This window comes from Streptomyces sp. NPDC051310 (genome assembly GCF_044455245.1).
In the GTDB taxonomy this organism is placed as follows: domain Bacteria; phylum Actinomycetota; class Actinomycetes; order Streptomycetales; family Streptomycetaceae; genus Streptomyces.
Window position 1 is genome coordinate 1 of sequence record NZ_JBITEO010000028.1, and the last position, 56,005, is coordinate 56,005.

Here is a 56,005-nt window from a genome sequence, read left to right on the forward strand (position 1 = left end):
CGCGGCCCCCCCCCCCCCACCCCCCCCCCCCCCCCCCCCCCCCCCCCCCCCGCCCGCCCCCCCCCCCCCCGGCGGGCGGGCGCCGCCCCCCCCCCCCCCCCCCCCCCCCCCCCCCCCACGGCCGTGCTGCTGCCGCTACCTCACGAAGGTTCCGGCCTGTCCGGCCAGATCGAGGAAGTACTGCGGCGCCACGCCCAGCACCAGCGTCACGGCGACGCCCACGGCGATGGTGGTCATCGTCAGCGGCGACGGCACGGCGACCGTCGGCCCCTCCGGCTTGGGCTCGCTGAAGAACATCAGCACGATGACCCGGATGTAGAAGAAGGCGGCGATGGCCGACGAGACCACACCCACGACCACCAGCACCCCGGCGCCGCCTTCCGCCGCCGCCTTGAACACGGCGAACTTCCCGGAGAAGCCCGACGTCAGCGGGATGCCGGCGAAGGCGAGCAGGAAGACCGCGAAGACGGCCGCGACGAGCGGCGAACGCCGCCCCAGCCCCGCCCACTTGGACAGGTGCGTCGCCTCGCCGCCCGCGTCCCGCACGAGCGTGACGACGGCGAAGGCGCCGATGGTCACGAACGAGTAGGCGGCCAGGTAGAACAGCACGGACGAGATGCCGTCGGGGTTGGCCGCGATGACACCGGCGAGGATGAAGCCGGCGTGCGCGATGGACGAGTAGGCCAGCAGCCGCTTGATGTCGGTCTGGGTGATCGCGACGACCGCACCGGCGAGCATGGTGACGATCGCGACGCCCCACATGACCGGTCGCCAGTCCCAGCTGAGCCCCGGCACCACCACGTACAGCAGGCGCAGCATCGCGCCGAACGCCGCCACCTTGGTGGCCGCCGCCATGAAGCCGGTCACCGGTGTGGGGGCGCCCTGGTAGACGTCCGGTGTCCACATGTGGAACGGCACCGCGCCCACCTTGAACAGCAGGCCCATCAGCACCATCGCGAAGCCGACGAGCAGCAGCACGTCACTGCCCATGGTCTCGGCGAGGGCCGGGGTGACCGCCGTCACCGAGCCGTCCACCACCTCGGCGATGCGGGCGTACGACACGGAGCCCGCGTACCCGTACAGCAGGGCGATGCCGAACAGCAGGAACGCCGACGAGAAGGCGCCCAGCAGGAAGTACTTCACCGCCGCCTCCTGCGACATCAGCCGCTTGCGGCGGGCGACGGCGCACAGCAGGTAGAGCGGCAGGGAGAAGACCTCCAGCGCGATGAACAGCGTCAGCAGGTCGTTGGCCGCCGGGAAGACCAGCATCCCGCCGACGGCGAACAGTGCCAGCGGGAAGACCTCGGTCGTCGTGAAGCCGGCCTTGACGGCCGCCTTCTCCTGCTCGCTGCCGGGCACGGCGGCGGCTTCGGCCGCGAACGAGTCGATCCGGTGGCCGTGGTGGGCCGGGTCGAGCCGCCGCTCGGCGAAGGTGAACACCGCGACCACCGAGGCGAGCAGGATGGTGCCCTGCAGGAACAGCGCCGGCCCGTCGACCGCGATGGCGCCCATCGCGGCGATGCCGGCCTTCGTCGAGCCGTACCCGCCGGCCGCGAGGCCGATCACTGCGGCGAAGGCGGCGGCCAGCGCCACGACGGTCAGGAAGACCTGCGCGTGGTAGCGGGCGCGGCGCGGGACGAACGCCTCCAGCAGCACCCCCAGCACGGCGGCACCCACCACGATCAGCGTGGGGGCCAGCTGGGTGTACTCGATGGTCGGCGCCCCGATCTTGTCGACCGGTTCGGCAGCCGTCGTCCACAGGCTGTGGACAGCCGCTGCCACAGGGACAGCTGTTGCACTCACTTGGCCGCCTCCACCTCGGGCCGGGGGTCCTTCTGCTGTACGTCGGACATGGTGTGGCGCACCGCCGGATCGATGATCTCGGTCACCGGCTTCGGGTAGACGCCGAGGAGCAGCAGCAGCGCGATCAGCGGCGCGACCACCACCAGCTCACGGGCCTTGAGGTCGGGCATCGCCCGCACCTCCGCCTTCACCGGGCCCGTCATCGTCCGCTGGTACAGGACGAGGGTGTAGAGCGCGGCGAGGACGATGCCGGAGGTGGCGACGATGCCCGCCACCGGGTAGCGGGCGAACGTGCCCACCAGCACCAGGAATTCGGAGACGAACGGGGCGAGGCCCGGCAGCGACAGGGTGGCCAGGCCGCCGACGAGGAACGTCCCGGCGAGCACCGGTGCCACCTTCTGCACACCGCCGTAATCGGCGATGAGGCGGGAGCCGCGCCGCGAGATCAGGAACCCGGCGACGAGCATCAGCGCGGCCGTCGAGATCCCGTGGTTGACCATGTAGAGCGTCGCCCCGCTCTGCCCCTGGCTCGTCATGGCGAAGATGCCCAGGATGATGAAGCCGAAGTGGGAGATCGAGGCGTACGCGATCAGACGCTTGATGTCCCGCTGCCCGACCGCCAGCAGCGCCCCGTACACGATGCTGATCAGCGCGAGCACGATGATCGCGGGGGTGGCCCACGTGGACGCCTCCGGGAAGAGCTGGAGGCAGAAGCGGAGCATCGCGAAGGTGCCGACCTTGTCGACGACCGCCGTGATGAGTACGGCGACCGGGGCGGTCGCCTCGCCCATCGCGTTCGGCAGCCAGGTGTGCAGCGGCCACAGCGGGGCCTTCACCGCGAAGGCGAAGAAGAAGCCCAGGAAGAGCAGCCGTTCGGTGGTGGCCGCCATCTCCAGCTCGCCGCTCGCCCGCGCCTCGGCGATCTCCGTCAGCGAGAAGTTCCCCGCGACGACGTAGAGCCCGATGACGGCGGCGAGCATGATGAGCCCGCCGACGAGGTTGTAGAGCAGGAACTTGACCGCGGCGTACGACCGCTGGGCCGCGGCGTTCTCGTCGGAGCCCGCGTGCGCCCGGTCCCCGAAGCCGCCGATGAGGAAGTACATCGGGATGAGCATGGCTTCGAAGAGGATGTAGAAGAGGAAGACGTCGGTGGCCTCGAAGGAGAGGATCACCATTGCCTCGACCATCAGGATCAGGGCGAAGAAGCCCTGGGTCGGCCGCCACCGCTTCGACTGCGTCTCCAGGGGGTCGGCGTCGTGCCAGCCGGCCAGGATGACGAACGGGATCAGCAGCGCGGTCAGCGCGACGAGCGCCACCCCGATGCCGTCCACTCCCAGCTCGTAGCGCACCCCGAAGTCCGCGATCCAGGCGTGCGATTCGGTGAGCTGGTAGCGGTCGCCGCCAGGGTCGAAGCGGACCGCGACGACCGCGGCCAGCACGAGCGTGGCGAGCGAGAACAGCAGCGCCAGCCACTTGGCGGCCGTGCGGCGCGCGGCCGGCACGGCGGCGGTGAGGACCGCTCCGACGGCCGGCACGGCCGCGGTCAGCGTCAGGAGGGGGAAGGACATCGCGGTCACACTCCCCTCATCAGCAGGGTCGCGGCGATCAGCACCGCCGTACCTCCGAACATCGAGACCGCGTAGGAGCGGACGAAGCCGTTCTGCAGCTTGCGCAGTCGGCCGGACAGGCCGCCGACCGTGGCGGCGGTGCCGTTGACGACCCCGTCGACCAGGGTGTGGTCGAGGTAGACCAGGGAGCGGGTGAGGTGCTCGCCGCCGCGGACCAGGACGACGTGGTTGAAGTCGTCCTGGAGGAGGTCGCGGCGGGCGGCGCGGGTGAGCAGCGAGCCGCGCGGCGCGACCACCGGCACGGGCCGGCGGCCGTACTGCGCGTACGCGATGCCGACGCCGACGAGCAGCACGACGACCGTGGAGGCGGTGACCGCCCCCGCGCTGATCGGCGGGTGGCCGTGCTCGAACGCGGTGACCGGCTTCAGCCAGTTGACGAACGCGCTGTTCAGCGAGAACAGCCCGCCCGCGAAGACCGACCCGAAGGCCAGCACGATCATCGGGATCGTCATGGACCGGGGCGACTCGTGCGGGTGCGGCATCTCGCCGGGCCGGACGTCGATGCCGGGCTCGACACCGGGCGTCCTGTCCGGGTCGGGAGCGGGCTGCCAGCGCTTCTCGCCGAAGAACGTCATGAGCATCACGCGGGTCATGTAGTACGCGGTGATGCCCGCGCCCAGCAGGGCGACGCCGCCCAGGATCCAGCCCTCGGTGCCGCCCTTGGCGAAGGCCGCCTCGATGATCTTGTCCTTGGACCAGAAGCCGGACAGACCCGGGAAACCGATGATCGCCAGGTAGCCGAGGCCGAAGGTCACGAAGGTGACCGGCATGTACTTGCGCAGGCCGCCGTACTTCCTCATGTCGACCTCGTCGTTCATGCCGTGCATGACGGAGCCGGCGCCGAGGAATAGCCCGGCCTTGAAGAAGCCGTGCGTCACCAGGTGCATGATCGCGAAGGCGTAGCCGATCGGGCCCAGGCCGGCGGCCAGGACCATGTAGCCGATCTGCGACATCGTCGAGCCGGCCAGCGCCTTCTTGATGTCGTCCTTGGCGCAACCGACGATCGCACCGAAGAGGAGCGTGACCGCGCCGACCACCGTGACCGCGAGCTGCGCGTCCGGGGCGCCGTTGAAGATCGCGCCGGAGCGGGTGATCAGGTAGACGCCGGCGGTCACCATGGTCGCCGCGTGGATCAGGGCCGAGACCGGGGTCGGGCCCTCCATCGCGTCCCCGAGCCAGGACTGCAGCGGCACCTGCGCCGACTTGCCGCAGGCGGCCAGCAGCAGCATCAGCCCGATCGCCGTCAGCATCCCCTCGGACGTCTCGCCGGTGGAGGAGAGCACCGGGCCGAAGGCGAAGGTCCCGAAGGTGGTGAACATCAGCATGATCGCGATGGAGAGGCCCACGTCGCCGACCCGGTTGACCAGGAAGGCCTTCTTCGCGGCCGTGGCCGCGCTGGGCTTGTGCTGCCAGAAGCCGATGAGCAGGTACGAGGCGAGGCCGACGCCCTCCCAGCCGAAGTACAGCAGGAGGTAGTTGTCGGCGAGGACCAGCAGCAGCATCGCCGCGAGGAACAGGTTCAGGTAGCCGAAGAAGCGGCGCCTGCGCTCGTCGTGCGCCATGTACCCGATCGAGTACAGGTGGATGAGCGTGCCCACGCCCGTGATGAGCAGGACGAACGTCATCGACAGCTGGTCGAGCTGGAAGGCGATGTCCGCCCGGAAGCTCTCCACCGGCACCCAGCTGAACAGGTGCTGGTGCAGGGCCCGTTCACCGGAGCCCTTGCCGAGCATGTCGAGGAAGAGCACCGCGCCGATGACGAAGGAGGCGGCCGCGAGCAGTGTGCCGAGCCAGTGCCCGGCCCGGTCCAGCCGGCGGCCGCCGCACAACAGGACGGCCGCTCCGAGCAGAGGCGCCGCGACGAGCAGCGCAATCAGGTTCTCCACGATTCAGCGACCCCTCAGAGCTTCATCAGGCTGGCGTCGTCGACCGAGGCCGAGTGGCGGGAACGGAACAGCGACACGATGATCGCGAGCCCGACCACGACCTCCGCGGCGGCGACGACCATCGTGAAGAAGGCGATGATCTGGCCGTCGAGATTGCCGTGCAGACGGGAGAAGGCGACGAACGCGAGGTTGCAGGCGTTGAGCATCAGCTCCACGCACATGAAGACCACGATCGCGTTCCGCCGGATCAGCACCCCGGCCGCTCCGATGGTGAACAACAGGGCGGCCAGGTACAGGTAGTTGACCGGGTTCACTGCGCGTTCTCCTCCTCACGGTCCCGGGACTCACGGGGCTCACGGGCCTCGGGGACGTCACGGGCCTCGCGGTCGCCGCCGAGCCGCTCCTCGGCGCGCCGCTCCAGGGCCCGCAGGTTCTCCAGGGCCTCGCGCGACACGTCGCGGATCTGGCCGCGCGCCCGCAGGGTCTTGTTGACGGTGAGCTCGGACGGCGTGCCGTCGGGCAGCAGGCCGGCGATGTCCACCGCGTTGTGCCGGGCGTAGACACCGGGCGCGGGCAGCGGCGGCAGGTGCTTGCCCTCGCGCACCCGCTGCTCGGACAGCTCCCGCTGGGTGCGGGCCCGCTCGGTGCGCTCCCGGTGCGTCAGGACCATCGCGCCGACCGTGGCGGTGATGAGCAGCGCGCCGGTGATCTCGAAGGCGAAGACGTACTTGCTGAAGACGAGCGCCGCGATGCCCTCCACGTTCCCCCCGGCGTTCGCCGTGCCGAGGCCGTTGAAGGTGCGCAGCGAGGCCTGGCCGATGCCGGCGACGAGGAGGATGCCGAAGCCGAGCCCGCAGGCCGCGGCCAGCCAGCGCTGCCCCTTGATCGTCTCCTTGAGCGAGTCGGCGGCGGTGACGCCGACCAGCATGACGACGAAGAGGAACAGCATCATGATCGCGCCGGTGTAGACGACGATCTGGACGATGCCGAGGAAGTACGCGCCGTTGGCGAGGTAGAAGACCGCCAGGACGATCATGGTCCCGGCCAGGCACAGCGCGCTGTGCACCGCCTTGTGCATCAGGACGGTGCACAGTGCGCCGATGACGGCGATGATGCCGAGCACCCAGAACTGGACGGCCTCGCCCGTGGACGTCGCGGTCGCGGCGGCCAGCGGGGCGGTGGCGAACACGCTCATCCCCCGATCACCTTCTTCGAGGCGGGCTCGGTCGCTCCGAAGTCCGAAGCGGCCTCCTGCGGCTGCTCGCCGCCCGGTTCCTCGCCCTTGCTGACGGCGGTCTGCCGGACCGTGCCGGGCGCGGCCCCGGTGACCAGGCCCCGGTAGTAGTCCTGCTCGTCCATGCCCGGGTGGATGGCGTGGGGCGAGTCGACCATGCCCTCCTCCAGGCCCGCGAGGAGCTGCTCCTTGGTGTAGATCAGGTTCTCGCGGGAGCTGTCGGCCAGTTCGAACTCGTTCGTCATGGTCAGTGCCCGGGTCGGGCAGGCCTCGATGCACAGCCCGCACAGGATGCAGCGGGCGTAGTTGATCTGGTAGACGCGGCCGTACCGCTCACCGGGCGAGTAGCGCTCCTCGTCGGTGTTGTCCGCGCCCTCCACGTAGATGGCGTCGGCGGGGCAGGCCCAGGCGCACAGCTCGCAGCCGACGCACTTCTCCAGGCCGTCCGGGTGCCGGTTGAGCTGGTGCCGGCCGTGGAAGCGCGGCGCCGTGGTCTTCTGCTGCTCCGGGTACTGCTCGGTCAGCCGCTTCTTGAACATGGCCTTGAAGGTCACGCCGAAGCCTGCGACCGGGTTCTGGAAGTTACTCTCGGACACCGTCGGCCTCCTTTCCGTCACTGTCAGTATTGACTCCACCACTGACAATCAACTCGCCCTCGCGGCGAGGCCGTCGGCGAGGCACCGGCGGCAGGCTCTGACCGGGCAGCGGCGGTACGGGGAAACCGCCGGCCATCGGGTCGAACTCGGCGGGCGGCGGCGCGGCCTCCGCCTCCTGCTTCGACTTCCTGTCGCGGAAGACGTCGACGACGAAGGAGAGCAGCAGGACCGCGATCACCGCGCCCGCGACGTACAGCACGATCTCCTGGAAGTCGTAGTTCTCGTTGCGCAGGGCCCGCACGGTCGCCACAAGCATCAGCCAGACGACCGAGACCGGGATGAGGACCTTCCAGCCGAGCTTCATCAGCTGGTCGTAGCGCACGCGGGGCAGCGTGCCGCGCAGCCAGATGAAGAAGAACAGCAGCAGCTGCACCTTGAGGACGAACCAGAGCATCGGCCACCAGCCGTGGTTCGCGCCCTCCCAGAAGGTGGAGACGGGCCACGGGGCCCGCCAGCCGCCCAGGAAGAGGGTCACCGACACCGCGGAGACCGTCACCATGTTCACGTACTCGGCGAGCATGAACATCGCGAACTTGATGGAGCTGTACTCGGTGTTGAAACCGCCGACCAGGTCCCCCTCGGACTCCGGCATGTCGAACGGCGCGCGGTTGGTCTCCCCCACCATGGTGACGATGTAGATGAGGAAGGAGACCGGCAGCAGCAGGACGTACCAGCGGTCCGCCTGCGCCTCGACGATCGCCGAGGTCGACATCGACCCGGAGTAGAGGAAGACGGACGCGAAGGCGGCGCCCATCGCGATCTCGTACGAGATCATCTGCGCGCAGGAGCGCAGACCGCCCAGGAGCGGGTAGGTCGAGCCGGACGACCAGCCGGCGAGCACGATGCCGTAGATGCCGACGGACGCCACGGCCAGGATGTAGAGCATCGCGATCGGCAGGTCGGTCAGCTGCATCGTGGTGCGCTGTCCGAAGATCGAGACCTCGTTGCCGGCCGGGCCGAACGGGATCACGGCGATCGCCATGAACGCCGGGATCGCGGCGACGATCGGCGCGAGCACGTACACGACCTTGTCGGCCCGCTTGACGACCACGTCCTCCTTCAGCATCAGCTTGACGCCGTCCGCGAGGGACTGGAGGAGACCCCACGGCCCGTGCCGGTTGGGCCCGATGCGCAGCTGCATCCAGGCCACCACCTTGCGCTCCCACACGATGGAGAACAGCACGGTGACCATGAGGAAGGCGAAGCAGAAGACGGCCTTGACGACGACGAGCCACCACGGGTCGCGGCCGAACATCGACAGGTCTTCCGCTGCCAGGGTGTACGGGATCATGCCTCCACCTCCGTGGGGGCCGCGGCGTTCGGGGTCGCGGGGGCGATGCGGACCAGCCGGCCGGGCGTGGCGCCCGTGGTGGACAGCACGCCGCCGGGGGTCGAGTTGAGCGGGAGCCAGACCACGCGATCGGGCATCGGCGTCACCCGGAGCGGGAGTTCGACACTGCCGGACGGGCCCGTCACAGCCAGCAGGTCGCCGTCCTTGACGCCCGTCTCGGCCGCGGTGGCCGGGGAGAGGCGGACGACCGAGGCGTGCCGGGTGCCGGCCAGGGCCTCGTCGCCCTGCTGGAGGAGGCCGAGGTCGAGCAGCATGCGGTGCCCGGCCAGGACCGCCTCGCCCGCGCCCGCGCGGGGCAGCGGCCGCGCGGACTCCGCCGGAGCGTCCGCCCGCGCGCCGTCCCACGCACCGAGCCGGTCCAGCTCACGGCGTACGGCCTTCGCGTCCGGCAGCGCGAACGGGACGTCGAGGGTGTCGGCCAGCATGTGCAGCACCCGCGCGTCGGAGGGGGCGGCCGGCCGCGTCATGTGCTGCGGCTTCAGCGCGGCGTCGAACATCCGCACCCGGCCCTCCCAGTTGAGGAAGGTGCCGGACTTCTCGGCGACCGCCGCCACCGGGAACACCACGTCCGCCCGCTCGGTGACCTCGCCCGGCCGCAGCTCCAGCGACACGACGAACGCCGCGTCGAGGGCCTCCCGCGCGCGGGCCGGGTCGGGCAGGTCCGCGAGCTCCACGCCGGCGACGAGCAGGGCGCCCAGCTCACCGGTGGCCGCGGCCTCCACGATCTGCCCCGTGTCCCGGCCGTACCGGTGCGGCAGTTCGCGCACACCCCAGGCGGTGGCGACCTCCTCCCGCGCGCGCGGGTCGGTCGCGGGACGCCCGCCGGGCAGCAGCGACGGGATCGCGCCCGCCCAGAGCGCGCCGCGCTCACCGGCCCGGCGCGGGATCCACACCAGCTCCGCCCCGGTCGCCGCCGCGGCCCGCACGGCGGCGGACAGCGCGCCCGGCACGCCGGCCAGCCGCTCACCGACCAGGATCACCGCGCCGGGCCCGCGCAGCGCCTCCAGGGCCGCGGTCCCGACGGCGTCCAGCCCGGTCCCGGAGGCGAGCGCGTCGAACCACTCGGTCTCCGTGCCGGGCGCGGCCGGCAGGAGCGTGCCGCCCGCCTTCTCCAGGCCCCGGGTGGCGTACGGCGCCAGCGCGAAGGTCCGCTGGCCGCGCTTGCGCCACGCCTTGCGCAGCCGCAGGAAGACCCCGGGCGCCTCCTCCTCGGCCTCCAGGCCGGCGAGCAGCACCGCGGGGGCCCGCTCCAGGGACGCGTAGGTGACGCCGCCCCCGGCCCCGAGGTCCCGGCCCCGGCCGGCGACGCGGGCGGCGAGGAAGTCGGCCTCCTCGCTGCTGTGCACGCGGGCGCGGAAGTCGATGTCGTTGGTGTCGAGCGCGACCCGGGCGAACTTGGCGTAGGCGTAGGCGTCCTCGACGGTCAGCCGGCCGCCGGTGAGGACGCCGGTGCGCCCCCGGACCAGGCCGCGCGCCGCCGCCTCCAGCGCCTCCGGCCAGCTGGCCGGCTCCAGCTCACCGGTCTCGGCGCTGCGCACCAGCGGCGTGGTGAGGCGGTCGCGCTGCTGCGCGTACCGGAACGCGAAGCGCCCCTTGTCGCACAGCCACTCCTCGTTGACCTCCGGGTCCTCGGCGGCCAGCCGCCGCATGACCTTGCCGCGCCGGTGGTCGGTGCGGGTGGCGCAGCCTCCCGCGCAGTGCTCGCACACGCTCGGCGACGACACCAGGTCGAAGGGGCGGGAGCGGAACCGGTACGCCGCCGAGGTGAGCGCGCCGACCGGGCAGATCTGGATGGTGTTGCCGGAGAAGTACGACTCGAACGGGTCGCCCTCGCCGGTGCCGACCTGCTGGAGCGCACCCCGCTCGACCAGCTCGATCATCGGGTCGCCGGCGACCTGGTGGGAGAAGCGGGTGCAGCGGGCGCACAGCACGCACCGCTCGCGGTCGAGGAGCACCTGTGAGGAGATCGGCACGGGCTTGGCGTAGGTCCGCTTCCGCCCCTCGAAGCGGGAGTCGGCCCGGCCGTGCGACATGGCCTGGTTCTGCAGCGGGCACTCGCCGCCCTTGTCGCAGACCGGGCAGTCCAGCGGGTGGTTGATCAGGAGCAGCTCCATCACGCCCACCTGCGCCTTCTCGGCGACGGGCGAGGTCAGCTGGGTCCTGACGACCATGCCGTCGGTGCAGGTGATCGTGCAGGAGGCCATCGGCTTGCGCTGGCCCTCCACCTCGACGATGCACTGCCGGCAGGCACCGGCCGGGTCGAGGAGCGGGTGGTCGCAGAACCGGGGGATCTCGATGCCGAGCTGCTCGGCGGCACGGATGACCAGCGTCCCCTTGGGGACGGAGATCTCGGCCCCGTCGATGGTGAGCGTGACGAGGTCTTCGGGCGGGACGGCCGCGCCGCCGCCCCCTGCGGGGCTGGATGCCATGACGGTCACGCCGTCACCTCCACGTGATTGTCCGCCCAGGCGGTCGACTTGGCCGGGTCGAAGGGACAGCCCTTGCCCGTGATGTGCTGCTCGTACTCGTCGCGGAAGTACTTCAGCGAGGAGAAGATCGGCGATGCGGCGCCGTCACCGAGGGCGCAGAAGGACTTGCCGTTGATGTTGTCGGCGATGTCGTTCAGCTTGTCGAGGTCGCTCATGGCGCCCTTGCCCGCCTCGATGTCGCGGAGCAACTGGACGAGCCAGTACGTGCCTTCGCGGCAGGGCGTGCACTTCCCGCACGACTCGTGCGCGTAGAACTCGGTCCACCGGGTCACGGCGCGCACGACGCAGGTCGTCTCGTCGAAGCACTGGAGCGCCTTGGTGCCGAGCATCGAGCCGGCGGCGCCCACGCCCTCGTAGTCGAGCGGGACGTCAAGGTGCTCGTCGGTGAACATCGGGGTGGAGGATCCGCCGGGCGTCCAGAACTTCAGCCGGTGGCCCGGCCGCATGCCGCCCCCCATGTCGAGCAGCTGGCGCAGCGTGATGCCGAGCGGTGCCTCGTACTGGCCGGGCGAGGCGACGTGGCCGCTGAGCGAGTACAGCGTGAAGCCGGGGGACTTGTCGCTGCCCATCGACTTGAACCAGTCCTTGCCCCGGTTCAGGATCGCGGGAACCGACGCGATCGACTCGACGTTGTTCACCACAGTGGGGCACGCGTACAGACCGGCGACCGCGGGGAAGGGGGGACGCAGCCGGGGCTGGCCACGACGGCCTTCGAGCGAGTCGAGCAGCGCGGTCTCCTCACCGCAGATGTACGCGCCCGCGCCCGCGTGCACGGTGAGTTCGAGGTCGAGTCCGCTGCCGAGGATGTTCGTGCCGAGGTAGCCCGCCGCGTACGCCTCGCGCACGGCTTCGTGCAGCCGTCGCAGGACGGGCACGACCTCGCCGCGCAGATAGACGAAGGCATGGCTGGACCGGATCGCGTAGCAGGCGATCACGATCCCCTCGATGAGGGAATGCGGGTTCGCGAAGAGGAGCGGGATGTCCTTGCAGGTCCCGGGCTCCGATTCGTCGGCGTTGACAACCAGATAGTGCGGCTTGCCGTCTCCCTGGGGGATGAACTGCCACTTCATCCCGGTGGGGAAGCCCGCGCCGCCGCGGCCGCGCAGGCCGGAGTCCTTGACGTACGCGATGACGTCGTCGGGTGACATCGCGAGGGCCTTCTTCAGCCCCTCGTACCCGTCGTGCCGCTGGTAGGTGTCCAGCGTCCAGGAGCCCGGCTGGTCCCAGAAGGCGGACAGGACCGGTGCGAGCAGCTTCTCGGGGCTGGTCATCTCGGTTGCCAACGTCATCACTCCCCCTCCTCGTCGACCGGGCCGACCGGACCGGACGGGTGCTGCGGGTCGGAGGCCGAGGTCGGCTGCGGCGCGTCGTGCGAGCTCAGGTGTCCGGAGCCGGGCATGGGCGCGTCGTGCGGGGCGGCGTCCCGCGGGGCCTCGCCGCGCGGGTGCACCACGCGCGCACCGGGCGCGGCCTCGCCCTTCGCGAGCCGGAGCCCCACCAGGGAGGCGGGGCCCGCGCCGCCCGTGGCCTCCACCGCGCCGGGGCGCTCGTCGGGGAAGCCGGCCAGGATCCGGGCGGTCTCCTTGTACGTGCACAGGGGCGCGCCGCGGGTCGGTGCGACGGGGCGGCCAGCGCGCAGGTCGTCGACGAGCCTCCTGGCCGACTCGGGGGTCTGGTTGTCGAAGAACTCCCAGTTGACCATCACGACGGGGGCGAAGTCGCAGGCGGCGTTGCACTCGATGTGCTCGAGGGTGACCTTGCCGTCCTCGGTGGTCTCGTTGTTGCCGACGCCGAGGTGCCGCTTCAGCTCGTCGAAGATGGCGTCGCCGCCCATGACGGCGCACAGGGTGTTGGTACACACCCCGACCTGGTACTCGCCGGAGGGCTTGCGCCGGTACATGGAGTAGAAGGTGGCGACGGCGGTGACCTCGGCGGTGGTCAGGCCCAGGGTCTGGGCGCAGTACCGCATGCCGGTGCGGGAGACGTACCCCTCCTCCGCCTGCACCAGGTGCAGCAGCGGCAGCAGCGCGGAGCGGCTGTCCGGGTAGCGTCCGATGATCGCCTCGGCGTCCGCGTCCAGCCGGGCCCGCACCTCGGCGGGGTAGTCCGGGGCGGGGAGCTGTGGCATCCCCAGGCTGGTGGGGGGTTCGGGGGTGCCCCCCCGAGAAGACACAGTGGTCACCGGTCGACGCCTCCCATCACGGGGTCGATGGACGCGACGGCGACGATGACGTCGGCGACCATGCCGCCTTCGCACATCGCCGCCATGGCCTGGAGGTTGGTGAAGGACGGGTCGCGGAAGTGGACCCGGTAGGGGCGGGTGCCGCCGTCGGAGACGACGTGCACACCGAGCTCGCCCTTGGGCGACTCGACCGCGGTGTACGTCTGGCCGGGCGGGACCCGGAAGCCCTCGGTCACCAGCTTGAAGTGGTGGATCAGGGCCTCCATGGAGGTGCCCATGATCTTCTTGATGTGGTCGAGGGAGTTGCCGAGACCGTCGGGTCCCAGGGCGAGCTGGGCGGGCCAGGCGATCTTCTTGTCGGCGACCATCACCGGACCCGGCTGCAGCCGGTCCAGGCACTGCTCGATGATCCGCAGCGACTGGCGCATCTCCTCCAGCCGGATGAGGAAGCGGCCGTAGGCGTCGCAGGACTCGGCGGTCGGTACGTCGAAGTCGTACGTCTCGTAGCCGCAGTACGGGTCGGTCTTGCGCAGGTCGTGCGGGAGCCCGGTGGCGCGCAGGATGGGGCCGGTGGCGCCGAGGGCCATGCAGCCGGACAGGTCGAGGTAGCCGACGTCCTGCATGCGGGCCTTGAAGATGGGGTTGCCGGTGGCGAGCTTGTCGTACTCCGGCATGTTCTTCTTCATCGTCTTCACGAACTCGCGAAGCTGGTCGATGGCGCCGGGCGGCAGGTCCTGGGCGAGGCCGCCGGGCCGGATGAACGCGTGGTTCATACGCAGGCCGGTGATCAGCTCGTACAGGTCCAGGATCATCTCGCGGTCCCGGAAGCCGTAGATCATGATCGTGGTGGCGCCCAGCTCCATGCCGCCGGTGGCGATGCACACCAGGTGGGAGGAGATGCGGTTGAGCTCCATCAGCAGGACGCGGATGACGGTGGCCCGGTCGGGTACCTGGTCCTCGATGCCGAGCAGCTGCTCGACGCCCAGGCAGTACGCCGCCTCGTTGAAGAACGGCGTCAGGTAGTCCATGCGCGTGACGAACGTGGTGCCCTGCGTCCAGGTCCGGTACTCGAGGTTCTTCTCGATGCCGGTGTGGAGGTAGCCGATGCCGCAGCGGGCCTCGGTGACGGTCTCGCCGTCGAGCTCCAGGATGAGCCGCAGCACGCCGTGGGTGGAGGGGTGCTGGGGGCCCATGTTGACGACGATCCGCTCGTCGTCGGCCTTGGCCGCCGACTGGACGACCTCGTCCCAGTCGCCGCCGGTGACCGTGTAGACGGTGCCCTCGGTGGTTTCGCGGGCGCTGGCAGGTGGAGTGGTCACGAGTACGACCTCCGCTGGTCCGGAGCCGGGATCTGGGCGCCCTTGTACTCGACGGGGATGCCGCCGAGGGGGTAGTCCTTGCGCTGCGGGAAGCCCTGCCAGTCGTCGGGCATCATGATCCGGGTCAGGGCGGGGTGGCCGTCGAAGATCAGGCCGAAGAAGTCGTACGCCTCGCGCTCGTGCCAGTCGTTGGTCGGGTACACCGCGACCAGCGAGGGGACGTGCGGGTCGCCGTCCGGCGCGGAGACCTCCAGCCGGATCAGCCGGCCGTGGGTGAGCGAGCGCAGGTGGTACACGGCGTGCAGCTCGCGGCCCTTGTCGCCGGGGTAGTGGACGCCGCTCACGCCCGTGCACAGCTCGAAGCGCAGGGCGGGGTCGTCGCGCAGGGTGCGGGCGACGCGTACGAGGTGCTCGCGGGCGATGTGGAAGGTGAGCTCGCCGCGGTCGACGACCGTCTTCTCGATCGCGTGGCCGGGCAGGAGTCCCTGCTCCTCCAGGGCGCCCTCCAGCTCGTCGGCGACCTCGTCGAACCAGCCCCCGTAGGGGCGGACGGCCTCGCCGGGCAGGCGGACGGAGCGGACCAGGCCGCCGTAGCCGGAGGTGTCGCCGCCGTTGTTCGCGCCGAACATGCCGCGCTGGACGCGGATCTCCTCGCCCTGGTCGCCGCGCTGCCCGGGCAGGTTCTGCGCGCTGAGGTCCTTCTCGGGGTTCGGCTGCTCGCTCACCGCAGGAGCCCCTTCATCTCGATGGTCGGCAGCGCCTTGAGCGCCGCCTCCTCCGCCTCGCGGGCGGCTTCCCGCGCGTTGACCCCGAGCTTGGAGCTCTGGATCTTCTGGTGGAGCTTGAGGATCGCGTCCATCAGCATCTCCGGTCGGGGCGGGCATCCCGGCAGATAGATGTCGACCGGGACGATGTGGTCCACGCCCTGCACGATCGCGTAGTTGTTGAACATTCCGCCCGACGATGCGCAGACCCCCATGGAGATCACCCACTTCGGGCTGGGCATCTGGTCGTAGACCTGGCGCAGGACGGGCGCCATCTTCTGGCTCACCCGGCCCGCCACGATCATCAGGTCGGCCTGGCGCGGCGAGCCGCGGAAGACCTCCATGCCGAAGCGCGCCAGGTCGTACCGCCCGGCGCCGGTCGTCATCATCTCGATGGCGCAGCAGGCGAGACCGAAGGTCGCGGGGAAGACGGACGCCTTGCGCACCCAGCCCGCGGCCTGTTCGACCGTCGTCAGCAGAAAACCGCTCGGCAGCTTCTCTTCGAGTCCCATGTCGGTGCCCCTCAGCCCCTTAAGTCCCTCAGTCCCAGTCCAGGCCGCCGCGCCGCCACACGTACGCGTAGGCGACGAAGACGGTGAGCACGAAGAGCAGCATCTCGACGAGCCCGAAAAGCCCGAGCGCGTCGAAGCTGACGGCCCAGGGATAGAGGAAGACGATCTCGATGTCGAAGACGATGAAGAGCATCGCCGTCAGGTAGTACTTGATGGGGAAGCGGCCACCACCGGCCGGAGTGGGTGTCGGTTCGATACCGCACTCGTACGCCTCAAGCTTCGCCCTGTTGTACCGCTTTGGGCCGATAAGCGTGGCCATGACCACGGAGAAGATCGCAAACCCTGCCCCGAGGGCGCCGAGCACGAGGATGGGCGCGTAGGCATTCACGCTCCTCGCTCCTTCCAGTCGTCCTTGACCGTTGGACCGCACGGGCATCCGTCTCGCCGCCTCGCGAAGATCGTGCACATGTGAGGCAGTTCACAAGCCCGACTGCTTCGCATCCTATGCCCGTCGATCTGTGATCTGCGACACGGGGTACGACAACGTCTTTGTGATCTCCACCACCTGGCGAAGGATCATGAATTCCGGTGAGCGCCGATCTTGATACAGGGCGCGTCCGAGCGCGTGCCGTATGTCACCGGAAGGGGGGTTACCGCTGGTCGGAGAGGGCTTGCCCTATCAAGCGATGGCCACTACAGGCAAATTCGCCTTGGGCTCCCACGAGTGATATAGGCGCTTCACCTCACTCGCCCGAGGGGCTCGCGGGGACCGATGTGGACGCGTGCGCGGTTTCACGATCTTTCGGGCGTCCGGGCGGTGACCTCTCCGTGACCTGCGTCACTCGGAACCCGTGCCACCGAAAGCGGGCTTGGCCACGCGGGCGCAGGGATGGTAAGCACACGGCAATTCGGGCGTTTCACGGAAACCCCATGATCACGGGCTTGATCACGAGAGTCCGCATTGTCCGTTACGGCGTCAATAAGGTCCGCAAGGAAGCGGATTCACACATTCCAAGCACAACTGTGGCGCACACCACGTTTCTTGAAGGGAACCGTGGCGCCCTGATAGCGGTTGTACTCATGTCCCACACCGCTCACATACCCAGCCACCGGAAGCCCCGCCGCAGCGGCTCGAAGCTCGCGCTGCGTGCCGGAGTTGCCGGTGGCGTCCTCAGCACCGTCGCGGTGGCCGGTGCCGCGGGTCCGGCCCAGGCCGACCCGGTGACCGAGACCATCGAGATGCCCGCGCTCGGCGGTGGCGTCTCCGCGGACCTGTCGAGCGCCGTCGCCGCCTCCGCCGAAGCGACGCAGCAGATCGCCCTCGACATGGAGCTCCAGGCCCAGGAGAACGCCGCGGCGGTCAAGGCCGCCAAGGAGGCCAGGACCGCCAAGCAGGAGGCCGAGCGCAAGGCCGAGGCCGAGCGGAAGGCGGCGGAGAAGGCCCGCGCCGAGGCTCAGGAGCGCGCCAACCGCTCCACCGAGCGCACCACGCTCGCCGCCTCGGACTCCGGCTCCTCCGACTCCTCCGACGAGGGCGGCTCCTCCTACGGCTCCTCGCCGGTGACCGGCTCGGCCGCGGCGATCGTCGCCTTCGCCCGCGCCCAGGTCGGCGACGCGTACGTCATGGGCGGCACCGGCCCCAACTCGTGGGACTGCTCCGGCCTCGTCCAGGCCGCGTACCGCCAGGCCGGCATCGACCTGCCGCGCGTCTCGGGCTCGCAGTCGAGCATGGGCACCTCCGTCTCGCTCGACAACCTCCAGCCCGGCGACATCCTCTACTGGGGCAGCCGGAGCAACTCGTACCACGTGGCGATCTACGTCGGCGGCGGCAACTTCGTCGGCGCGCAGAACCCGGGCACCGGTGTCGTCGAGCAGTCGCTCGACTACGACCCGCCGTCCGGCGCGGTCCGCCTGCTCTGACCCGGAGCCGGACGCACACGGCAGGAAGGGCCGTCGCTCCCCCGCTCGGGGAGGGAGCGACGGCCCTTCGCCGTGTCCGGGCCGGCCGGCGCCGGGCTCAGGCCTTCGGCGCCACCTTCGACAGACCGTTGATGATCCGGTCCATCGCGTCGCCGCCCGTCGGGTCGGTGAGGTTGGCGAGCAGCTTCAGCGTGAACTTCATCAGCAGCGGGTGCGTCAGACCGCGCTGCGTGGCGATCTTCATGACCTTCGGGTTGCCGATCAGCTTCACGAAGGCGCGGCCGAGCGTGTAGTAGCCGCCGTAGGTGTCCTTGAGGATCTTCGGGTACGACTGGAGGGCCAGCTCCCGCTGGGCCGGGGTCGCGCGGGCGTGCGCCTGGACGATGACGTCCGCCGCGATCTGGCCGGACTCCATGGCGTACGCGATGCCCTCGCCGTTGAACGGGTTGACCAGGCCGCCCGCGTCGCCGACCAGCAGCAGGCCGCGCGTGTAGTGGGGCTGGCGGTTGAAGGCCATGGGCAGCGCGGCACCGCGGATCGGGCCCGTCATGTTCTCGGGGAGGTACCCCCAGTCCGCCGGCATCGAGGCGCACCACGCCTTGAGGACCTCGCGCCAGTCCAGCTCCTTGAAGGAGTCGGAGGTGTTGAGGACGCCGAGGCCGACGTTCGAGGTGCCGTCGCCCATGCCGAAGATCCAACCGTAGCCGGGCAGCAGCCGGTCCTCGCCGGGGCCGCGCCGGTCCCACAGCTCCAGCCACGACTCCAGGTAGTCGTCGTCGTGGCGGGGGGAGGTGAAGTACGTGCGGACGGCCACGCCCATCGGCCGGTCCTCGCGCCGGTGCAGCCCCATGGCCAGCGACAGCCGGGTGGAGTTGCCGTCGGCGGCGACGACCAGCGGCGCGTGGAAGGTGACCGGTGTCTTGTCCTCGCCGAGCCGGGCCTGCACACCGGTGATCCGGCCGGTGCGGTCGTCGATGACCGGCGCGCCGACGTTGCAGCGCTCGTACAGCCGCGCGCCGGCCTTCTGCGCCTGGCGGGCGAGCTGCTCGTCGAAGTCGTCGCGCTTGCGCACCAGTCCGTAGTCCGGGTAGCTGGCGAGGTCCGGCCAGTCGAGCTGGAGGCGCACCCCGCCGCCGATGATGCGCAGGCCCTTGTTGCGCAGCCAGCCCGCTTCCTCGGAGATGTCGATGCCCATCGCGACGAGCTGCTTGGTGGCGCGCGGGGTCAGACCGTCGCCGCAGACCTTCTCGCGCGGGAACGCCGTCTTCTCCAGGAGCAGGACGTCCAGACCCGCCTTGGCCAGGTAGTACGCCGTCGTCGAGCCGGCCGGGCCCGCCCCGACGACGATCACATCCGCGGTGTGTTCGGAGAGGGGCTGCTGCTCGGTCACGGCGGGGTCTCCCGAATACTCGAAATTGCGTACCGGACGGCACAGGTCATGTGCAGTCTAGGGGGACGTACGGATCACCGACCCGAAGGGCCACCCCGATGACTGAGCTGCTCCCAGGCGCCGTCGAGCCCGTCGTCCGCCTGCGCGTGCCGACGCACGAGGACGCGTACGCCTGGCACCGGGTCTTCGACGATCCGGAGGTCATGGAGTTCTTCCAGGGCGGGCCGGCCGAGTTGTCCGTGTACCACGAGTTCACCGCCCGGCAGCGCCGGCACGACGCCGAGCGCGGCTTCTGCCTGTGGACCCTGCTGGACGAGGGCGGCGAGGTCATCGGCTTCACGGGGGCGCAGCCGTGGCCGCACACCTGGGGGCCTGCCGGGGAGATAGAGATCGGCTGGCGGCTGGCGCGGGCCGCCTGGGGCAAGGGGTACGCGACGGCCGCCGCCCGCGCCACCCTGGAGCGGCTGCGGGCGGCGGGGGTGGAGCGGGTGGTCGCCATGGTGAACACCCGCAACACGCGGTCGATGGCGGTGGCCCGGCGGCTCGGGATGACCCGGGAGGAGACGTACGCCATCCCCGGCAGCGGCGGGCAGGAGGGGTACTGCTTCCGCCTCTCGCTGACGGCTCCCTGACACCCGGCCGGCCTGCCGGTGCGTCAGTCCGCGTCGTTGAGCGTCCAGGTCTCCAGGGCCACCTCGAACGTCTCGCGGGCGGTGTCCCAGGCGTCCTCCTGCGCGGTGAAGTAGAGGGCGTACTCGGTGCCGTCCGCGGCGATGTACGACTGGTCGACGGCGTGGATCGTCCGCCCGCCCTCGTCGGTGTACGTGTACTCCCAGATGGCCCCGGGCCGGCCCTGGAAGGTGTTGGCCTCCAGCCGCAGCCGCTGGTAGCCGGCGTTCCTCTTGCGGGAGTTGGCCTCCAGGGTGGTGAGGTTCTCCAGCGACGTGTAGGGGGCGTCGTGGATCACGCCGACGAGGAAGTGCGCCATGCCGGTGGATCCGGCGTAGGTGATCTGGCCCTTCGGCTCCTCCTTGACACGGTCCCAGACGGAGGGGATGGCGAAGCTGAAGCCGGCGCTGTCGGACACGAGCCGGTAGCCCTCGGGGACGGCGGGCGGCTCGGCACCGGTGGCGTCGTCGACCGGGGTGGCGCCGGGCGCCGCACCGTCCGTCGCGGAGGGGGCCGCGGAGGGGGCGGGTGAGGGCCCCGCGCTGGGTTTCGCGTCGTCCGCCGTCGGGCCGGGAGTCGCGGCGCCCTCGGCCGTAGGGGACGGCGCCGCCCCGGCGGGTGGCGGAGCCCCGCCGTCCCGGAGGAGGAGCACCCCGGCGGTGGCGCCGCCCCCGATGACGAACGCCCCCGCGAGCACGGCCACCCACATCCCGACGCGCCGGCTGCCCGGCCGCGGTGCCGCCGGTACGGGGACCTCGGCGGGGGCGGCGGGGGCGTAGGCGGGCGGCGGGGGCCCGGCCGGAGGCGCCGCGGGCGGCGCGGCCGGGGGCGGGGGCACCGGCGGCACGGGCAGCCGCTCCCGTCCGCACTTCGTGCAGAAGCGTGCCTCGTCCGCGGACGGGGTCCCGCAGTGCGGGCAGTACGACGCCATGGGTGCTCCGGGAGGAGGAGGAACGGGGAACGACAGCGACCCATCTTGCCGGTTGCCGACGCCCCGTCAACTCACCGTCACTCCACGGGCTTCGTACCCCGATGCAGGGCCACGACCCCGCCCGTCAGGTTCCGCCAGGCCACCTTGGACCAGCCGGCCTTCTGCAGGAGTCCGGCGAGGACGGCCTGGTCCGGCCAGCTCTGGATGGACTCGGCGAGGTACACGTACGCGTCCGGGCTGGACGAGACGGCGCGGGCCACCGGCGGCAGAGCGCGCATCAGGTACTCCTCGTACACCGTCCGGAAGGGTGCCCAGGTGGGGTGCGAGAACTCGCAGATGACGACCCGCCCGCCCGGCTTGGTGACCCGGTGCAGCTCGCGCAGCGCCGCGTCCGTGTCCTGGACGTTGCGCAGCCCGAAGGAGATGGTCACCGCGTCGAACGACGCGTCCCGGAAGGGCAGCCGCGTCGCGTCGCCCGCCGTCAGCGGCAGCCACGGGTGGCGCCGCTTGCCCTCGCGGAGCATGCCGAGCGAGAAGTCGCACGGCACGACGTACGCCCCGGTGCGCGCGAACGGCAGCGACGAGGTACCGGTGCCGGCCGCCAGGTCGAGGACCTTCTGCCCGGGGCGGGCGTCGACCGCCTTGGCGACCTCCTTGCGCCACCGCCGGTCCTGGCCGAGCGAGAGCACGTCGTTGGTGAGGTCGTAGTTCGCCGCTACGTCGTCGAACATGGAGGCGACTTCGTGCGGCTGCTTGTCCAGGTTGGCTCGGGTCACGCACCCATTCAAGCAGGCGGCCGCGGCCCGGAGGGCCTTAGGTCCGCCGGTACACCAGCCGCCCGCCGAGGACGGTGGCCACGCAGGTCGAGGCGCCGCGCCGCACCAGCTCGGCGCGGTCCGGCACGTCGAAGACGGCGAAGCGGGCGGGGCCGCCCGCCACGAGGGCCGGCAGCAGGACGAGCGGCACCGGGGAGAAGGACGGCGGCCCCGGCAGCACCGGCGGGCGCCCGCCCACGGCGAGCCCGGCCCGCCGCACCGCGTCCAGGGCCGCGCGGGAGCGCAGTTCACCGGCGACGGCGACCGTGCCGTGCGCCAGCATCCGCTGCACCCCGCGGCGCGCGCTGGCACCCCGCAGGGACGCGTCGGCGCGGAACAGCGCCTGGGCGCGCTCCCCGGTGAGCGGTGCGGTGCCGAGCCGGTCCGCCTCGCGCGGGTCGGGGTGGTACGCCTGCTCCAGGAGCTCGGGCCCGTAGGGGTTGAGCAGTCCGGGCGTGAGGATGCCCGGCCACCGCCGTACCCGCGCCTGCGGATGCGCGGCGGTCAGTTCCTCGTACGGGCCGACGGCGGCGATGCGCGCGCCGTCGGCCAGGACCGCCGACCCGGGCGTGGCCTCGGCGACGTGGATCGTCAGCACGGCCGGCTCAGTTCGCGCTCAGCAGCTTCAGCTCGGGGTGGGCGGTGCCACCCTCGATGGCGGTGGACGAGATGTGCGAGGCGACGCGCTCGTCGACCGGGTCGTTCGCCGGGTCGTCGTGGACGACGATGTGCTCGTACGTCGTCGTGCGCTGCGCCGGGACGCGGTCGGCGGTGCGGATCATGTCGATCATCTCGCGCAGGTTGGAGCGGTGCTTCGCGCCCGCCGACGACACGACGTTCTCCTCCAGCATGATCGACCCGAGGTCGTCCGCGCCGTAGTGCAGGGTCAGCTGCCCGATCTCCTTGCCCGTGGTGAGCCACGAGCCCTGGATGTGGGCGATGTTGTCCATGAAGAGCCGTGCGACGGCGATCATGCGCAGGTACTCGAAGAGGGTGGCCTGCGTGCGGCCCTTCAGGTGGTTGTTCTCGGGCTGGTACGTGTACGGGATGAAGGCGCGGAAGCCGCCCGTGCGGTCCTGGACGTCGCGGATCATGCGCAGGTGCTCGATCCGCTCGGCGTTCGTCTCGCCGGTGCCCATGAGCATCGTGGAGGTGGACTCCACACCCAGGTTGTGCGCGATCTCCATGATCTCCAGCCACCGCTCGCCGGACTCCTTGAGCGGCGCGATCGCCTTGCGCGGCCGCTCGGGCAGCAGCTCGGCGCCGGCGCCCGCGAAGGAGTCGAGGCCGGCGGCGTGGATGCGGGTGATGGCCTCCTCGACGGAGACGCCGGAGATGCGGGCCATGTGCTCCACCTCGCTGGCGCCCAGCGAGTGGATGACGAGCTGCGGGAACTCCTTCTTGATGGCCGCGAAGTGCTTCTCGTAGTACTCGACGCCGTAGTCCGGGTGGTGTCCGCCCTGGAACATGATCTGCGTGCCGCCGAGCTCCACGGTCTCCGCGCAGCGGCGCAGGATGTCGTCGAGGTCGCGGGTCCAGCCCTTGGCGGTGTCCTTCGGCGGCGCGTAGAAGGCGCAGAACTTGCACGCGGTGACGCACACGTTCGTGTAGTTGATGTTGCGCTCGATGATGTACGTGGCGATGTGCTCCGTACCGGCGTAGCGCCGCCTCCGCACCGCGTCCGCCGCCGCGCCGAGCGCGTGGAGGGGGGCCGACCGGTAGAGGTCGAGCGCCTCCTCGGGGGTGATCCGCCCACCCTCGGCGGCGCGGTCGAGAACGGACTGGAGGTCGGCCTTCTCGGTCACCGGGTGTGTCCCTTTCGGCAGGGTTCTGGACGGACCGAACCAGCCTACGCCAGCGCCTCCGGCGTGTTTCGGGGCGGTGGGGTGCGGTGCCCGCCGGCTCCTCCGGTCACCCCTCCTTGTCCAGCACTGCCCGCGGGTTGCCCGCCCGGGACTCGTCCGAGGTGTAGACGAGCTGCTTGCCGTCGAGCGTCAGCTTCACCGTGTGCGTGTCGCCCGTGCACTTGTTGCCGGGCCTGCCGCTGGACGAGCCGTCGGCGACGAGCTCGGTACGGGTGGCGCTGCGGAGCACCAGCTTGTCCTCGCAGGCGAAGTTGCCGAGGGCGTCGAGCTGGTTGACCGTACCGATCACGGTGCCGGGCCTGCCCTTCCCGACCACCACGGTGAACGAGCCGCCCTGCACCCGGCTGCCGAGGATCTCCATCGTGAAGGGCCCCTTCCACGTGCCGAGGAACTCCTTCGGCACGGCGGAGCCGGCGCCGCCGCCCGGGGCGGTGTCCCCGGGGGCGGTGCTCTGCGCCGGGGGCCGGGCCGTGTCGTTCGGGCCGTCGCCCCCGCCCGGCAGCAGGTCCATGAGGTACGCGCCGCTCAGCGTGACCGCCGCCAGCGCGCCCGCGACCGCGAGCGCCACCGTGCAGCTGAGCCTGCGCCCGCGGCCGGCGGCGGTGGGCTCGGAGGCCGTGCTGACCGACAGGGACACGGGCGTGCGGGGCGGGGGCACCGCGCCCACCGTCGGTACCCGGTCGAACGGCTCCGGCGGATCGACCGGCGGTCCGAAGACACCGGCGGGCGCCACCGCCGGGCTGCTGAACGGCACCGGTCCCGAGCCGGCCGCCGACGGGTCGGCCACCGCCGGTTCCAGGTCGAGGAGCCGCACCGCCTCCTGGCTGAGCCGGGTGACCAGCGGGCCCGGCAGCCAGCCGCCGGCCACCAGCGCGGCCGCCCCGTCCGGCGCCAGCCGGCGGGCGACCTCGGCCGGCGCGGGGCGGGCGGCCGGGTCCTTGGCCAGGCAGGCGGCGACCAGCTCCCGCAGCTCGCCGCCTAGGGTGCCGGCCAGCTCCGGCTCCTCGTGGACCACCTTGTACAGCAGCGCCGCCGAGGAGTCGCCGGTGAAGGGCGCCTCGCCGGTCGCCGCGTACGCCAGGACCGCGCCCAGCGAGAAGACGTCCGCCGCGCCGGTCACGCCCCTGCCGAGGATCTGCTCGGGCGCCATGTAGCCGGGAGAGCCGACCGAGACGCCGGTGGAGGTGAGGGAGGCGGTGCCGTCGGTCGCACGGGCGATGCCGAAGTCGATGAGGCGCGGCCCGTCGAGGGCGAGCAGGACGTTCGACGGCTTCACGTCGCGGTGGACGAGCCCGAGGCCGTGCACGGCGGTCAGCGCTTCCGCGAGTCCGGCGCCCAGCGCCCGGACCGCGCCTTCGGGCAGGGGCCCGTGCTCGGCGACGGCCCGGGCGAGCGGCGGGCCGCTGACGTACCCGGTCGCCACCCAGGGGACGGGGGCGTCCGGGTCGGCGTCGAGCACCGGCGCGGTCCACTGCCCCCCGACCCGCCGCGCCGCTTCCACCTCGCGCCGGAACCGCGCCCGGAACTCCTCGTCCAGCGCGAAGTGCGGGTGCACGACCTTCACCGCCACGGTCCGCCCGCCCTCGCTGCGCGCGAGGTACACCCGGCCCATTCCGCCCGCCCCGAGCCTGCCGAGCAGCCGGTAGGGGCCGATGGCCCCCGGTTCCCCCGCTTCCAGCGGCTGCATGCCGTCCTCCCCCGTTTCACCGTGCCGTCTTCACCGTGCCGTCCGGAACACATACTGGACGCGTACCGACCGCGGCACACCACGCCGGCGGTGATATCCCGGCGCGGCGGAAAGCGGCGCCGGACCGGCAGCCGTTCTCCATTCCGTCGCGGGTCCGTCGCCGGGAATTCCCGTACACGGTGTACGGGCGGTACGGACCGTACGGATCACGCGTGCTGTACGGCGTCCAGCAGCTCCACGTGCACGTCCGCCGGAAACCCGGTGGACGGTCCGGTCCGGCGGGCGAACTCGCGTACGCCGGCGAGCTGGTCCGGACCGAATCGGAAGTCCAGCGTCGTGAAGTACCGCTCCAGCAGCCGCGCGTCGAAGGACTCCCAGCGGGCGGCCTGCTCGGCCACCTTCGCGACCTCCTCCAGCGACAGGTCCCGCGAGGCCAGGAATGCCTCGTGCACCCGGCGCGTCACCTCCGGTTCGAGCGCCAGGTAGTCCTTGCGGACCGCCCACACCGCGAAGACGAACGGCAGCCCCGTCCATTCCTTCCACATGAGCCCCAGGTCGTGGACCTGGAGGCCCAGCCTCGGCGCGTCGTGCAGCGAGGCCCGCAGGGCGGCGTCGCCGATCAGCACCGCCGCGTCCGCCTCCTGCATCATCACGCCGAGGTCGGGCGGGCAGGTGTAGTAGTCGGGGGCGACGCCGTACCGCTCGGCGAGCAGCAGCTGCGCCAGGCGCACCGAGGTGCGGGAGGTCGAGCCGAGGGCGACGCGCGCCCCGTGCAGGTCCTCCAGCGGTCGCTGGGAGACGATCACGCAGGACATGACCGGGCCGTCGCAGCCGACCGCGAGGTCGGGGAAGGCGACGAGGTCGTCGGCGTGTCGCAGGTACTCGACGAGGGTGACCGGGCCGATGTCGAGGTCGCCGCGCACGAGCTGCTCGCTGAGCTTCTCCGGGGTGTCCTTCGTCAGCTCCAGATCGAGGAGCGTTCCGGTGCGGGCGAGGCCCCAGTACAGGGGCATGCAGTTCAGGAACTGGATGTGCCCGACGCGCGGGCGGCTCCGCTGCTGGTGACCGTCGGCTGAATTGTCCACATCCCGAGGCTAGACCCGCGCGATGCCGCCGCTGAGGCGGGGTGGCGCGTCAGCGCCGCCGAATGATTCAAACATCCGGGTGAAGTGATCTTTCCCTCTACCGCTTCCGGGAGGGTGCGTGCTACGCTCGGCGCAAGTTGCAGTTTGGTTTCCCTTGCAGTACAGAGCCTGCGGAGCATGTAACCCGCAGGCTTTTGTAGTTTTCAGACTTGTTTGCAGGTTCTGGAGCAGGGCAACCCTTTGGCCCATAGGAGGGCTTATGGCTACCGGAACCGTCAAGTGGTTCAACGCTGAAAAGGGCTTCGGCTTCATCGCCCAGGACGGCGGCGGCCCGGATGTCTTCGTCCACTACTCCGCGATCAACGCCTCTGGTTTCCGCTCCCTCGAGGAGAACCAGGTCGTGAACTTCGACGTCACCCAGGGTCCGAAGGGCCCGCAGGCGGAGAACGTCACCCCGGCCTAGTTGCCCGGGTCGGCGATCGCGCACGACTTAGCAGTACCCCAAGGAGCCTTTTCCCTCGGCCCCACGGCCGCGGGAAAGGGCTCCTGCCTTTGTGCGCGGCCGCCGCCGGCCGCGAGCCCCTCGCTTCAGGGGCCGGCCGACACCAGCGCCCCGTCCGGGGCCGGACCGACCCGGACGCCGTACCCCCGGCTGACCCGGTCGAGGGTGGCGCGCAGCCAGGCGTGGTCCGCGGGCGAGGCGGGCCCGAGACGCAGACGGCGCGACCGAAGGACCGGCATGCGCAGCCCGGTGAGGCGGCCGGTGCCCGGCTCCACGGAGACGAAGTACAGCGTGCGCAGGTCGCCGCGGTACTGCTCGTAGCCGGTGATGCCCTCGTAGTCGTCCACGAAGTCGCCGCAGCCGTACAGGATCAGCTTGCCCCGGTACAGCTCCAGTGGCCGCGGGTGGTGCGACGAGTGGCCGTGCACGACGTCCACGCCGCCGTCGGCCAGGGCGTGCGCGAAGCGGGTCTGACCGCGCGGGACGCCGTAGCCCCAGTTGGAACCCCAGTGGACGGACGCGACGACCACGTCGCCCGGCCGCTTCTCGTCGCGTACGCGGCGGACGACCGCCGCGGCGGCGGCATCGGACGGCTCGGGGAGCCAGGCCACGCCCGGCCGGTCCGGTCCGGCGGCCCACTCCCCCGGCACGCCGCTGGACGGCATCCCGAACGAGAACACCAGCACCCGGCCGCCCCGCGCCAGCGGGACCGCCGCGGGCCGCCACGCCTCCTCGGCGTCCCGCCCGGCGCCGGCGCCGCGCAGCCCGCCGTCCGCGAGCACGTCGAGGGTCTCCCGCAGGCCCCGCCGCCCGAAGTCCAGCACGTGGTTGTTGGCGAGGGCGCACACGTCGGGCCGGGCGGCGGCGAGGCAGGGCAGGTTGCCGGGGTGCATGCGGTACAGGACGGGCTTGCCCCCGGCGCGGTCGTCGCTGCGCGTGACGGCGGTCTCCAGGTTGATCACGCGGGCGTCGGGCGCGGCCCCGTCGAGCAGCGCCAGCGCGTCACCCCAGGGCCAGGTCCAGTCGACCGGGCGGGGGACGGGGCCGTTCACCGCTTCGGCGAGCTCGACGTAGGCGCGGGCGTCCCGGATGTACTCCTCCCACAGGGTGGGGTCCCCGGGGTGGGGCAGGATCTGGTCGACGCCGCGCCCGAGCATCACGTCGCCGCAGAGGAACAGCGTCACCGGCTCCGGCGTGACCGGGTCCCCGCGCATGCCTCCACGCTACCGCCGCGGTGCGCTGCCGAGGAGGTTCGCCCGCAACGCCGCGACCAGGGAGTCGTCCACCCCCAGCAGCTCGGCGGCATAGCCGCGCACCGACCCGTACCGCTCGTTCAGGCCGTCCAGGAACAGCCGCATCACCGCGGCGGGCGCGGTCCCGTAGCCGGGCCAGGTGAGCTCGCGGCCGGGGTGGGCCGCCCGCCAGTCGGCGACCAGCCGTTCGGTGGCGAACCGCGTGAGGGTGAAGTCCTCCACGATGTCGTCCTCGGGGACGCCCAGCAGCCCCAGGACCAGCGCGGCCAGCAGGCCGGTGCGGTCCTTGCCGGACGCGCAGTGGAAGACCGCCGGCCGGTCGTGCGCGCCGGCGATCACGTCGAGGGCCAGGCGCAGCTCCTTCACGCCGTCGTGGGCGACCTCCAGATAGCGCTCGGCGAGGTACGGGCCGGTCTCGGTACCGGGACCGAGCGCTGCCTGGTCGTACGGGCGGTGCTCGATGCTCAGGTGGTGGTACGTGAGGGAGGGGTGCTCGGGTACGCGCCCCTTGGCGGCGATCTCCCAGTCGTACCGCAGGTCGATGACGGTCCCGATGCCGAGCTCCAGGAACCTGTCCCAGTCGTCGCCGCGGAGTTTGCCGAGCGAGTCGGCGCGGAACAGCCTGCCCCACCGGACGGTGCGGCCGTCCGTGGTGCGGTACCCGCCCAAGTCGCGGAAGTTGTGCAGGAGTTCGAAGCTCAGATGTCGGTTCACACGGGCAGCCTAGGCACCTCAGGGGCGGCTGCGCCGCAGCAGGTGGCGGGCCAGGCCCAGGCCGGCCAGGAGGGCGACGAGCGCGCTCACGCCCGGCCAGCCCACGTGGGTGTACGCGCGCGTGGCGGCCCACGAGCCGAAGCCGCCGCCGAGGAACGCGCACACCATGTAGGCGGTGTTGAGGCGGCTGCGCGCCTCGGGGCGCAGGGCCCAGATCCGCACCTGGTTCGCCACCATGCCGGACTGCATCGCGACGTCGAGGAGCAGCGTGCCCAGCGCCAGGGCCGCCAGGCCGGCCGCCCCGCCGAGGCCGCCCGCGGCGAGGACGGCGGCGGAGACGAGGACGGCGAGGAAGCAGGCGAGGTTGACCGCGTCGGGGCCCCGGCGGTCGATCCGGCGCCCGGCGGCCGGGGTGGCCAGCATGGTGGCGACGTTGACGAGCGCCAGCACACCGACGGACTGGGCGCCGAACCCGTAGACCGGTCCCGTCAGCAGCAGCGCCGCGCCGGTCCACACGGCGGTGAACGCGCCGAAGACCGTCGCCTGGTAGAGGCAGGAGCGGCGCAGCTCCGGCTCGTCCCGCAGCAGGCGCAGCGTGGCGGCGAGCAGCCGCGGGTACGGCTGGCGCACCGCGGGCGCGGTCGTCGGCAGGGTGCGGGCCAGCACCGCCGCGAGGGTCAGGGAGGCGGCCGCGGCGAGCACGTAGGGCGCCCGCCAGCCCAGCCACTCGCCGAGCGCCCCGCCGGCCGCCCGGGAGAGCAGCATGCCGCCGATGGAGCCCGCCAGCAGCGTGCCGGTGACGGCCCCGCGCCGCTCCTCCGGCACCAGGCCGGCCGCCATGGGTCCGACGAGGGGCGCGACGACGGTGGTGACGCCGATCAGCGCGCTCAGCCCGGCGAGCGCCGCCGGCCCCGGCGCGGCGCTCGCCGCGAGCAGGCCCGCGCCGGTGGTGACGAGGAGCGTGGTGATCAGGGGGCGGGGCGGCACGCGGTCGCCGAGCGGTACGAGGAGGAAGATGCCGGCCGCGTACCCGAACTGCGCCGCCGTCACGACGAGCGCGGCCGTGCCGGCCGGTACGCCCAGGCCGGCGGCGACGAGGGGGACGACGGCCTGCGGGAAGTAGAGGTTGCCGACCGCCACTCCGCAGGCGACGGCCAGGAGGAGCACCATGGGCCTGCTCAGGGCGGCCTGTTTCTCGGTCAGCACCGCCCTAAGATCACCCGGCGGCGGGCCGTCGCACAATCGTTCAAGCCGGGCGCACCCGGTAGCGCAGGTGCGTCACGTCCGTGCCCTCGGCGAGCGAGACGGGCCCCTCCAGCTCGTACGGCGCGCCTTCGAGGTCCGTGAAGAACGGTGTCCCGCCGCCGAGCAGCACCGGCACCAGATCGATGCCGACCTCGTCCAGGAGCCCCGCGTCGAGGCACTGCTGGGCGATGGTGCCCGCGTTGACGCCGACGTTCCCGTCCCCGGCGAGCTCGCGCGCCAGCGCGACGGCGGCCTCCACCCCCTCGGTGACGAAGTGGAACGGCGCGCCGTCGCGGGGCCAGCCGTCCGGTACCGCGTGGGTGACCACGACGACGGGCACGCCCATCGGGTGATTGCCGCCCCACCCGTCGGTCAGGTCGAACAGCTTCCGCCCGACGACCAGCGCCCCGGTCTCCCGCACCAGCCGCCGCCAGTGCGTGGCGCTCACCTCGGTGAGCCGGAAGGTCAGCTCGGGGTGGGTGGTCCGGACGGTCACGTCACCGTTCCCGTACCACTTGAACAGCTTGTCGAAGCCCGACTCGCCGGGGCCGGAGATGTACCCGTCGAGGGACATGCTGGCGCCGGTGTACACCTTGGTCATGGTGCTGCTCCTTCGGTTGGTCGTCCGGAGGACGGACCGGCGCCGCGGGCGGAACTCATCGGTGCCGCCGGCTCCCAGCGCGGGGAAGGCCCCCGCGACCTCGCCGCGGGGGCCTTCCGCACGGGGCCGGGGCCCGGCCCGGCCGTGCGCCGTCACTCCTTGGGAACGGTCCCCGTGCACTGGGAGAACGGCTTCTGCTCCACGCACCCGAACAGCGGACTCCACGCGCTGCTCGTGTCGGCAGCGCCCGCGGACACCGTGTCGGCGCAAGACTGTTCCGTCACGCCCCACAGGGATCCGTCCGCCCAGCCGACCTCGCGGGTCCGGTTCTCCACCGAGGTGAGGCAGGCGGCCGGCGCCTTGAGACGCTTGAGCTCCTCGACGAACTGCCGGTGCTCCGGATCCGTGACGGAGCCGTGCAGCCGGTCCAGCTTCCCCTTGGCCCGGTTCCGCTCCTTGGAGTCGGGGCTCTGCAACGACTTCACCGAGGCGAAGTTCTCCTCCAGGACCTTCCTGACCCTCTTCTCCTCCTGGGGCTTCTCCGGCCTGGACTGCGGGGCGTGAAGGGCCATCAGTCCAGCGCTGGCCGACTCCAGGTGTGCGAGAGTGAGGGCGCGCGTCTTCCGCGGCATGCCCGGCGCATCGAGCCCCTTCATCGTGTCGGCATAATCCGATGCGCGCAGCGAGTACCACCGCCTGGTGTTCGAAACCGCGACCTTCTCGTCCACGGCTCCTCTCAGCGCCTCGGTCATGCCCGCCACGATCGTGGTGAGCTGAGCCTTCTCCTCCGGTGCCGTGCCAGGGTCCTGAATGGTCCTCAGCGTCGAGGCCATCTGCGTGAGGACCCTGTCGAAACGGGCCTTGTCCTCCGGCGGCGTACTGGGGTCCTTGAGCGCGGCCTGCACCTTCGCCAGCGTGTCGCCGAGTCCGTCCTTCACCTCCTCCTGCACGTCGAGCTCGGCGATCCCGTTCCGGAGGTCCTTCTCCTCCTCGGGGGTCAGCTTCGGCTGTGAAGCCGGGGGGCTGTCGGGCGGCGGTGGGGGAGGCGGATCCGGCGGATCCGGCGGCGGCGGGGGAGGCGGATCAGCAGGATCCGGCGGATCCGGCGGCGGCGGGGGAGGCGGATCGACAGGATCCGGCGGCGGCGGGGGAGGCGGATCGACAGGATCCGGCGGCGGCGGGGGAGGCGGATCGACAGGATCCGGCGGCGGGGAGGGCTGGGCGGCCAAGGAGGCGACGGACCCGGTGACGGCGCCGCCGGGCGCGGCCACGGCGGAGGTGACGCCTGCCGGCAGTGCCAGCGCGGCCAGGAAGGAGGTACCGACGAAGCGGGAAAGGCGGCGCCGGGCGGTTTTCGGCATGAGGGTTCCAGGTGCGCTCTGTGGTGTGCTGCGGTGCCCCGTCGGCCGGCGCGGCCCCGCGGCCGCCCCGGGGACACCGGAGTCATGGCTCGACGGTGCGCGGGCTTGCAGAAACCACCTTCACCCGGCCGGGTGGCTCCCGCAACCGGGCGCCCCGGCGGACCGCAGCCCCTCGCACGCGGGCGCCCCCGCGGACCGCGGTCCCTCGCACGCGGGCGCCCCGGCGGACCGCGCCCCCCGCACGTGCCGGGACGGTGTCCGTGGGGGCGCAACCCCTCGGCGTTGCGGTGACGGGCGTCCGGCGTAGCGTGGATCGTGTTCCCGGGGCGTACTCAAGGAGCCGCGCCATGGTCACCGCCACGATCGCGTCCGTCCTCGGCCCCCCCGCTTGCGCCCGCCGCCGCGGCCGGCGGCCCGTCAGGAGGACGGGCGCCTGACCACCAGCATGGCGACCTCGAACTCCTCCAGCGACCGCACGGTGGCCCGGGCCTTGGAGTTGGCGTCACCGCGCAGGGCCGCCGCGGGGGCCCGGGAGGCCGCGAGGCTGTCGCGGTCGGCCCAGACCGCGCCCACGGTGCCGCGCCCGCCGGCGCGGTCGATGAGCAGCGAGCCGCCGAGGAAGCCCCGCATGGCCTGGAGCCTGGGCAGGGCGCCGTTCTCGAAGGCGTCGACCAGGAGGTCCGCGTCGGAGGGCGTGAACTCCATCCGGACCAGCCGGAAGCACGCGCCCTCGCCGACCGACTCGGGTCGTGAGGCGACCGCCACCTCCCAGTTGTCGACCGCCACCGTCGTCGCGAACGGCGCGAGCATCCGGGAGCGCAGCTCCGCCATGCGTTCGGCGCCGGCCCGCAGGGCCTCCTCGTCCGCCCACCACGTCCCGGTCAGCAGCTTGCCGAGCTCCCGGTCCACGAACAGCCCCGCCCCCCGGAAGCCGGCTTCCTCCTCCAGCCGCTCCCGGCCCTCCGTGGTCAGCGCCTGCACGGCCTGGTCGAGCGTGGCCGGATCACCTGTCGCGTAAGTCGTCCGTACGAACATGGCTCCATGCGACGCCCGGTCCGTACGGCGGGCAAGGCGGCGTGCCCATTCGGGTGAGGCCCCGGGGACTCACCCGGCCCTCGCACGGCGCCCCGGGATCGCCGTCACGCCCCGGCCGCCCGCCGCGCAGGCCGGGACGAGGCCCCGCGCTTCCAGCCGCGCGGCGTCGCGTTGGGACAGGCCCCGCCGAGGGGACGTGTCAGCCGCCGCGGCGCCGACGCAGGCCCCGCCGAGGAAACGTTTCAGCCGCGTGGCCAAGGGACCGGCGCCTCACCGGTTCGGTGCGTTCGGTGCCCAGCGCTGCCCGTCCATGAGGTTCCCGAGCCCCGTCCAGGCGAAGTTCATCAGCGTCGCCGCGGCCTCCTTCGCGCCGACCTCCGGCGTCTCGTTCGCCCAGCCGGCGAGCGACTCCGCCGCGCCGACCAGTGCCTGGGCGAGGCCCGCCACGTCGCGGTCGCCGAAGGACGGGTCCTGCTGCGCCTCGCGCGCCGCCGCGCCGATCAGTTCCGTGACGAACGCCGCGATGTCGTCGCGCATCGCCGCCACCTCCGCGGCGAACGGCTCGCCGTGCGTGCGTGCCTGCCGGTGCAGGATCGCCCAGCCGTCCGGGTTCTCGGCGGTGTGCGTGAAGAACGCCGTCAGGCCCGCCCACAGCTGCCGGTCGGCCGGCAGCCCCGGCCGGACCGCGGCGCGGACGGCGGCGACCAGCGCGGCGGCCTCCCGCCGGATGCACGCGGTGAAGAGCTCCTCCTTGGAGTTCAGGTACAGGTACACCAACGGCTTGGACACGCCCGCCAGTTCGGCGATCTCGTCCATGGACGCCGCCCGGTAGCCCCGCTGACCGAAGGTCCGTACCGCCGCGTCCATCATCTGCTGCTCGCGCACGGCCCGCGGCATCCGCTTCGGCTTCGCACCCGCTCCCGTGCTCATCACGGCCCCTACCTCCTACCCTTCGGTAGCCACACAGCCTAGGGGGTGCGGGCGCACACGCCGGTGCCCCCGGCCCCCCTCGCGTACGAGGGCGGCCGGAGGCACCGGCGGGGACGGAGAGGGTCAGGCGGTGGCCGGCACGGACACCTTCTGCTCGGCCTCGCGCACGCCGTACGCCTCGTCCTCCTCGTCGACCGGGGAGGCCGTGGCGGCGTTGTACGCGTCGAGGTCGAGGATCTTCTCGCGGGCGGCGACGACGACCGGGACCAGTGCCTGGCCGGCGACGTTGGTGGCCGTGCGCATCATGTCCAGGATCGGGTCGATCGCCATCAGCAGGCCCACGCCCTCCAGCGGCAGGCCCAGCGTGGAGAGGGTCAGCGTCAGCATGACCGTCGCCCCGGTCAGACCGGCCGTGGCCGCGGAGCCGATGACCGAGACGAAGGCGATGAGCAGGTAGTCGCCGATGCCCAGCTGGACGTCGAAGATCTGCGCGATGAAGATCGCGGCGAGCGCCGGGTAGATCGCGGCGCAGCCGTCCATCTTCGTCGTGGCGCCGAACGGGACGGCGAAGGAGGTGTACTCCTTCGGCACGCCGAGGCGCTCGGTGACCTTGACCGTCACCGGCATGGTGCCCACCGACGAGCGGGAGACGAACGCGAGCTGGATGGCCGGCCAGGCGCCCTTGAAGAACTGCAGCGGGTTGAGCTTGGCGACGGTCGCCAGCAGCAGCGGGTAGACGCCGAACAGCACCAGGGCGCAGCCGATGTAGACGTCGGCGGTGAAGGTGGCGTACTTGCCGATGAGGTCCCAGCCGTAGTCGGCGATCGCGTAGCCGATGAGGCCGACGGTGCCGAGCGGCGCGAGGCGGATGACCCACCACAGGGCCTTCTGGAGCAGCTCCAGCACGGACTCGCTGAGCGTGAGGACCGGCTGGGCCCGGTCGCCCAGCTTCAGGGCGGCGATACCGGCGACGGCGGCCATGAAGACGATCTGCAGGACGTTCAGCTCGGTGAACGGCGTGATGACGTCCGTCGGGACGATTCCTGTGAGGAAGTCGAGCCAGGAACCCGCGTGTTCGGGCTTCTCGCCGTCCTTCGGCGTCAGGCCGGTCCCGGCGCCCGGGTTCGTGAGCAGGCCGATCGTGAGGCCGATGGCCACGGCGATCAGCGACGTGATCATGAACCAGAGCAGGGTGCGGCCGGCGAGGCGGGCGGCGTTGTTCACCTTCCGCAGGTTGGTGATCGACACCAGGATGGCGAAGAAGACCAGCGGTGCGACGGCCAGCTTCAGCAGCTGCACGAAGATGTGGCCGACCTTGTCGAGCGTGGTGTACAGCCACTGCACGTCATAGGTGCGGGTGACCCAGCCGAGGACGACGCCGAGGACGAGACCGGCGACGATCTGGGCCCAGAAGGGGACCTTGGGGACGGATATGCGGCGGGCGGGCTTCTCGGTGCTCGCGGACGCGGACACGGACACACTCCAGTGAGGGCGTATCGGGAAATACGGGACAGGATGGGGTGGGTGCGGCGCACGCGCGCTTCAGGCGGCGCCGCTGCATGATGCCGGGTCAGACCTCGCGGCAACAGACCGCGGACATACAGCGGCACAAGTCGACATGCAGGCGCGCCACGAGCGGGAGGCTCATGGCTCCACGGGGGCGCACAGCTGTCTTCACGCCGAACACGTTAACACTTGTACTTTGAGACCCTCAAAGCACTTCTTTGGGTCGAGCAGCCCGTGAACGCCAACACCCCCGTGCGAAGCGCGGCTTCGGCACGGGGGTGCGGACGGGCTGTGGGCCACGTCACTGCGTCAGGTCACTGCGCGGTGGCGTCCTCCTGGGACCGGTTGGCCTCCAGGCGCGCCTTCACGCCGTCGACCTTCGGCGCGATCTGCGCGGACATCGCGTCCCGCTGCTTGCGCAGCAGGACGAAGCTGAGGGGCGCCGAGATGACGATCGAGAGCAGCAGGACCCACAGCAGGTTGGAGTCACCGAGCCCTCGCGGCAGCACTCCGGCGTACACCAGGCCCCACAGGGCGAAGAAGCAGCCGGCGAAGATGCCGAAGCGCATGAGGGTGTAGCGGATGGTGGCGCTCGTCCAGGCGGCAGCGGACACGGCGGGCCTTCCTTCTTCCTGTTCGCTCGGTTGCCCGTCCAGTGAAGCACGTGCCGTTTGGATCATTTCAGGGGGTGAGCGGCAGATACATGATGATGTCGTCCCGGTCGTCACCCTCCGCGACCCGGATCGCGCCCGGGATGCGCCCGACCTCCTTGTACCCGCAGGAGGCGTAGAACCGGTCGACGCCGGTGCCGCCGCGGCAGGTGAGCCGTATCGCCTCGATCCCGCCGAAGCCGCGCACGGCCGCCTCGGTGGCGGCCATCAGGTCCCGCCCGTACCCCTTGCCCTGGTGGCGGGGGTGCACCATCACCGTGTAGAGCCACACCCAGTGGGTCATCAGCCGGTGCGTGTTGTACGTGATGAAGGCGGTGGCGGCGACGGAGCCGTCCTCGTCGAAACCGGCCAGCAGCCGTGTGCGGCCCTCGTCGAGGGCGACGAGGTGCTTGACCCACTCCGGGCGGACGTCGTCGGGGACCACCGGGGGGACGAAGCCGACGGAGCCGCCCGCGTTGGAGACGTCCGTCCACAGGCGGAGGACGCCGTCGCGCAGGGCGGTGTCGATACGCGGGTCGAGGGCGAAGGTCAGCGGCATGCCCCCGACGGTAGACGACTCACTCCAGGGCCCGGGCGGCCATCCGCAGGTCGGACACCAGCCCCGCGTAGACCGCCTCGCGGTCGTCGGCGCGCAGCACGGCGGAGGGGTGGACGGTGGCCAGCAGGCTCTCGCCGCGGTCCTCGTACGGCAGGAGCATGCCGCGCTGCCTGGTCACCCGGAAGCCCGAGCCGAGCAGCGCCTTCCCGGCGGTCGCGCCGAGCGCGACGATGATCTCCGGGTCGACGAGCCGCACCTCCGCGTCCAGCCACGGCTTGCAGGCGCTCATCTCCCGCAGGCTGGGCGCCTTGTGGATGCGGCGCTTGCCCCGCTCGGGCACGATCTCGAACTTGAAGTGCTTGACGGCGTTGGTGGTGTACGTGTCACCAGGGTCGATCCCGGCCTCGGCCAGCGCCCGGGCCAGCACCTTGCCCGCGGGCCCGACGAACGGCGCGCCCTGCCGGTCCTCCTGGTCGCCCGGCTGCTCGCCGACGAGCAGCACCCGGGCGTGCGCGTTGCCCGCGCCGAACACGGTCCGCGTGGCGTCGCGGTGCAGCGGGCAGCCCCGGCACCCGGCGGCGGCCTCGCGCAGCGCCTCGATGCCGCCGCGCCCGGGCACGAAGGGCTCGGCTGTGTACGCGTCCTCCGGGGCGGTCCCCGTACGGCCGGCCATGCGCCCCGGGTACCCACCCGGGGCACGGACGAACGGGCCGGAGCTCCGCCGTGTCAGACGCGCATCGGCTGCGGCGTCTCCCGGCGGCCGGCGTCCGGGCCCGGGTACTCGCGGATGATCTCGTAGCGCGTGTTGCGCTCCACGGGGCGGAAGCCGGCGTCGCGGATCAGCTCCAGCAGGTCCTCGCGGCTGAGCTTGTTCGGCGTGCCGTAGTTGTCGGCGTCGTGCGTGATCTTGTACTCGACGACCGAGCCGTCCATGTCGTCGGCGCCGTGCTGGAGCGCGAGCTGCGCGGTCTGCACGCCGTGCATGACCCAGAAGACCTTGACGTGCGGGACGTTGTCGAAGAGGAGCCGCGAGACCGCGAAGGTCTTCAGCGCCTCCGCGCCGGTCGCCATGGTGGTGCGGGCCTGCAGGCGGTTGCGGATCTTGCCGTCCTGCATGTCGACGAAGTCGTGCTGGTACCGCAGCGGGATGAAGACCTGGAAGCCGCCGGTCTCGTCCTGGAGCTCACGCAGCCGCAGCACGTGGTCCACGCGGTGGCGGGGCTCCTCGATGTGGCCGTACAGCATCGTGCACGGGGTCTTCAGACCCTTCTCGTGCGCGAGCCGGTGGATCCGCGACCAGTCCTCCCAGTGGGTGCGGTGATCCACGATGTGCTGGCGCACTTCCCAGTCGAAGATCTCCGCGCCGCCGCCGGTCAGCGACTCCAGGCCGGCCTCGATCAGCTCGTCGAGGATCTCGGAGGCGGACAGCCCGGAGATGGTCTCGAAGTGGTGGATCTCGGTCGCCGTGAACGCCTTCAGGGAGACGTTCGGCAGGGCCTTCTTCAGCTCGCTGAGCGAGCGGGGGTAGTAGCGCCACGGCAGGTTCGGATGCAGCCCGTTGACGATGTGCAGCTCGGTGAGGTTGTCGTTCTCCATCGCCTTGGCGAGGCGGACGGCCTCCTCGATGCGCATGGTGTACGCGTCCTTCTCGCCCGGCTTGCGCTGGAACGAGCAGTACGCGCACGAGGCCGTGCACACGTTCGTCATGTTGAGGTGCCGGTTGACGTTGAAGTGCACGACGTCGCCGTTCTTGCGCGTGCGCACCTCGTGGGCGAGACCGCCGAGCCAGGCCAGGTCGTCCGACTCGTAGAGGGCGATGCCGTCCTCGCGGGTCAGCCGCTCCCCGGACCGGACCTTCTCCTCCAGCTCGCGCTTGAGCCCCGCGTCCATGTCAGGCCGCCTCCCATACGTGTGTCAATCGGGCCTGCCCCACCGTACTCCCCCGCCTCGCACGGGCGGCCGGAGCCCCGTCCGACCGGGCGTCAGGCCTCCTCGGGCAGGTCCCCGACCCGGTTCTCCCACTTCGTGGACAGCACGATGGTGGTCCGCGTACGGGACACGCCCTTCGTGCCCGACAGCCGCCGGATCGTCTTCTCCAGGCCGTCCACGTCGGTCGCCCGCACCTTGAGCATGTACGAGTCGTCGCCCGCGATGAACCAGCAGTCCTCGATCTCCGCGAGGTCCCGCAGCCGGCGCGCGACGTCCTCGTGGTCGGCGGCGTCCGAGAGCGAGATGCCGATCAGTGCCGTGACGCCCAGGCCGAGGGAGGCGGAGTCGACGGTGGCGCGGTAGCCGGTGATGACGCCCGCCGCCTCCAGGCGGTTGATGCGGTCGGTGACGGAGGGCCCGGAGAGCCCGACCAGCCGGCCGAGCTCGGCGTACGAGGCCCTGCCGTTCTCCCGCAGGGCCTGGATGAGCTGCCTATCCACGGCGTCCATATGCCTGAAGCCTTCCATCTGTCCAGCGAAACCGCGCGTTTGAGTGTCAATCTAAGGCATGCGGGGTCGGCGCCCCGCACCACATCTTTCCGGAGCGCCGCGAGGCGTCGTCATTCGTTCCGGGAGCCCCCGAGCTCCCCCTTCCAGCGGCGGTACAGCCCGTGCGGCACGCCCGCCGCGTCCAGCACCCGCCCGGCGACGAAGTCCACCAGGTCCTGGATGTGGGTCGCGCCCGCGTAGAACGCCGGCGACGCCGGCAGGACCACCGCGCCCGCCTCGTCCAGCGCCACCAGCTGCTTCAGCGTCTGCCCGCTCAGCGGGGTCTCCCGCACCGCCACCACCAGCGGGCGCCGCTCCTTCAGCGTCACGCTCGCCGCCCGCTGCAGCAGGTCCTTCGACAGGCCCAGCGCCACCCCGGCCACGGCCGCGGTGGAGGCGGGCACGATCAGCATCCCCTTGACCGGGTACGAACCCGACGACGGCCCCGCGGCCAGGTCGCCGGCCGCCCAGTACCGCACGTCGTCCACCCGCACGGGGAACGTGCCGGGCTTGCCGTCGGCACCCCGCGCCAGCCACTCCCCCAGGTCCTCGCGCCAGTGCGCGTCGCGGAAGGCGATCCCGGTCTCGTCGAGCAGCGTCAGCCGCGACGCCCGGGACACCACGAGGTCCACGCTCTCGCCCGCCGCGAGCAGCCCCCGCAACACCGCGGCGGCGTACGGCGTCCCCGACGCCCCGGACACCCCGACGACCCACGGAACGCGCTTGCCGACAGTCATGCGCCCGAGCCTATCCGGCCCGGCGGGCGGGGAACCGGGGAAGGTGACCGGACGTTTCCCGAGGTGGGAGCACACCACACCGCAGGGAGCCGCGATGACGGGGACGACGGGTCGCGATACCGCGGCACGCGACGGCGCCGGCCGGGTCAGGGCGGCCGCGCAGCTGATGGTCGCCTGGGTGGCCCTGCTGTGGGTGCTGGAGGCCGTGGACCTGGCGACCGGCCACGCCCTGGACGGGTACGGCATCAGTCCGCGGCAGGTCACCGAGCTGCGCGACATCGTCCCCGCGGCGTTCCTGCACTACGGCTTCGGCCACGTCGCGGCGAACACCGTGCCGCTGCTGGTCTTCGGCTTCCTGGCGGCCCTGGGCGGCATCCGCCGCTTCCTGGCCGTCGCCGCGCTGATCGTCGTCGTCGACGGCCTGGGCGTGTGGCTGGTCTCCCCGCCGTACAGCGTCACGGCGGGAGCGTCGGGACTGGTCTTCGGCCTCTTCGGCTACCTGGTGGTCCGCGGTTTCGTGGACCGCAAGGCGCTGGACATCGGTGTGGGTCTGCTGATCGGCGCCGTCTGGGGCAGCACGATCCTGCTCGGCATATCCCCCACCCAGTCCGGCGTGAGCTGGCAGGGCCACCTCTTCGGCCTGGTGGCGGGCGTGGCGGCGGCCTTCGTCTTCCGCCGCCGCACCCGCCGGGCACCGGCGCTCACGCCGGGCTGACGCCCCGGGCCGGCGCCTTCCGTCAGACCGTGAGCCCGCGCACCAGCAGGTCGATCAGCGCACACACGAAGAGGCTGATCCCGATGAAGCCGTTCGTCGTGAAGAACGCCCGGTTCAGGCGGGACAGGTCGTGCGGCCGGACGATGGTGTGCTCGTAGACGAAGGCGACGGCCACGACGGCCAGGCCCGCCCAGAAGAAGGCACCGGCGTCCGTGAGCAGGGCGTACCAGACCAGCAGCCCGGTCGTCACGACGTGGCACGCCCGCGCTCCGTACAGCGCCGCCGGGATGCCGAAGCGGGCCGGGACCGACAGCACGCCGTGGGCGCGGTCGGCCTGGACGTCCTGGCAGGCGAAGATCAGGTCGAAGCCGCCGATCCAGACGCCGACGGCGAGCCCCAGGACGACCGCGTCCCAGGACCAGGCCCCGGTGACCGCGAGCCAGGCGCCGACCGGGCCGATGGCCTGGGCGAGGCCGAGGATGGCGTGCGGGTAGTGGGTGAAGCGCTTGCCGTATGGATAGACCACCATCGGCACGACGGCGAGCGGCGCGAGCGCCAGGCACAGCGGGTTCAGCAGGGCCGCCGCGCCCAGGAAGACCGCCAGCGCCACCAGCGCCCCGGTCCAGGCCGAGCGCACGGACACCGCTCCGGTGACCAGCTCGCGTCCCGCGGTGCGCGGGTTACGCGCGTCGATCTCCCGGTCGATGATCCGGTTGCAGGCCATGGCGAAGGTCCGCAGGCCCACCATCGCGACCGTGACCAGCAGCAGGGTCGCCCAGTCGATGGTCCGGTCGAGCTCGTGCATCGCGGTGAGGGAGGCGATGTACGCGAACGGCAGCGCGAAGACCGAGTGCTCGATCATCACCAGCCGCAGGAACGCCTTCACCTTGCCGGTGGAGCGCGGCGCGGGGCCGGAACCGACGACCCCGTCCGAGGTCGTCATCACGCGAGGCTCCCGAGGAACGCGTCGAGGTCGGCCAGCAGCCCGGCGGTGGGCACGGGGCCCGTCTCGGCCGTCCACGTCGTGTCCGGGTCGTCGGGCGGGGTGACGCGCGCCGTGAAGGCGTACGCGTCCGCGCCCGCCGGGCGGGCGTCCAGGCTCAGCACGGCGCCGCCGTCGACGGTGAACGGCCCGGACGCGGCGGCGAGTTCCGCGCGAAGCCGCTCGGCGAAGCCGGCGGGCTCCACGTCGCGCACACCGGGCAGCTCGAAGCCGTCGCCCTCACCGCCGGTCTCGACCATGACCATCCAGGTGTCCCCGGGGCCGGCGAACTCCTCCGGCGTCACGCCCGCCTCGGCGGCGGCCGCCCGCACGCCCGGCTGGTCCGGGTCGAGTTCCGGGCGCACCAGCGCGACGTAGTCGGTGTCGGTGCCGATGAAGAGCGCCGGGCCGCCCATGGCGATGGGGCTCACAGGCCGTACTCCTTCCAGCGGCGGTCCACCAGGGCGGCCGTCGCCGGGTCGGACTCCACCATGTCCGGCCAGCCGCCGTCGCGGGTGTAGCCCTCCTCGGGCCACTTCTCGGTGGCGTCGATGCCCGCCTTGCCGCCCCAGAACTGCTGGTAGGAGGCGTGGTCCAGGTGGTCCACCGGGCCCTCGACGACCGTGAGGTCACGGGCGTAGTCGGTGTTGCCCAGCGCCCGCCAGGAGACCTCGTGCAGATCGCGGACGTCGCAGTCGGCGTCGACGATCACGATCAGCTTGGTCAGCGACATCATGTGCGCGCCCCAGATGGCGTGCATGACCTTCTGCGCGTGCTTGGGGTACTTCTTCTCGATCGAGACGATCGCGCAGTTGTGGAAGCCGCCCGACTCCGGCAGGTGGTAGTCCACGATGTCCGGCACGATGATCTTCAGCAGCGGCAGGAAGAAGCGTTCCGTCGCACGGCCCAGCGGTCCGTCCTCGGTGGGCGGGCGGCCGACCACGATCGACTGGAGCAGCGGACGCCTCCGCATCGTCACGCAGTCGATCGTCAGCGCCGGGAACGGCTCCTGCGGGGTGTAGAAGCCGGTGTGGTCGCCGAACGGCCCCTCGGGGAGCATCTCGCCCGGCTCCAGCCAGCCCTCCAGCACGACCTCGGCCTGCGCCGGCACCTGGAGCGGCACGGTCTTGCAGTCGACCATCTCGATCCGCTTGCCCTGGAGGAACCCGGCGAACAGGTACTCGTCGATGTCCTCGGGCAGCGGCGCGGTCGAGGCGTACGTCACGGCCGGCGGGGCGCCGAACGCGATGGCCACCGGCAGCCGCTCCCCGCGCCGCGCGGCGACCTGGTAGTGGTTGCGGCTGTCCTTGTGGATCTGCCAGTGCATGCCGATGGTGCGCCTGTCGTGGCGCTGGAGCCGGTACAGCCCGAGGTTGCGGATGCCGTTCTCGGGGTGCCTGGTGTGGGTCAGCCCCAGGTTGAAGAAGGACCCGCCGTCCTTGGGCCAGGTGAAGAGCGCTGGGAGCCGGTCCAGGTCCACGTCGTCACCGCGCAGCACGACCTCCTGCACGGGCGCGTCCTTGACCTTCTTCGGCGGCACGTGCGTCATCGCGCCCAGCTTGCCGAAGGCCTCCCGCACCCCCACGAAGCCGTGCGGCAGCTCGGGCTTCAGCAGCCCGGCGATCTTGGCGCTGATCTCGTCGTAGGACTTCAGGCCCAGTGCCTTCAGCAGCCGCCGGTCCGTCCCGAAGACGTTCATCGCGAGCGGCATGTCGGAGCCCTTGACGTTCTCGAAGAGGAGCGCCGGGCCACCGGACTTCTGGACCCGGTCGACGATCTCCCCGACCTCCAGATACGGGTCGACTTCGGCCTTGATGCGCTTGAGGTCGCCTTCGCGGTCCAGGGCCCTGAGCAGCGAGCGGAGATCGTCGTAAGCCATGGGGCCAAGTATCCGCCACCGGCTACCCTGGCCCTGTCACCGGGGCTGTCGAAACGCGGCCCGCCGAAGCTTCCAGGGGGCTGTCCCACATGCTCAGGGCACTGATGTACATCCTGCCGCTGGCGCTGACGATCTACGCGTTCATCGACTGCCTGAACACGCCGGAGGACGAGGCCAAGCACCTGCCGAAGGTGGCGTGGATCTTCATCATCCTCCTCTTCTGGGTCGTCGGCCCGATCGTCTGGTTCGCCGCCGGCAAGATGCGCCACGCCCCGGCAGGCGGCCGCACCCCCTCCGAACGGCACCGCAACCACCGCACGGAGTGGGTCGCCCCGGACGACAACCCCGAGTTCCTGAAGTCGCTGCGCGCGGAGAACGAGAAGGACGAGGCGCTCCTGAAGGACTGGGAGGCCGACCTGCGCCGCCGCGAGGAGGAGCTGAAGAAGCGCGAGCAGGACGGCGACGACGACCCGAAGAAGTCCTGAGCGGCACTCCGCCGGGACACCCCCGGCCGGGGCGGGCGGACCCCGGGACACGAACCTCCGCACATCGTCGTCCACGCGTCCGATGCCCGCACCGGCGCCTCGCGGACACCGACCGCTGCGCGGCACCACCCGTCTTGATGTGATCGGAACCTCGTGAGGCTCCCCGCAACCCACGGTTCATCAGTAACCTTGGCCTGACACTGAGTCACGGGGGGTGGCGGTGGACAGACAGCTGTACGGCCGTGAGGCGGTTCTCGAAGCGCACGGTCTCGCCGCACGCCTGACCGGGCTCACTCCGTACGGCTTCGCCAGGGCCGAGTACGAGCACGGCGACGACCCGCCGGTCACCGTGTTCACCGGCGGCCGCGGCATGGGCAAGACCGCGCTGCTCAAGCAGCTCCGCAACGCCTACCGCGGCGGCACCCCGCTCGCCCTGCTCGACTGCGCGCACATCGAGCCGCCCCTGGACCACGGACCCGGCTGGACCCCGCTCACCGGCGCGCTCGCCGAGCTCGCCGTACAGCTGTCGCCGAAGGTGCACGCGGCGAAGGCCGTGCAGTTCCCGCGGCTGTCCCTGGGGCTGGCGGCCGTGGCGGCCATCAGCTGGTCGCAGGAGGACGACGAGCGGGCCCGGCGCGACCTGCAGCGCCTCGGCCCGGTGCTGGCCACCGTCGACGAGGCCAAGGGCGCGGCCACGACCTGGGTGTCCAAGGTGCTGGCCAAGCTGGCCGCGACCGCCGCCGAGACGACCGCGCCGCTGGCCGGGCTCCTCGCGGAGGCGACGGTGGAGACGGTCCTGGAGGAGGTCTTCGGCCGCTACCAGCGCAAGTCCGAGTCCTGGTACGGCACGTACCGCAACGCGGGCGGCAACGGCAAGATAGGGCTCCACCAGCTCGCCGTCGACTTCGAACAGGGCGGGCGGCGCCGCGCCGAGGCCGAGGGCTTCCTGGTCGGCGCGCTCGTCGAGGACCTCCAGCGCGCCTACACGGGCCTGGTCCACCGCGGCACCCGGCGCGGCCGGCCGCTCCTGCTCCTCGACAACGCGCACGTGCCGCTCGGCCGCCGGCTCATCGAGCCCGTTTTGCGGGACCGCAGCGACGGCCGGCGCGACCAGCTCGTGGTCGTCGCCTCCTCCCGCGACCGCGGCCACGAGGGCCTGCGCCGCGCCACCCGCCTCAGGCTGCCGGAGGTCGCGCACCGGGCGCCCTGCCCCCGCGGCACCGACATCACCTCGGGGATCCTCGCCGTGGAACTCACACCGCTGAGCGCCGCCCACACCCGGGACGTCTTCGACCGGTACGACCCGGCCGGCCGCACCCCCGGCGAACTGCCCGGCGCCGTGCACCGGCTGACGGGCGGACGGCCCCTCGGCGTCGTCCTGCTGGGCCGGGCGGCCGGCGAGGCGCCCGCCCGCGAGCGCGGCCGGCTCACCCCGGCGGCGCTGCTGGACCTGACCGTCGAGCTCCGCGAGGACGCCCCCGCGGCGCCCGTCGCCGACACGCTCCTCGCCGCGCTCATGCCGGAGCTGCGCCCCGACGCGCCCGCGGTGCTCGCCGCCGCCCACGACGAGGAGTCCGCGCGGCTGCTGGCCCGCACCCGGCTGCGCGCCCAGTCCGTGGACGGGGACCCCGCCCTGCTGGTCCGCGACGCGCTGCGGGCGGACGGCTGGCCCACCGGGCCCGAGCACTTCGTCGCCGACCCGCTGCTGCGGGCCCTGCTCCTGCACCGGCTGCGGTTCCACGACGGCGACCGCCCCGCGTACGCCGCCTGGCGCGCCGTGTACGAGACGCTGCACCGGCACTACGGGCCGGACCCGACCCCGTACCGCCTCCAGCAGGAACTCGCCCTCGGCCGGACCGGGGAGGCGGTCACCTGGCTGGCGGCCCGGTTCCCGGAACCGGGCGTACGGGACTGGCTGGACCGGCTGCGCTTCATCGCCGCGGCGCCGTACCCGCGCGAGCAGCACCGCACCGGCCCCGACCCGCGCCGCGCCCTGGCCCTGGGCGAGGACCCGGGCGGGCCGCCGCCGAACGGGCTCGACGCGGACGCGGTGGCGCTGCACCTGTCCGTACGGCGGCTGCTGCACGCCGTGTGGCTGCTGACCGATCCGCTGGCCCTGCCCGACGACGAGGTCGTCGACAAACTGGCGCACGAGCTGCGCCGGCTCTCGGGCCGGCACCTGACCGGCCACAGTGCGCTCTGGGACGCGGCCACCCACTGGCCGAGGGACATCCGTGCCTGGCGGGCGCTGTCGGTGCCCCCCGGTGCGGGGGACGGAGCCTGACCCGCCATGGCGAACCCGCTGCGCTACCGCGTCTTCTACACCACCCGCCAGAAGATCGTCACCAGCGTCGTGGTGCTGGCCCTCCTCGCCTGGGGCGCCGTCACCGTGATCGACCGGGCGACGACCCCGGAGGACCGCTCCTGCGCCCCGGGGGTCGCCCGCCCGCAGGGCAGCGACGAGTGCGTGGGCGTCTCCGGCGACGGCCACGACTTCCGGGTCCCCGGGCTCACCGCCGTCGCCGCCGCCATCGCCCGCGAGAACGGCCGGCTGAAGGCGGGGGAGTACGCCACGGTGGCGCTCATGCTGCCGCTGACGTCCACCAGCGCCGGCATGCGGATCAAGGTGCTGCACGAGGTGCAGGGCGCCTACGCCCAGCAGTACCGCGCGAACCACGCGTCGAACGGCCAGGTCCCCCGCATCCGGCTGGTCCTCGCCAACACCGGCAACGGCAACGCCCACTGGCGCACCACGGTGGAGCAGCTCAAGGGCATGACCGGCGCCCCGCACCAGCTGCGCGCGGTCTCCGGCATCGCCACCAGCAGCGCGCCCGTCCGGGACGCCGTGACCGCGCTGACCTCGGCGCGCATCGCCGTCGTCGGCACCACCATCACCGCCGACGACCTCGCGAACAGCGCCACCTCCACCCCCTTCCCGGGCCTGGCGCGGGTCTCCCCCACCAACACCGACGAGGCCCGCGCCCTGGCGAACTTCGGCAAGGTGGACGCGGCGAAGGCGCTCCTGGTCCACGACACGCGCACCGGCGACTACTACACGGACACGCTCAGGCGGGCCTTCACCGCCCTGCTGAAGGACGTCCCCTACGAGCCGCAGCTGTTCACCTCGCCGGAGAACCAGACCGACGAGGGCACCACGGCCAACACCTTCCGCCGGATCACCGACCTCGTGTGCGACACCCGGGCGGAGACCCTGTTCTTCGCCGGACGCCACACCCAGCTGCGGCAGTTCATCAACGCGCTCGGCGCACGTGGCTGCGCGCACCGGAAGTTCACGCTGCTGACCGGTGACGAGGGCTCCTACCTCGGGGCCGACCGGCGGCTCGACCCGACCGCGCTCGACAACGGGGTGACCGTCCGGTACGCCGCCCTCGCGCACCCCGACGCCTGGCGGGCGGTCAAGGGCCGCCCGCTGCCGGCGACGGGCGGCTCGGCCGGCGCGTACGCCGAGTTCGAGCGGATGATGCGGACCGTGAGCGGCCCGGCGTACGGACCGGTGGGGCCGGTGGCGCTCGCGGACGGGCAGTCGATCATCGCGTACGACGCGATGGCCGCGGCCGTGCTCGCGATCCGGGAGGCGACGCCGGAGGGCGGGAAGCTGCCGCTGCTGGTGGACGTGGGGCGGCAGTGGCCGCAGGTGAAGGGCTCGCTGCGGGTGTCCGGGGCGAGCGGCTGGATCTGCCTGGACAACGCCGGCAACCCGTACAACAAGGCGGTACCGGTGGTGCAGCTGACCCGCGACGGCACACCCGAGTTCGTCCAGATCGCCTGGCCGGAGGAGAAGCCCCCGCCGGCCGACTGCCTGCCGCCGCGCCGGCCCTAGGCCGTGTTGCGTCGCGGGGCAGATGGGAATGTGACGACAGGGCCTAGGGGCCGGCCGCGGCCCCGGGCGGCCCGTCGCCGACGGGCCGCCCGGGCCGGGTGCCCGTAGCGTGGGTGAGGTATCCCCACCGCTGAGGGAGTCGCCGCATGACAGCGCAAGCGAACCCGCTCCGCGGCCGCACGGCGGTCGTGACCGGGGCGGCCCGGGGCCTGGGGGAGGCCCTCGCCGTGTGCCTGGCCGACCGCGGCGCCAAGGTGGCGCTGCTCGGGCGCGAGGAGGAGACGCTCGCCCGGGTCGGGGAACGGCTGCCGACCGAGTCGTGGTGCTGGGAGGTCGACGTCACCGACGAGGCGCGCATGGCGCGGGTCGCCGCCGAGGTCAGGGACCGGCTGGGCCCCCCGTCCGTGGTGGTGGCGAACGCCGGGCTCGCCGAGGGCGGACCGTTCGCGCAGTCGGACCCGGCCGTCTGGCGCCGTGTGGTCGAGGTCAACCTGGTGGGCAGCGCCGCCACCGCCCGCGCCCATCTGCCGGCGCTCTTCGAGACGTGCGGCTACTTCCTCCAGGTCGCCTCCCTCGCCTCCATCGGTGCCGCGCCGATGATGAGCGCGTACTGCGCCTCCAAGGCCGGTGCCGAGTCGTTCGCCCACTCCCTGCGCGCGGAGGTCGCCCACCGGCGGGTGGGGGTCGGCATCGCGTACATCAACTGGACCGACACCGACATGATCCGCGACGTCGACGCCCACGCGGTGCTGCGTGAGCTGCGCGGCCACATGCCCGCGCCCGCCCGCAAGGTGTACCCCGCGCCGTACGTGGCGGAGCGGCTGGTCCGCGCGGTGGAGCGGCGGCGTCCCGCGGTGTACGTGCCGTCCTGGCTGCGGGCGACGCAGCTCGTCCGGGCCGCCATGCCGCCCGTGGTCACGCTGCTCTCCCGCCGGGAGCTGCCCCGGCTCGCCGCCGTGCACCCCTTCGAGCCCACGGGCCTGCTGGGGGCGGGCGGCCTCGCCGACGCCTCGGCACCGCGCGGCACGGAACGCTGACCCCGGGGGGCTCCCGGTCAGGTCGCGCCGAAGTCGCGGGCCTCGTACCTGTCCCGCAGCTCCTGCCAGCGCTCCCGGGACCAGGACGACCAGTCGGCCGGCCTGCCGGCCAGCGCGTCGGCGAGGTACGTGAAGTGGTCGTGCCAGCCGGCCAGGCTGTCCAGCCGCCGGTCGTCGGTGCCCCGGAACTCGTTGACGAACCGCAGCACCGTGCCGTCCCCGGCGCCGCCGGGCTCCAGGTGCATCCGGATGCGGCCGTGCACGTCGACGGTGTACTCGGCGATGCGCTCGACGTCCCAGGCGGTGACCGTGCCGGTCGCCACCGTGCCGCTGTTGAGCCAGCGCAGGGTCACCGGGCCGCCGAGGTGCGGTTCCAGCATCTCGGCGTCGGCCAGCCAGCCGCGCAGGCCGCCGGGTGTCGAGACGGCGAGCCAGACGCGCTCCACGGGGTGCGCCAGCGGCACCGTGAACCGCACGGTGTGGGTGTCGCCGCGGGTCTCGGTCGTACCGGGAGGGATCGGATCGGCCATACCTCCAGCCTGGACCGGCCCCCCGGCGCGCGCGACCGCTGGGACTCCGCGGGTGCCGGTCAGACGCCCGCGTAGGAGTGCTTGCTGCTGACGAAGATGTTGACGCCGTAGTAGTTGAAGAGGAAGCAGGCGAAGGCGATCAGCGCGATGTACGCGGCCTTGCGGCCCTTCCAGCCGGCCGTGGCGCGGGCGTGCAGGTACGCGGCGTACGCGACCCAGGTGATGAACGACCACACCTCCTTGGCGTCCCACCCCCAGTAGCGGCCCCACGCGTCACCGGCCCAGATCGCGCCCGCGATGATCGTGAAGGTCCACAGCGGGAAGATCGCCGCGTTCACGCGGTACGCGAACTTGTCCAGGCTCGCGGCGGCCGGCAGCCGCTCCAGCACCGAGCGGGCGAAGGCGCTCGGCGTGCCGCCGTCCGCCAGCTTGCCCTCGTAGGAGTCGCGGAAGAGGTAGAGCAGGGTGGCGACGGCGCCCAGGTAGAAGACCGCCCCGCAGAAGATCGCGGTCGAGACGTGGATCCACAGCCAGTACGAGTGCAGGGCCGGGACGAGCTGGTCGCTCTCGGTGTAGAGCCAGGTGGTGGCGATGCCGAGGTCGAGGAGGACCGTGGTGACCAGGGGCAGGCCCATCCAGCGGACGTTCTTCCGCGCGACCAGGAAGCCGAGGTACGCGCCGACCGCCACCGTGGAGAAGGTGGTGGAGAACTCGTACATGTTGCCCCAGGGGGCCCGCTGCACCGACAGGGCGCGGGTGACGACACCGGCGGCCTCGACGAGGAAGGCGAGGGTGGTCAGGGAGACGGCGATCCGCCCGTACAGGTCGCCCTGCTCGTCCCCGCCGGCCGCGCCCGGCCCGTCCGGTACGTCACGGGCGCCCGCGGAGGCGCGGGTGACGACCTGCGGCTTGTCCAGGACCGCGGTGGCCCCGTCCCGCTGCCGCACCTGGACCTGCACCGCCGGCGCGGCGGCCGCGGGGCGGGCGGTCAGGGCCGCCGCCGTGCGGCCGACCTTGCTGCGGCTGCCGAAGACCCACTCGGCGATGTGGGCGAGGAAGGCCAGCGTGTAGACGGCCATGGACGAGTAGATGAGCACGTTGCTCATCTCCGCCAGGCTCTCGTTGGTCGCGGCGGCGAGATTCACTTCCCAGCCCCTTCGGCAGGTGCCTCTTCGGCTTCTTCGGGTTCTTCGGCTTCGTCGTGTCGACCGGCTTCGTCGTGTCGACCGGCTTCGTCGTGTCGACCGGCTTCGTCGTGCCGACCGGCTCGGGCGGCATCGTCGTGCCGGCCGGCTTCTCCGGCTCGGGCGGCGTCCCCGCCGGCCTCCTCCGCCGCGCCGGGCGCGGTCGGTGCCACGGCGTTGAGCGTGGCCGCGAGACCGGCCAGCTCCTCGGGGAGCTTCGCGGACTCGCTCCGCCCCAGCCCCGCCATCTCGACGACGGTCACGCCGTCGTCACCCCGTACGGCCCGGACCCACACCCGGCGGCGCTGGATGAACAGCGAGCCGACCAGTCCGGCGATCGCGGCGATCGCACCCGCGAGGGCGAGACCGTTGCCCGGCTGCTGCGAGACCTGGAAGCTGGCCCACTCCTTGATCTCCTTCTCGAAGGTGATCGAGCCCGCTCCGTCCGGCAGCGTCATGCTGTCGCCGGGCAGCAGCGTCTGCTTGAAGATGTCGCCCTTGGCGTCCTTGAACGGCTTCATCTTGCTGGTGTTCAGCTGGTACACGTTCTGCGGCATGCCGGCGTCGACGCGCAGGTCGCCGTGGTACGCGCTGAGGTTCAGCGCGGGGTAGACGAGGCCGGGGAACTGGCTGAACATCTGGCCGTGGCCCTTGCCCGCGTACGTCGGGACGAAGAAGGCGGGGAAGCCGAGCTGCACCTTCTTGCCGGTCTTGTCCCGGTAGCCGTCCATCACCTTGATGACGCCCGTGGAGGTGACGTTGTTGTCGATCGGCAGGAGCGGGACGGCGGCCTGGTAGACGATCTCGCCCTTGCCGTCCCGGACGGTGACGACCGGCGCGTACCCGTGCGAGATCAGGTAGACCTTCGAGCCGTCGATCTCCAGCGGCTCGTTGACCCGGATGACGCTCTTCTTCTCGGGACCGCCCGCCCGGGAGTACGTCACGTCCGCCTCGAAGGTGCGCGGGGTGCCCCGCTGCGGGCCGTCCGTCTCGTACGTACCGGTGAACCGGTCCAGGCTGAAGTGGAACGGCGCGAGGTCGTCCGCGCCGGCCAGCGAGCCGAACTTGATGTCGTCGTACTGGGTGAGGGTGTTGGAGAAGCCGTCGCCCTCGACGATCAGCTTGCCGCCCTCGGTCTTGAAGAGCTGGCCGGTGGCGAAGGCCACCAGCATGACGATGAGCGCGACGTGGAACAGCAGGTTGCCGACCTCGCGCAGGTAGCCCTTCTCGGCGGCGACGGCGTCACCGGTGGCGTGGGCGCGGAACCGCCGCTTCCGAAGCAGCGCCAGCGCCGCCTCCCGCACCTCCCCGGGCGCGGCGTCCGTGCGCCAGGTGGCGTACACCGGCATACGGGTCAGGCGCTTGGGGGCGGCCGGCGGGCGGCTGCGGAGCTGGCCGGCGAACTGCCAGGTGCGGGGCACGATGCAGCCGATGAGCGAGACGAACAGCAGGATGTAGATCGCCGAGAACCACACCGAGCTGTAGACGTCGAAGAGCTGCAGCTTGTCGTAGACCGGCGCGAGGACCTCGTGCTCCTCCTTGAAGGTGCGCACCTTCAGCTCGTCGGCGCTGTTCTGCGGGATCAGCGAGCCGGGGATGGCGCCGAGGGAGAGCAGGAAGAGCAGGATCAGCGCCACCCGCATGGAGGTCAGCTGGCGCCAGAACCAGCGGATCCATCCGAGGGGGCCGAGCACCGGGCCGCCAGGGCCGCTGAGCTCTTCGGTGGGGGCGGTCGACAGCTGCGACCCGGCGTCCGCCACGTCCCGCTCGGTGTCCCGCCCGGACGTCTCTGTCTTGCTCATGGAACTCAGATCCCCACCTGGAAACCGTTGGACCAGACCTGCATCTGCTGTACGAGGAAGTCCCACGCACCGGTGAGCAGCAGCAGCCCGGTCACGATCATCATGCCGCCGCCGATCCGCATCACCCACGCATAGTGCCGCTTCACCCACGCGAAGGCACCCAGCGCCCTGCGGAAGGCGATCGCGGCGAGGACGAACGGCAGCCCGAGGCCGAGGCAGTACGCCATCGTCAGCAGCGCCCCGCGGCCGGCGCTCGCCTCGTTGGCGGCCAGCGCGTTGACGGACGCGAGCGTCGGGCCGATGCACGGCGTCCAGCCGATGCCGAAGAGCGCCCCCAGCAGGGGCGCGCCGGCCAGGCCCGCCACCGGGCGCTTGTGGAAGCGGAACTCGCGCTGCGTGAACCACGGCATGAGCCCCATGAAGAAGATCCCCATCAGGATCATCAGCACGCCGAGGACGGTGGTGAGCGTCTCGCGGTGCTGCTGGAGGGTCCAGCCGAAGTAGCCGAAGAGCGCGCCGCCGGAGACGAAGACGGCGGAGAAGCCGGCGACGAAGAGGACGGCCCCGGCGGTCATCCGGCCGCGCCGCGCCTCGGCGAGGTCGGTGCCGGTGACGCCGGTCACGTACGAGAGGTAGCCGGGCACGAGCGGCAGCACGCAGGGCGAGAAGAAGGAGACCAGCCCGCCGAGCACCGCGATGGGCAGGGCCAGCAGGAGGGCCCCGCTGAGTACCGTCTCGTTCATCTACGCGCCCGCGCCCGTGGTCTTGCCGGAGCCCTGCACGGACGGCCCGGACGCCGCGGAGCCCTGCGCCGGCGATCCGGCCGCCGTGCCGGTGGCCTTCTCCGCGACCAGCGGGTCGATCAGCTCGCGCAGCTGCTCCTCGCCCAGCGGGGCGAGGGCGCGCACGGCGATTTTGCCGTCGCGGTCGAGCACGATGGTGGTGGGGATGGCCTGCGGGTTGAGCGTGCCCTTGGGGAAGCCGTTGAGGATGAGCTTGCCGGCCGGGTCGTACAGGCTCGGGTAGCTGATCCCGTAGTCCTTCTCGAAGGCGAGCGCCGGCTGCTTGCTGACGTCGCGGGTGTTGATGCCGACGAACGCCACGCCCTTGGGTTCCAGGTCCCGGGCGACCTTGGCGAAGTGCTTGGCCTCGGCGCGGCAGGGCGGGCACCACGAACCCCAGACGTTCAGGACGACGACCTTGCCCTTGAGGTCGGCGACGTCGAGCCGCTCGCCGTCGAGGGTCTCGCCCGCCAGGGTGTGGGGGGCGGTGCGCTCCCCCTTGGCGACGGTGGCGATGCCGCCGTCGCCGGCGACGAAGTTGGTGTTGCCGCCACCGCCGGACTTCCCGTTGTCGCCGCTGCACGCGGTCAGCGCGAGCGCGGCCGCCAGGGCACCGGTGGCGAGCAGGATCCCTCGGGGGGCGCGGCTGAAGCTCATGTGAAAAGTTTCGCATGGGCGTTTTCGGGGATCTTCCGCACCCCCCTCGGTGACCGTGGAACCCGGTGTCAGGCGGTCTTGAGGAAGGTGTTCCAGCCGCCCGCGGGCGATTGCCCGACCTCAAGGCTGCGGAGCTTGTCGAGGATCTTCGGATCCTGGACGTCGAGCCAGTCGGTGAACTGCTTGAAGGAGACCAGCCGTACGTCCTTCTTGCCGGCCATGCCCTTGAGCGCGTCCTCGACGGCGTCCATGTAGATTCCGCCGTTCCACTGCTCGAAGTGGTTGCCGATGAAGAACGGCGCGCGATTCGTTTCGTAGGCGCGCTTGAATCCGGCGAGATACGCCTCGGTGGCCTGCTTCTTCCAGCCGGGATAACGCGAGGGCACGCCCTTGGTCGTGTTCCGCGACTGGTTCGCGAGGATGTTGTAGTCCATGGAGAGGACTTCGAAGGAGTGACCGGGGAACGGCATCGCCTGCAGCGGCAGGTCCCAGATCCCCTGGCGCTTGTCGGGCCACCGCTGGCGGCCGCCGGGTGAGCTGGCGTCGTAGCGCCAGCCGAGCTTCTTGGCGGTGGGCAGCAGGTTGTCCTGGCCGAGGAGGCAGGGCGTGCGGCCGCCGACGAGCTCCTTGCGGTAGTCGAAGGGCAGCGGGTCGAGGTCGGTCCAGCCGCTGTTCGTCTTCCATTCGGTGACGAACTTCACGGCCTGTTCGATCTCGCTCTGCCACTGCGCGGAGGTCCAATTCCCGACCGAGCCGGAGCCGGCGCAGAAATGCCCGTTGAAGTGGGTGCCTATCTCGTGCCCGTCGAGCCACGCCTGGCGCACGTACTTCAGCGTGTCCTTGATGTGCTCGTCGGTGAGGTAACCGATGTCGGAGGCGCCGATGCGGTTGTTCGGCGGACGGTAGAGGGTCTTCTTCGATTCGGGCAGCAGATAGATACCGGAGAGGAAGAAGGTCATGGCCGCGCCGTGGTCCTTGGCCAGTTCCAGGAAGCGGGGGAAAAGCCCGTTGCCGACCTCCCCCGCACCGTCCCAGGAGAAGATCACGAACTGGGGCGGGGTCTGTCCGGGCTCCAGGGGGACGGGCTTGTCGGGCTGGTGGGGCTGCTTTCCCGTGTCGGAGGTGGAGCCGTCGCCTATCGGGCGGCCCTGCGGCGTGCTGGGCACGGGATTTCCCTGCCCGTCCTTGCCGGGCCGCTGTGCACCGCCCTTGCCGCCGTCACCCTTGCCGCCCTCGGGACCGCAACCGGCGATTCCCATCGCGGCTGCGGCCCCAACTCCGGCTCCCAGCAATCCCCTTCGGCTGATCCCGCGCATATCGTCCCCATCCGCGCTCGCTTTTTGCCGGAAAAGTCATCCGGACCGGCAGTGGGAGAGATGCGGCCGGGAACGCAGAGGTTCCAGGAATAATGCGCTTATCTGCTCTGTGACATGACGGTTACGCGCCGAAGGCCTTCGACGAGCCGGCGCCCTTCACCGGCTTGGCACCGGCCAGCAGGTGTGCCGGCACGAGGTCGCGGGCGGGCTCGCTGTACCCCACCGAGACGATCTTGTCGCCGCGGTACGTGAACGTGGTCAGCGACGCGAGCGTGCACTGCCGGCGCCTCGGGTCGTGCCACAGCCGGCGCCGCTCCACGAAGCTGCGCACGATCCAGATCGGCAGCTGGTGGCTGACGCACACCGCCTCGTGGCCGCGGGCCGCGTCCCGCGCCGCGTTCAGCGCGCCCATCATCCGTACGACCTGGTCGATGTAGGGCTCGCCCCACGAGGGCCGGAACGGATTCGTCAGGTGCTTCCAATTGGAGGGCCTGCGCAGGGCGCCGTCGCCCACCCCGAAGGTCTTGCCCTCGAAGACGTTGCCCGCCTCGATCAGCCGCTCGTCGGTCGCCAGGTCCAGGCTGTGCGACTTGGCGATCGGCTGGGCGGTCTCCTGGGCGCGCTCCAGCGGCGAGGCCACGACGTGGGTGATGTCGCGCTCCGCCAGGTGCTCGGCCACCCGGTCGGCCATCTTCCGGCCCAGCTCGGAGAGGTGGTAGCCGGCGCGGCGCCCGTACAGCACCCCGTCCGGGTTGTGCACCTCGCCGTGCCGCATCAGATGGACGACGGTGATCTCGTCGCCGCCCTGCTCCTGCCCCGCGGTCATGCCGTCGCCTCCGCGGCGGCGCGGGCGGCGGCCGGCAGCGCGGCGGCGATGCGCTCGACCGCGCGCTCGTCGTGCGCCGTCGACACGAACCATGACTCGAAGGCCGACGGCGGCAGGTACACGCCCGCCGCCAGCATCGCGTGGAAGAAGGCGGTGAAGCGGAAAGCCTCCTGCTTCTTCGCGTCGTCGTAGTTCACGACCTCGGCGTCGGTG

At 71.9% G+C, this 56,005-nt stretch carries 53 protein-coding genes and 1 pseudogene (1 of these 54 cut by a window edge); 8 read left to right on the forward strand and 46 right to left on the reverse strand.

Annotated features, from left to right (window positions below; translation table 11 throughout):
• Positions 1-135: 135 nt before the first annotated feature.
• The 14 genes from nuoN to ACIA79_RS29785 are packed head-to-tail and all read right to left on the reverse strand — an operon-like array spanning position 136 to position 16,212.
• Positions 136-1,782 carry an NADH-quinone oxidoreductase subunit NuoN gene (gene nuoN / locus ACIA79_RS29720; protein ID WP_399431477.1) on the reverse strand — a complete coding sequence of 549 codons (1,647 nt, stop codon included), beginning with the start codon at positions 1,780-1,782 and terminating at the stop codon, positions 136-138.
• A 17-nt stretch (positions 1,783-1,799) separates the two neighbouring features.
• The gene (locus ACIA79_RS29725; protein WP_399431478.1) at positions 1,800-3,371 is read right to left on the reverse strand and encodes an NADH-quinone oxidoreductase subunit M; all 1,572 of its coding nucleotides are present in this window, start codon (positions 3,369-3,371) and stop codon (positions 1,800-1,802) included.
• Between the two features lie 5 nt (positions 3,372-3,376).
• On the reverse strand, positions 3,377-5,317 hold the full coding sequence (gene nuoL / locus ACIA79_RS29730) for an NADH-quinone oxidoreductase subunit L (protein WP_399431479.1): 1,941 nt from the start codon (positions 5,315-5,317) through the stop codon (positions 3,377-3,379).
• Positions 5,318-5,331: 14 nt separating this feature from the next.
• Entirely contained in the window at positions 5,332-5,631 is a 300-nt protein-coding gene (gene nuoK, locus ACIA79_RS29735; protein WP_031077103.1) for an NADH-quinone oxidoreductase subunit NuoK, read from the reverse strand.
• Positions 5,628-6,512 carry an NADH-quinone oxidoreductase subunit J gene (locus ACIA79_RS29740; protein ID WP_399431480.1) on the reverse strand — a complete coding sequence of 295 codons (885 nt, stop codon included), beginning with the start codon at positions 6,510-6,512 and terminating at the stop codon, positions 5,628-5,630. Before ACIA79_RS29740 ends, nuoK begins: the two co-directional genes overlap by 4 nt.
• Positions 6,509-7,147 (reverse strand): NADH-quinone oxidoreductase subunit NuoI, encoded by a 639-nt coding sequence (gene nuoI, locus ACIA79_RS29745; protein ID WP_399431481.1) that lies wholly within the window; start codon positions 7,145-7,147, stop codon positions 6,509-6,511. The genes ACIA79_RS29740 and nuoI overlap by 4 nt, the downstream gene beginning before the upstream one ends.
• Complete coding sequence (gene nuoH, locus ACIA79_RS29750; RefSeq protein ID WP_399431482.1) at positions 7,134-8,498, reverse strand: NADH-quinone oxidoreductase subunit NuoH; 1,365 nt, start codon at positions 8,496-8,498, stop codon at positions 7,134-7,136. Before nuoH ends, nuoI begins: the two co-directional genes overlap by 14 nt.
• Positions 8,495-10,996: an NADH-quinone oxidoreductase subunit G gene (locus ACIA79_RS29755; protein ID WP_399431483.1), complete on the reverse strand. Its 2,502-nt coding sequence runs from the start codon at positions 10,994-10,996 to the stop codon at positions 8,495-8,497. Before ACIA79_RS29755 ends, nuoH begins: the two co-directional genes overlap by 4 nt.
• Positions 10,993-12,336, reverse strand: coding sequence for an NADH-quinone oxidoreductase subunit NuoF (nuoF, locus tag ACIA79_RS29760; protein ID WP_399431484.1), 1,344 nt, complete (start codon positions 12,334-12,336; stop codon positions 10,993-10,995). Before nuoF ends, ACIA79_RS29755 begins: the two co-directional genes overlap by 4 nt.
• Positions 12,336-13,175 carry an NADH-quinone oxidoreductase subunit NuoE gene (gene nuoE / locus ACIA79_RS29765; RefSeq protein WP_399431485.1) on the reverse strand — a complete coding sequence of 280 codons (840 nt, stop codon included), beginning with the start codon at positions 13,173-13,175 and terminating at the stop codon, positions 12,336-12,338. Before nuoE ends, nuoF begins: the two co-directional genes overlap by 1 nt.
• A gap of 50 nt (positions 13,176-13,225) precedes the next feature.
• A complete protein-coding gene (locus tag ACIA79_RS29770; protein WP_399431486.1) occupies positions 13,226-14,548 on the reverse strand; it encodes an NADH-quinone oxidoreductase subunit D in 1,323 nt (440 codons plus the stop codon).
• Positions 14,545-15,273, reverse strand: a complete 729-nt coding sequence (locus ACIA79_RS29775; protein WP_399431488.1) for an NADH-quinone oxidoreductase subunit C — start codon at positions 15,271-15,273, stop codon at positions 14,545-14,547. The genes ACIA79_RS29770 and ACIA79_RS29775 overlap by 4 nt, the downstream gene beginning before the upstream one ends.
• A complete protein-coding gene (locus ACIA79_RS29780; RefSeq protein ID WP_031077121.1) occupies positions 15,270-15,824 on the reverse strand; it encodes an NADH-quinone oxidoreductase subunit B family protein in 555 nt (184 codons plus the stop codon). Before ACIA79_RS29780 ends, ACIA79_RS29775 begins: the two co-directional genes overlap by 4 nt.
• Before the next feature lie 28 nt (positions 15,825-15,852).
• Positions 15,853-16,212: an NADH-quinone oxidoreductase subunit A gene (locus tag ACIA79_RS29785; RefSeq protein WP_031077122.1), complete on the reverse strand. Its 360-nt coding sequence runs from the start codon at positions 16,210-16,212 to the stop codon at positions 15,853-15,855.
• 692 nt (positions 16,213-16,904) lie between these two features.
• Between ACIA79_RS29785 and ACIA79_RS29790 the strand changes: the two genes are divergently transcribed.
• The gene (locus tag ACIA79_RS29790; RefSeq protein WP_399431489.1) at positions 16,905-17,744 is read left to right on the forward strand and encodes a C40 family peptidase; all 840 of its coding nucleotides are present in this window, start codon (positions 16,905-16,907) and stop codon (positions 17,742-17,744) included.
• Between the two features lie 97 nt (positions 17,745-17,841).
• Here the strand turns inward: ACIA79_RS29790 and ACIA79_RS29795 are convergent, their stop codons facing one another.
• Entirely contained in the window at positions 17,842-19,134 is a 1,293-nt protein-coding gene (locus ACIA79_RS29795; RefSeq protein ID WP_399431491.1) for a geranylgeranyl reductase family protein, read from the reverse strand.
• 98 nt (positions 19,135-19,232) lie between these two features.
• Between ACIA79_RS29795 and ACIA79_RS29800 the strand changes: the two genes are divergently transcribed.
• Positions 19,233-19,766: a GNAT family N-acetyltransferase gene (locus ACIA79_RS29800; protein WP_399431492.1), complete on the forward strand. Its 534-nt coding sequence runs from the start codon at positions 19,233-19,235 to the stop codon at positions 19,764-19,766.
• A gap of 23 nt (positions 19,767-19,789) precedes the next feature.
• Here the strand turns inward: ACIA79_RS29800 and ACIA79_RS29805 are convergent, their stop codons facing one another.
• The 6 genes from ACIA79_RS29805 to ACIA79_RS29830 form a co-directional block, all read right to left on the reverse strand.
• Positions 19,790-20,734 carry a zinc-ribbon domain-containing protein gene (locus ACIA79_RS29805; protein WP_399431493.1) on the reverse strand — a complete coding sequence of 315 codons (945 nt, stop codon included), beginning with the start codon at positions 20,732-20,734 and terminating at the stop codon, positions 19,790-19,792.
• 77 nt (positions 20,735-20,811) lie between these two features.
• Positions 20,812-21,510: a demethylmenaquinone methyltransferase gene (locus ACIA79_RS29810; protein ID WP_399431494.1), complete on the reverse strand. Its 699-nt coding sequence runs from the start codon at positions 21,508-21,510 to the stop codon at positions 20,812-20,814.
• A 37-nt stretch (positions 21,511-21,547) separates the two neighbouring features.
• Complete coding sequence (locus ACIA79_RS29815) at positions 21,548-22,147, reverse strand: imidazolonepropionase-like domain-containing protein (RefSeq protein WP_399431495.1); 600 nt, start codon at positions 22,145-22,147, stop codon at positions 21,548-21,550.
• Positions 22,148-22,154: 7 nt separating this feature from the next.
• Complete coding sequence (mqnC, locus tag ACIA79_RS29820; RefSeq protein WP_391815962.1) at positions 22,155-23,354, reverse strand: cyclic dehypoxanthinyl futalosine synthase; 1,200 nt, start codon at positions 23,352-23,354, stop codon at positions 22,155-22,157.
• A gap of 106 nt (positions 23,355-23,460) precedes the next feature.
• Entirely contained in the window at positions 23,461-25,101 is a 1,641-nt protein-coding gene (locus tag ACIA79_RS29825; RefSeq protein WP_399431496.1) for a protein kinase, read from the reverse strand.
• A 206-nt stretch (positions 25,102-25,307) separates the two neighbouring features.
• Positions 25,308-26,186: a menaquinone biosynthetic enzyme MqnA/MqnD family protein gene (locus ACIA79_RS29830; RefSeq protein ID WP_399431497.1), complete on the reverse strand. Its 879-nt coding sequence runs from the start codon at positions 26,184-26,186 to the stop codon at positions 25,308-25,310.
• Between the two features lie 259 nt (positions 26,187-26,445).
• On the opposite strand from ACIA79_RS29830, the gene ACIA79_RS29835 reads away from it, so the two are divergent.
• The gene (locus tag ACIA79_RS29835) at positions 26,446-26,649 is read left to right on the forward strand and encodes a cold-shock protein (RefSeq protein WP_003967102.1); all 204 of its coding nucleotides are present in this window, start codon (positions 26,446-26,448) and stop codon (positions 26,647-26,649) included.
• A gap of 125 nt (positions 26,650-26,774) precedes the next feature.
• Here the strand turns inward: ACIA79_RS29835 and ACIA79_RS29840 are convergent, their stop codons facing one another.
• From ACIA79_RS29840 to ACIA79_RS29905, 14 genes are all read right to left on the reverse strand, one after another.
• Positions 26,775-27,902, reverse strand: coding sequence for a CapA family protein (locus ACIA79_RS29840; RefSeq protein WP_399431498.1), 1,128 nt, complete (start codon positions 27,900-27,902; stop codon positions 26,775-26,777).
• 9 nt (positions 27,903-27,911) lie between these two features.
• Positions 27,912-28,655, reverse strand: coding sequence for a tyrosine-protein phosphatase (locus tag ACIA79_RS29845; RefSeq protein ID WP_399431499.1), 744 nt, complete (start codon positions 28,653-28,655; stop codon positions 27,912-27,914).
• Positions 28,656-28,673: 18 nt separating this feature from the next.
• Positions 28,674-29,825: an MFS transporter gene (locus tag ACIA79_RS29850; protein WP_399431562.1), complete on the reverse strand. Its 1,152-nt coding sequence runs from the start codon at positions 29,823-29,825 to the stop codon at positions 28,674-28,676.
• Positions 29,826-29,901: 76 nt separating this feature from the next.
• Positions 29,902-30,501, reverse strand: a complete 600-nt coding sequence (locus tag ACIA79_RS29855; protein WP_399431500.1) for a dihydrofolate reductase family protein — start codon at positions 30,499-30,501, stop codon at positions 29,902-29,904.
• Positions 30,502-30,653: 152 nt separating this feature from the next.
• Positions 30,654-31,439: a hypothetical protein gene (locus ACIA79_RS29860; RefSeq protein ID WP_399431501.1), complete on the reverse strand. Its 786-nt coding sequence runs from the start codon at positions 31,437-31,439 to the stop codon at positions 30,654-30,656.
• A gap of 840 nt (positions 31,440-32,279) precedes the next feature.
• Entirely contained in the window at positions 32,280-32,897 is a 618-nt protein-coding gene (locus tag ACIA79_RS29865; RefSeq protein WP_399431502.1) for a hypothetical protein, read from the reverse strand.
• A 270-nt stretch (positions 32,898-33,167) separates the two neighbouring features.
• Positions 33,168-33,827, reverse strand: a complete 660-nt coding sequence (locus ACIA79_RS29870; protein WP_399431503.1) for a TetR/AcrR family transcriptional regulator — start codon at positions 33,825-33,827, stop codon at positions 33,168-33,170.
• A gap of 123 nt (positions 33,828-33,950) precedes the next feature.
• Positions 33,951-35,300, reverse strand: coding sequence for a dicarboxylate/amino acid:cation symporter (locus ACIA79_RS29875; protein WP_399431504.1), 1,350 nt, complete (start codon positions 35,298-35,300; stop codon positions 33,951-33,953).
• Between the two features lie 347 nt (positions 35,301-35,647).
• The gene (locus ACIA79_RS29880) at positions 35,648-35,902 is read right to left on the reverse strand and encodes a DUF4229 domain-containing protein (RefSeq protein ID WP_399431563.1); all 255 of its coding nucleotides are present in this window, start codon (positions 35,900-35,902) and stop codon (positions 35,648-35,650) included.
• Positions 35,903-36,014: 112 nt separating this feature from the next.
• Entirely contained in the window at positions 36,015-36,542 is a 528-nt protein-coding gene (locus ACIA79_RS29885; protein WP_399431505.1) for a GNAT family N-acetyltransferase, read from the reverse strand.
• Between the two features lie 19 nt (positions 36,543-36,561).
• A complete protein-coding gene (locus tag ACIA79_RS29890; protein WP_399431506.1) occupies positions 36,562-37,215 on the reverse strand; it encodes a UdgX family uracil-DNA binding protein in 654 nt (217 codons plus the stop codon).
• 53 nt (positions 37,216-37,268) lie between these two features.
• Entirely contained in the window at positions 37,269-38,432 is a 1,164-nt protein-coding gene (gene mqnE, locus ACIA79_RS29895) for an aminofutalosine synthase MqnE (RefSeq protein WP_399431507.1), read from the reverse strand.
• A 92-nt stretch (positions 38,433-38,524) separates the two neighbouring features.
• On the reverse strand, positions 38,525-38,980 hold the full coding sequence (locus tag ACIA79_RS29900; RefSeq protein WP_031077173.1) for an Lrp/AsnC family transcriptional regulator: 456 nt from the start codon (positions 38,978-38,980) through the stop codon (positions 38,525-38,527).
• Between the two features lie 110 nt (positions 38,981-39,090).
• Entirely contained in the window at positions 39,091-39,756 is a 666-nt protein-coding gene (locus ACIA79_RS29905; protein ID WP_399431508.1) for a UbiX family flavin prenyltransferase, read from the reverse strand.
• A 94-nt stretch (positions 39,757-39,850) separates the two neighbouring features.
• Here ACIA79_RS29905 and ACIA79_RS29910 point away from each other — a divergent pair, with 94 nt between their 5' ends.
• Positions 39,851-40,471, forward strand: a complete 621-nt coding sequence (locus ACIA79_RS29910) for a rhomboid family intramembrane serine protease (RefSeq protein ID WP_399431509.1) — start codon at positions 39,851-39,853, stop codon at positions 40,469-40,471.
• 22 nt (positions 40,472-40,493) lie between these two features.
• Here the strand turns inward: ACIA79_RS29910 and mqnP are convergent, their stop codons facing one another.
• From mqnP to ACIA79_RS29925, 3 genes are read right to left on the reverse strand one after another with little or no spacing between them, the layout of a single operon-like run.
• On the reverse strand, positions 40,494-41,414 hold the full coding sequence (gene mqnP, locus ACIA79_RS29915) for a menaquinone biosynthesis prenyltransferase MqnP (protein WP_399431510.1): 921 nt from the start codon (positions 41,412-41,414) through the stop codon (positions 40,494-40,496).
• A complete protein-coding gene (locus ACIA79_RS29920; protein ID WP_399431511.1) occupies positions 41,414-41,884 on the reverse strand; it encodes a hypothetical protein in 471 nt (156 codons plus the stop codon). The genes mqnP and ACIA79_RS29920 overlap by 1 nt, the downstream gene beginning before the upstream one ends.
• Positions 41,881-43,332, reverse strand: coding sequence for a menaquinone biosynthesis decarboxylase (locus tag ACIA79_RS29925; RefSeq protein WP_399431512.1), 1,452 nt, complete (start codon positions 43,330-43,332; stop codon positions 41,881-41,883). The genes ACIA79_RS29920 and ACIA79_RS29925 overlap by 4 nt, the downstream gene beginning before the upstream one ends.
• Before the next feature lie 89 nt (positions 43,333-43,421).
• Here ACIA79_RS29925 and ACIA79_RS29930 point away from each other — a divergent pair, with 89 nt between their 5' ends.
• From ACIA79_RS29930 to ACIA79_RS29945, 4 genes are all read left to right on the forward strand, one after another.
• On the forward strand, positions 43,422-43,817 hold the full coding sequence (locus ACIA79_RS29930) for a PLD nuclease N-terminal domain-containing protein (RefSeq protein WP_399431513.1): 396 nt from the start codon (positions 43,422-43,424) through the stop codon (positions 43,815-43,817).
• Positions 43,818-44,037: 220 nt separating this feature from the next.
• Positions 44,038-46,101: a hypothetical protein gene (locus tag ACIA79_RS29935; RefSeq protein ID WP_399431514.1), complete on the forward strand. Its 2,064-nt coding sequence runs from the start codon at positions 44,038-44,040 to the stop codon at positions 46,099-46,101.
• A 6-nt stretch (positions 46,102-46,107) separates the two neighbouring features.
• Positions 46,108-47,658: a hypothetical protein gene (locus tag ACIA79_RS29940; protein WP_399431515.1), complete on the forward strand. Its 1,551-nt coding sequence runs from the start codon at positions 46,108-46,110 to the stop codon at positions 47,656-47,658.
• 146 nt (positions 47,659-47,804) lie between these two features.
• Positions 47,805-48,695: an SDR family oxidoreductase gene (locus tag ACIA79_RS29945; RefSeq protein ID WP_399431516.1), complete on the forward strand. Its 891-nt coding sequence runs from the start codon at positions 47,805-47,807 to the stop codon at positions 48,693-48,695.
• A gap of 17 nt (positions 48,696-48,712) precedes the next feature.
• Here the strand turns inward: ACIA79_RS29945 and ACIA79_RS29950 are convergent, their stop codons facing one another.
• From ACIA79_RS29950 to hemL, 8 genes and pseudogenes are all read right to left on the reverse strand, one after another.
• Positions 48,713-49,225 carry an SRPBCC domain-containing protein gene (locus ACIA79_RS29950; RefSeq protein WP_399431517.1) on the reverse strand — a complete coding sequence of 171 codons (513 nt, stop codon included), beginning with the start codon at positions 49,223-49,225 and terminating at the stop codon, positions 48,713-48,715.
• A 59-nt stretch (positions 49,226-49,284) separates the two neighbouring features.
• Positions 49,285-50,370 (reverse strand): c-type cytochrome biogenesis protein CcsB, encoded by a 1,086-nt coding sequence (ccsB, locus tag ACIA79_RS29955; RefSeq protein ID WP_399431518.1) that lies wholly within the window; start codon positions 50,368-50,370, stop codon positions 49,285-49,287.
• Positions 50,367-52,211: a cytochrome c biogenesis protein ResB gene (locus ACIA79_RS29960; RefSeq protein WP_399431519.1), complete on the reverse strand. Its 1,845-nt coding sequence runs from the start codon at positions 52,209-52,211 to the stop codon at positions 50,367-50,369. Before ACIA79_RS29960 ends, ccsB begins: the two co-directional genes overlap by 4 nt.
• 5 nt (positions 52,212-52,216) lie before the next feature.
• Entirely contained in the window at positions 52,217-52,954 is a 738-nt protein-coding gene (locus ACIA79_RS29965; RefSeq protein WP_399431520.1) for a cytochrome c biogenesis CcdA family protein, read from the reverse strand.
• A 96-nt stretch (positions 52,955-53,050) separates the two neighbouring features.
• A pseudogene (locus ACIA79_RS29970) lies at positions 53,051-53,650 on the reverse strand (TlpA family protein disulfide reductase); the annotation flags it as partial.
• A 68-nt stretch (positions 53,651-53,718) separates the two neighbouring features.
• The gene (locus tag ACIA79_RS29975) at positions 53,719-54,966 is read right to left on the reverse strand and encodes a hypothetical protein (protein WP_399431521.1); all 1,248 of its coding nucleotides are present in this window, start codon (positions 54,964-54,966) and stop codon (positions 53,719-53,721) included.
• A gap of 121 nt (positions 54,967-55,087) precedes the next feature.
• Positions 55,088-55,792, reverse strand: a complete 705-nt coding sequence (locus ACIA79_RS29980; RefSeq protein WP_399431522.1) for a histidine phosphatase family protein — start codon at positions 55,790-55,792, stop codon at positions 55,088-55,090.
• Positions 55,789-56,005, reverse strand: partial view of a glutamate-1-semialdehyde 2,1-aminomutase gene (gene hemL / locus ACIA79_RS29985; protein WP_399431523.1) — the 3' end only. It continues 1,091 nt past the right edge of the window; the window shows 217 of its 1,308 coding nt (coding positions 1,092-1,308); its start codon lies beyond the right edge, outside the window; its stop codon occupies positions 55,789-55,791. The genes ACIA79_RS29980 and hemL overlap by 4 nt, the downstream gene beginning before the upstream one ends.

Excerpts from the sequence above, each read along its gene's own strand:
- ACIA79_RS29805 (WP_399431493.1), bottom strand. The coding sequence starts at position 20,734 with ATGGCGTCGTACTGCCCGCACTGCGGGACCCCGTCCGCGGACGAGGCA.
- ACIA79_RS29965 (WP_399431520.1), bottom strand. The coding sequence starts at position 52,954 with ATGAACGAGACGGTACTCAGCGGGGCCCTCCTGCTGGCCCTGCCCATC.
- ACIA79_RS29800 (WP_399431492.1), top strand. The coding sequence starts at position 19,233 with ATGACTGAGCTGCTCCCAGGCGCCGTCGAGCCCGTCGTCCGCCTGCGC.
- ACIA79_RS29725 (WP_399431478.1), bottom strand. The coding sequence starts at position 3,371 with ATGTCCTTCCCCCTCCTGACGCTGACCGCGGCCGTGCCGGCCGTCGGA.
- ACIA79_RS29780 (WP_031077121.1), bottom strand. The coding sequence starts at position 15,824 with ATGGGACTCGAAGAGAAGCTGCCGAGCGGTTTTCTGCTGACGACGGTC.
- ACIA79_RS29840 (WP_399431498.1), bottom strand. The coding sequence starts at position 27,902 with ATGCGCGGGGACCCGGTCACGCCGGAGCCGGTGACGCTGTTCCTCTGC.
- ACIA79_RS29905 (WP_399431508.1), bottom strand. The coding sequence starts at position 39,756 with ATGACTGTCGGCAAGCGCGTTCCGTGGGTCGTCGGGGTGTCCGGGGCG.
- ACIA79_RS29835 (WP_003967102.1), top strand. The coding sequence starts at position 26,446 with ATGGCTACCGGAACCGTCAAGTGGTTCAACGCTGAAAAGGGCTTCGGC.
- ACIA79_RS29960 (WP_399431519.1), bottom strand. The coding sequence starts at position 52,211 with ATGAGCAAGACAGAGACGTCCGGGCGGGACACCGAGCGGGACGTGGCG.
- ACIA79_RS29790 (WP_399431489.1), top strand. The coding sequence starts at position 16,905 with ATGTCCCACACCGCTCACATACCCAGCCACCGGAAGCCCCGCCGCAGC.
- ACIA79_RS29885 (WP_399431505.1), bottom strand. The coding sequence starts at position 36,542 with ATGCCGCTGACCTTCGCCCTCGACCCGCGTATCGACACCGCCCTGCGC.
- mqnE (WP_399431507.1), bottom strand. The coding sequence starts at position 38,432 with ATGGACGCGGGGCTCAAGCGCGAGCTGGAGGAGAAGGTCCGGTCCGGG.
- mqnP (WP_399431510.1), bottom strand. The coding sequence starts at position 41,414 with ATGACGACCTCGGACGGGGTCGTCGGTTCCGGCCCCGCGCCGCGCTCC.
- nuoF (WP_399431484.1), bottom strand. The coding sequence starts at position 12,336 with ATGACGTTGGCAACCGAGATGACCAGCCCCGAGAAGCTGCTCGCACCG.
- ACIA79_RS29890 (WP_399431506.1), bottom strand. The coding sequence starts at position 37,215 with ATGGCCGGCCGTACGGGGACCGCCCCGGAGGACGCGTACACAGCCGAG.
- ACIA79_RS29740 (WP_399431480.1), bottom strand. The coding sequence starts at position 6,512 with ATGAGCGTGTTCGCCACCGCCCCGCTGGCCGCCGCGACCGCGACGTCC.
- nuoE (WP_399431485.1), bottom strand. The coding sequence starts at position 13,175 with ATGCCACAGCTCCCCGCCCCGGACTACCCCGCCGAGGTGCGGGCCCGG.
- ACIA79_RS29945 (WP_399431516.1), top strand. The coding sequence starts at position 47,805 with ATGACAGCGCAAGCGAACCCGCTCCGCGGCCGCACGGCGGTCGTGACC.
- ACIA79_RS29825 (WP_399431496.1), bottom strand. The coding sequence starts at position 25,101 with ATGCAGCCGCTGGAAGCGGGGGAACCGGGGGCCATCGGCCCCTACCGG.
- ACIA79_RS29855 (WP_399431500.1), bottom strand. The coding sequence starts at position 30,501 with ATGACCAAGGTGTACACCGGCGCCAGCATGTCCCTCGACGGGTACATC.
- ACIA79_RS29950 (WP_399431517.1), bottom strand. The coding sequence starts at position 49,225 with ATGGCCGATCCGATCCCTCCCGGTACGACCGAGACCCGCGGCGACACC.
- ACIA79_RS29865 (WP_399431502.1), bottom strand. The coding sequence starts at position 32,897 with ATGTTCGTACGGACGACTTACGCGACAGGTGATCCGGCCACGCTCGAC.
- ACIA79_RS29930 (WP_399431513.1), top strand. The coding sequence starts at position 43,422 with ATGCTCAGGGCACTGATGTACATCCTGCCGCTGGCGCTGACGATCTAC.
- ACIA79_RS29940 (WP_399431515.1), top strand. The coding sequence starts at position 46,108 with ATGGCGAACCCGCTGCGCTACCGCGTCTTCTACACCACCCGCCAGAAG.
- ACIA79_RS29850 (WP_399431562.1), bottom strand. The coding sequence starts at position 29,825 with ATGGTGCTCCTCCTGGCCGTCGCCTGCGGAGTGGCGGTCGGCAACCTC.
- ACIA79_RS29925 (WP_399431512.1), bottom strand. The coding sequence starts at position 43,332 with ATGGCTTACGACGATCTCCGCTCGCTGCTCAGGGCCCTGGACCGCGAA.
- ACIA79_RS29880 (WP_399431563.1), bottom strand. The coding sequence starts at position 35,902 with ATGCGCTTCGGCATCTTCGCCGGCTGCTTCTTCGCCCTGTGGGGCCTG.
- ACIA79_RS29910 (WP_399431509.1), top strand. The coding sequence starts at position 39,851 with ATGACGGGGACGACGGGTCGCGATACCGCGGCACGCGACGGCGCCGGC.
- ACIA79_RS29980 (WP_399431522.1), bottom strand. The coding sequence starts at position 55,792 with ATGACCGCGGGGCAGGAGCAGGGCGGCGACGAGATCACCGTCGTCCAT.
- ACIA79_RS29900 (WP_031077173.1), bottom strand. The coding sequence starts at position 38,980 with ATGGACGCCGTGGATAGGCAGCTCATCCAGGCCCTGCGGGAGAACGGC.
- nuoH (WP_399431482.1), bottom strand. The coding sequence starts at position 8,498 with ATGATCCCGTACACCCTGGCAGCGGAAGACCTGTCGATGTTCGGCCGC.
- ACIA79_RS29870 (WP_399431503.1), bottom strand. The coding sequence starts at position 33,827 with ATGAGCACGGGAGCGGGTGCGAAGCCGAAGCGGATGCCGCGGGCCGTG.
- ACIA79_RS29975 (WP_399431521.1), bottom strand. The coding sequence starts at position 54,966 with ATGCGCGGGATCAGCCGAAGGGGATTGCTGGGAGCCGGAGTTGGGGCC.